We start from the raw sequence: 57,671 nt of genomic DNA, 5'->3' as shown, positions 1-57,671 counted from the left end.
GGCTGTTCGGCACCCATGCGGCACTGGGCTGGAACTGGGAAGCGATGCTCCAGCGCGGTCGGTTCGGCTCGCAGTCCATCAAAGCCTGGTCGATTGCGACCGAAACCAGCTATGCGTTTGCCGAAACCCCGCTAAAACCCCGCCTTCGCCTGCGCGCCAATGCCGCCAGTGGCGACGATGACCCGAGGGACAACCGGCTGGGTACGTTCAACGCGCTGTTTCCCAAGGGCAAATATTTCGGCGAACTGACGCTCATCGGCCCGCGCAATATCCTCAACCTGCATCCCAGCATCGATGTCGATCTGGGTCGTGGGCTCACCGTCGAAATGACGGCAATCGCCTATTGGCGCTTCAGTCGCGGGGACGGCATTTATGATGTCCCCGGCCAATTGATCCGCGCCGCAGGGCAGGGGGCATCCCGGTACATCGGCAATCAGGTCGAACTGTCGGCCAACTGGCAGGCCAGCACGATCCTGTCCGTCTCCGCTTCGGCATCGCTGTTCCGCGCTGGCGACTTCCTGCGCCAGACCGGCCCCGCCCGCCCCATCCGCATGGTGGGAACGGAAATCATGTTCCGCTTCTAAAAGCCGGTCGGAAAAATCCTGTCTTTTTAACAACCTGTCGTTCTTCCCACGGCTGTCTGCAATGCCGTTGGCAGTTGCCCGAAGCGAAATGGCCGACATAAATGTCAGTGGTCTGCCATAAGATTGTTGACAGCTTCGGGCCGTCACAATAAATCGGGTTAACGTTACCATTCTGATTTTCGGCAGGGCGGATGATCTGACTGTTCCAGCCGTTCGGCACGCGAATGCAGGCTTAGGGTGATTTCGCGGGTTCAGTTATAAATATCCAATAAATACAAAGACTGGGAGATGGACATGATACGGAAAACGACGGCACAATATGGGCTGAAATGGCGGCGCGCCTATGTGGCCACCGGCTCTATGATAGCGATAGCATCGAATCTAGCCCTGCCATCCGTGGCGCTGGCGCAGCAGGCTCCGCAGCCCGCCGCCACGCAATCGGAAGCGCCGCAATCGGCACCGGCCGCGCCCGCCCCGACGAACCAGGATATCGTGGTCACCGGATCGCGCATCACGTCAAACGGCTTCAATGCGCCCACGCCCACTACCATGATCGGCACTGAGCAGATTGAGGCAAATGCGCAGCCCAATATCTTCACCACCATCGCCCAATTGCCCTCGCTGCAGGGATCGACCGGCTCCACGGTCAATACGTTCAGCACGTCGAGCGGCCAGCAGGGGCTGTCCTCCTTCTCGCTGCGTGGCCTGGGGCCGATCCGCACCCTGACGCTCTTGGACGGTCAGCGCGTCGTCGGTGCCAATGTCACCGGCGTTCCCGATGTCAGCCTCTTCCCGCAACTGCTCATCAAGCAGGTCGATGTGGTCAATGGCGGCGCTTCGGCCTCCTATGGCTCGGACGCTGTGGGCGGGGTCGTGAATTTCATCACCGACACGCGCTTTGAAGGGTTCAAGGGCAACGTCCAGGGCGGCGTGTCCACCTATGGCGATAATGAGCAATATCTCGTCCAACTGGCGGCGGGCAAAAGCTTTCTCGACGGTCGTCTGCGCGCCGTGGTCAGCGCCGAATATGGCGATGAGGCTGGCGTCGGCGGCGGCGATTTCGGTATCGGGCTGGCCGGTGGCCGCGACTGGTTCAAGCAAACCACGCTGATCAATCGCAACGCGCTCAACGACGGATCGCCCCAATATCTGCTGCTCGATAATGCGCAGCCCTATAATTATACTAAATATGGCCTGATCACTGCGGGGCCGTTGCAGGGCATCGCCTTTGACCAGGCGGGCAATCCGTTCCAGTTCCAATATGGTTCCAACGGCACGCCATCCGGCAACGCATCGGGTGCGGTCAATGGCTGTTATCCCGGCTTCTGCATCGGCGGCGATCTGTCGGGCAATGTCGATGCCGGTCGATCGCTGCAATCGAGCATCAAGCGGCTCAATACCTACGGCCGCCTGGGCTTCGAATTTGCCCCCGACAATGAAATTTACGGGACCGTCAATATTGCGCAGGTGAAAACAAACAACCAGCCGGTGGGGGGTATGAACCGGCCCAACCTGACGATCGAATGCAGCAACCCGTTCGTGCCAGCATCGGTGCAGCAGGCGTGCGCCACGGCGGGCATCACCAATTTCGCCTATGGCACCAGCAATGCGGCGCTGGGCAATACGCAGGTCTATACCGACCGCCGTCAATATCGCTTCGTCGCTGGCGCGAAGGGCCGCGTGCCGGTCGCCGGATCGGACTGGACCTATGATGCCTATTATCAGCATGGCACCAATTATACCGACGTCGATGTCACCAACATCATGCTGTCCCGCCGCTTCAACCAGGCGATTCAGGCGGTGACGTTGAATGGCGCGATCGTCTGTGCCGATCCGGTTGCCAGAGCCAATGGCTGCGTGCCCCTCAACATCCTGGGCGGCGCACCGCCATCCGCGGCTGCCCTGTCCTACATCATGCCCGAAAACGGTCCCTATCAGCGGACTCGCCAGACGCAGGATGTGGTCAGTCTCAATTTCTCCGGCTCGCCCTTCGACCTTTGGGCAGGACCGCTGTCGGTCGCGTTCGGCGCGGAATATCGCCATGAATATTATAAGGTCACGGCCGACCCCTATGGTGCGGGCGTGTCGGACCTGTCGCCCAACAATAGCGAATATCCTGCCGATCCCGCGCTGTTGACCGATGGCAACAATTGGTATGCGGGCAATTACAAGAATGGCCAGGGTGCCTACAGCGTCAAGGAAGCCTTTGTCGAAGTCGACCTTCCGCTGTTCGACAGCAGCTCCGTCGGCCGCGCCAACATCAATGCCGCGGCCCGCGTAACGGACTATAGCACGTCGGGAACGGTGTGGGCCTGGAAGGTCGGCGGCACCTGGGATCTGCCGATTGAGGGGCTGCGTCTGCGCGGTGTCGCCTCGCGCGATGTGCGCGCGCCCAACCTGTCGGAACTGTTTGCGGCGCCCGTCACCACCACCTTGCCCAATTTCTTCGACCCCTTCCGCAACGTCAACGTGCTGGCCATCCAGAACCAGATCGGCAATACCGACCTGACCCCGGAAATCGCGCGCAACACCACTTTCGGCGTGGCGCTGGCCAATGCCCCCTGGCTGCCCGGCGTCAGCCTGTCGGTGGATTATTACAAGATCAACCTGACCGACGTGATTTCCAGCCTGGGCGCTGGCGACATCGTCAATCTCTGCTTCCGCGAAATCCTGCCCGACGCCTGCAATGCGTTCAATCTGAACAACCAGAACGGGCCGAACTTCATCAATGTCCAGGCCTTCAACCTGGCGTCGATCAAGACCGAGGGCATCGATATCGAAGCCAGCTATGTGTGGCAGCGGCCACTGGGGCTGGACGGCACATTGACGCTGCGCGCATTGGCGACCCATATCCGCAAGTTCGTGACCGACAATGGTCTGTTCGGTTCGGTTCCCCTGGACTCGGCGGGCGCGAACCTGGGCAATACGCCCGACTGGAAATGGCTGGCGATCCAGACCTACGCCACCGACACCTTCTCCCTCTATGTTCAGGAACGCTGGTTTTCCGACGGCGTGTTGGGCAAACAATATGTCGAATGTCAGCCCGGCAGCTGCCCGGCCTCGACCAACAACAATCCGACGATCGACAATAATTTCATGCCCGGCGCCTTCTACATGGACATAGGCGGCACCTATAATCTGACGCCTGCGATCACCGCCTATGCCAAGGTCGACAATCTGTTCGATCGTGACCCGGCACGCTCGCCCTATTTCGCCAATCCCGCACTCTATGATGTCGTAGGCCGCATGTATCGTGCCGGTGTGCGCTTCAAATTCTGACCTTTACCGATACGGTCGGCGGTGCGACCTCCCCCTGCACCCGCCGATCGAAACGGCCGCCATCGTCTATCCCGCGATGGCGGCCGTCGATTGCCGCTCGATAAGCTGATGGCCCAGCAGGCATTTGGGATGGCGCACCTTGCGCGAGGTGCTGATTTCCTGGGTCAAAAGGCGCAACGCTTCGGCCGCCAGTTCGCGCACGGGCTGGCGGATCGTCGTGAGTGGCGGCCACAGCGTCACCGCGGCGGTGGTATCGTCAAAGCCGACCACGGTCAGGTCTTCGGGCACGGACAGGTGGCGGCGATGGGCGACGGAGACGACCGCAGCGGCCATGTCGTCATTGCTCGCGAAAATGGCGGTCGGCGGATGGTCGATATCCAGCAACTGCTCGCCCGCCAGCAAGCCGGACGTATAGGAGAAGTCTCCCTGGACCAATATCGTCTCAATACCCCCGGCTTCATGCACGGCGGCGTCGAATCCTGCCAGCCGGTCTTCGCTGGCGGACTGGCCAGGATTACCGATGATGAAGCCGATGCGACGATGGCCAAGGCCGATCAGATGTTTGGTCATGTCATAAGCCGCCGCGCGATCGTCGATCCGCACGCAGATCGCATCGCGGGCATAGCCACCCACCACTGCCATCGGCAATTGCGCCAGATGGATGGGGTCGCGCACTACGCGCGATTCCCCCAGCGGCGGCGCGATGATGATGCCGCCCACGCCCGATCCGATCAGGCGGTGGATCGCTTCGGGCGGCGGCGGGCGACCATCCTGCCCGCCCAGCAGCGTCAATTGCGCCCCCATGACCGACGCTTCCTCGAACACGCCGATCAGGAAATCATGCATGAAAGCGGCGCTCGGATTGGAATAGATCACGCCGATCCGCACCTCGCGCGACGTCACCAGCGCACGGGCCGCGACATTGGGCGTATAGTTCAGTTCCGCAATCGCGGCATTGACCGCCAGACGGGTTTCGGCGCGCACCTTGCCATTGCCGTTGATAACGCGCGACACGGTCATCGCGGACACGCCCGCACGCTTGGCGACATCGACCACGGTCGCGCTGCGCTGCTGAGGATGGGGAGGCTTCAAGATCATCCTTTCGAACCAATCGCACCATTTCTAGCGAGATGGCAGGCCCGTCAAGACAAAGACGATGGCCTCCATCGGGGCGGATGCGCACCCTCCTGCACATTAGCGCTTGCCGCGTCCGGCTGCCTTCGCCTACATCGCTATGATAACGTTAACGCAGGACATGTCTGTTGACCTATTTCCGGCATATCCGTTGGACCATCATCGGTCTGTTCGCGATCGCGATGACCATCAATTATCTGACGCGCAGCGTCCTGGGGGTGGCCGCCCCTACGATCATGGGTGAACAGGGCATCACGTCCGAACAATATTCCTGGATCACCGGGGCATTCCAGATCGGCATCATGTTTCAGCCGGTCGCAGGCTATGTCCTCGACATTGCGGGCCTGCGCTACGGTTTCACCTTCTTCGTGCTGATCTGGTCGCTCATCACCATGGCGCATGGGCTGGTGCAGGGCTGGCTCGGCTTTCTCGCGCTCCGCGGCGCGCTCGGCCTGGTCGAAGGCGGCGCGCAGCCTGCGGGCATGAAGGTCGTGTCCCAATGGTTCCCCGCCCGCGAGCGCGGGACCGCAGGGGGATTGTACCAGATCGGCGCATCACTGGGTGCCGTCGCCGCGCCGCCGCTGGTGGCCTGGGCGGTGCTCACCCATAGCTGGCGCGCGGCCTTCTTCGTCGCAGGCGGCCTCGGCCTCGTCTGGCTCATCCTGTGGCTATTCTGGTATCAGACGCCCGCACGGCACCGGGCTATCACCGCGGAAGAACGCACAAAGATCCTCGATGGCCAGGAAGCGGAGTTGCAGCAGAAGCGCAAGCGCCCGGACCTGCGCACGATGCTGCGCCGTCGCGATATGTGGGGCATCGCGCTCCCGCGCTTTCTCGCCGATCCGGTATGGGGGATGCTCTCGCTCTGGATGCCGCTCTATCTGGTGCAAGTGCGCAATTTCGATATTCAGCAGATTGCGATCTTCGCCTGGCTACCCTTCCTTGCCGCCGACCTTGGCTGTCTTGCGGGGCCAGCCCTGGTCGCCTGGCTCCAGCGGCGCGGCGTCCATCTGATCGACGCGCGGCGCGGCGCCTTCACCATCGGCGCGGTGCTGATGTGTTCGATGATGTTCGTCGGCATCGTGCAAAGCCCGGTTGCGGCCATCGCCCTGCTCTGTGTCGCGGGCTTTGCCCATCAAACCCTGTCGGTCACCGTCATCACCATGTCGGCCGACCTGTTCCCGCAGGATGAGGTGGCGACGGCCACCGGCATAGCGGGCACGGCGGCCAATCTCGGCGTGCTGATCTTCACCCTGCTGCTGGGCAGTTGGGTCGACCAGGTCGGCTATGGCCCCTTCTTCATTCTCCTTGGGCTGCTGGACCTTGTCGGCGCCGCCATACTTTGGACCTTGGTGCGAAAACCGGTATGATCTCGATTACCAATCCTATCCTGCGGGGCTTCAATCCCGATCCCTCGATCGTGCGGGTCGGCGACGACTATTATGTCGCCACTTCGACCTTCGAATGGTATCCGGGCGTGCAGATCCACCATTCCCGCGACCTCGCCAATTGGCAGCTTGTCGCCCGGCCGCTACGTCGCCCGGCCCAGCTCGACATGCGGGGCAATCCCGATTCCTGCGGGGTGTGGGCGCCGGACCTGAGCTATGCCGATGGCCGGTTTCACCTGACCTATACCGACGTCAAACGCTATGGCCGCACCACCCGGTCCGACCGGACGGACGTATCGCTGCGGGACTTCCATAATTATTGGGTGTGGTGCGACCGTATCGATGGCGAATGGTCCGATCCCGTCCATGTGAACAGCAGCGGCTTCGATCCCGCGCTCTTCCACGACGATGATGGCCGTAGTTGGCTGCTCAACATGCTGTGGGATCATCGCCCCGGCCACAAACGCTTCGCCGGGATCGTCATCCAGCAAATGTGCCTCAAAACCGGCCGCCTTCTGGGTGAGCGGCATAATATCTTCGCTGGCAGCCCGCTGGGCTTTACCGAAGGGCCGCATCTCTACAAGCGCGACGGCTATTATCATATCTTGGTGGCCGAGGGCGGGACGGAGCGCAATCATGCCGTGGTGATGGCGCGGTCGCGGTCGCTCTTTGGCCCCTATGAACTGCATCCCGATGGGCCAGTGCTGACGGCGCGCGATCAGCCCGATGGGCCGCTTGCTCGCGCTGGCCATGGCGACCTGGTGGAAACGGCGAACGGCGATCCCTGGCTCGTCTATCTCTGCGGCCGCCCGCTGCCCGCGTCCGATCGCTGCATATTGGGCCGGGAAACCGCGATACAGCCTATGCGCTGGGGCGAGGATGGCTGGCTGCGCACGATCGACGGAACGGGCCGCCCGATGGCGTCGGTCGGAAACGTGAGCGTCGCGCGCACCCTGACCGATGATCGCGCGGATTTCGACGATCCGACTTTGCCCCCCCCCTTTCAATGGCTGCGCACGCCCTATCCCGACCAGATTTTCTCGCTGACGGATCGGCCGGGCCATCTGCGCCTGTTCGGGCGCGAGTCCGTGGGCAGCCATTTCACCCAGGCGCTGGTGGCGCGACGCCAGTGCGAATGGCGCTTCAGCGCGGAAACGTTGGTCGATTTCCATCCCGCCAATTTCCAGCAGTCGGCCGGTCTGATCCATTATTATAACAGCACGAAATTCCATTATCTGCACATCACCGCCGACGATGTGGGGCAACCGGTGATCCAGATATTGTCGGTCGTGCCTGACGAGGCTCGTCCCAGTGTCACTTCACCCGCCATCCCGATCGCGCGCGGCCCGGTCTGCCTTCGGCTGGACGTGGATCATGAAACAATGCGCTTCTCCTATCGCATGGCCGATGACGAAGCTTGGCACGAGGTTCCCGGCGATCGCGACGCGAGCATTCTGTCCGACGAAGCGACCTTGCCCTATTTGCCCAACTTCACCGGCACCTTCGTCGGCATGGCCTGTCAGGACATGGCGGGCACAGGAGCCGTCGCCGACTTCGACTATTTCCATTATGTCGAGCGAGACGGCTGACGCGAAACCGAATAGGGGCGCGCTACCGACAGGCAGCGCGCCCCTTTTGCGTCAGAAGCGGATCGGCGTGTCCGTTGCGGCGGCGGGCAGCGCGCCTGTCGTCGCCACCCCCTCCGCATCGACCGACAGCGTAAAGCCATAGCGGTGCGGCGTCACCGGAATGCGATATGGCTCCAACGGTCGGCCAAGCGCGCTCCAGCTATCAGTGCCACCGACCCCGCTTTGCACCTTGTCGATCAACAGCGTGACGTCGCCATGCGGCTTGATATCGCTGCTGCGCCAGGTGCCGGGCGGACGTCGCGCTAGGTCGTCATAGGGAAAGGCCAGCACATTGGCGGACAGTGGCTCCATGCCCTTCACGGTCAGGGACGGCATGGTGGCGCCGCTAACCTTCATCCAGCGCACGCCCACCTTGTTCCCGGTTTCCTGGGGTCGCATATAATCATGGTGCTGATCGGCGATTGCGCCGGTCCAGCGGCCCAGCGCCGCGCCGGTCTGGCGGTCGGCATAGCTTTCATGCGGCCCCTTGCCATACCATTCGACGCTCTTGAACGCAGAAGGCATGCTATAGGCGAGGCCGATGCGCAGCGGATCGGGCAGATCCTTCTGCAACGGCGTGAATTGTGCCTCCACCGCCACCTTACCATCGCCGCGCAGGACATAGCGGTTCTCGAACCGCGCCACGCCATCGCCGACATTGAACCGGACGCTGACGGCGACGGCGCGTTTGTCCGCCTGGTCCACCGTCACCGCTTCGACGACGCGCTTCTCCGACGCCGTCTGCCACATCGCATGGGTGCGCGCGACGCCGGTGCCTATGTCATTGTCGATGAGCGCGCGATAGAAATGCGGCGCGCCGCCAGACAAGATGGCGCGGCCGTCCTTGCGATAGCCGATCAGCCCGGTCGCGCGGTCGATCCTCAGCTCAGACCCCGCCGCCGCCAGGACAATACTGGCCTGGTCATCGGTGATGCTGACCGGCCCGCCACCATCTGGCGCTTGCGCCATCACGGCGCCCGGCACGACGAACTGGTCCCAGGCGACCAAATGCCCCGCCGGGACCAGCGGCACCGCGCCGCCACGCGCGCGCGCGGTCAACGTCACGACATATTCGCCACCAGCCTTGCGGGTCTGTGGCAAGGCAGCGGTAATCGTGGCCTCCGATCGCGCGGCGACAGCGGGGGAGGGGATAGCCCCACGCGCCACCTCGATCCCGTCTTCCAGCAATATCCAGCCCAGATCGAAATCGGCCAGGTTGCGGAAATCATGGCGATTGATCACTGTGAACCGTCCGCTGCCCAGGTCATCAGCACGGAAGGCGATCGGCTGATAGACTTTATGCAGTTCGAACAGATGCGGATTGGGCGTGCGGTCGGGCTGGATCAGCCCATCGCCAAATTCGATGTCGCCCCCCGGATTGGGACCATAAATCCCGCCCGTGCCCCAAAACGGCTCGCCCTTCTCGTCGCGCGCATGCATCGACTGATCCACCCAGTCCCACACGAAGCCGCCCTGCAATTTGCGATGGGCGTAGATGGCCTCCCAATAGTCAGCCATATTACCCCCGCTATTGCCCTGCATATGCGCATATTCGCACTGGATCAGCGGCTGGGTGAAACGCGGGTCACGGGCATAGGCGATCGTCTGGTCGACGCTATAATACATCGGCGCAAAGATATCGGCATAGGCATTGGGCTTCGGTTCGCTCAGCGTGCCCCAGCCCAGATAGTTGATCAGCCGCGTCGGGTCGCGTCGCCGCGCTTCCGCCGCCGCCTTTTCGAACGCCGGGCCGATCCCCGCCTCATTGCCCAGCGACCAGAAGATGATCGACGGATGATTCTTGTCCCGCTCGATCATATTGACCACGCGTGAGACATGGGCAGCGTCCCAAGCCGGATCATAGCCAATCTGATAAAGTTTGCGCTCGGCTTCGCCCTTCCAGCCCATTTCCATATAGGCGTGGGATTCGATATTCGCCTCGTCCATGACATAGAGGCCATATTCATCGGCCAGATCATACCAGCGCGGGTCGTTGGGATAATGCGACGTGCGTACCGCGTTGACATTGTTGCGCTTCATCATCTCCATGTCGCGCCGCATCGACGCCATCGAAATGACGTGGAACGTGTCCGGGTCATGCTCGTGCCGGTTGACGCCGCGGATCATGATCGGACGGCCATTGACCATCAATTGCCCATCGCGGATCGCGACATCGCGAAAACCGATGCGCTGGGCGGTCGCCTGCACCACCGCACCCTTGTCGTCCAGCAGCTCCAGCAGCAGCGTGTAGAGGTTGGGCGTTTCCGCCGACCAGGCGCGCACCCCCGGCAGCCGGTCGGCAACGCGCACCGTCTGTTCAGCCGTGCCCGACACGACCGCGACCGTTCGGCGCGACAAGGTCTGCTCGCCATCCATCACCGTTGCGCGCATGGTCATCGGCCCGCTGCCGGGCAGCACCTTCGCCACCACCTCCAGCGTCCCGTCGCGCCAATCCTGCGTCAGCCCCGCCCGCACCGCGAAATCGCGGATGCGCGTCTTCGGCGCCGCCATCAGGAAGACTTCGCGCTCGATACCCGATACGCGCCAGAAATCCTGATCCTCCAGATAGGAACCGTCCGACCAGCGATAGATGCGGATCGCGATGCTGTTCTTGCCGGGGCGCAGGAAGCGCGAGACGTTGAACTCGGACGGCAGCTTGCTGTCCTCGCTATAGCCGACCTGCTGTCCGTTGACCCAGACATAATAGGCCGAACCCGCAGCGCCGATGTGCAATATCACATCCTCGCCCGCCCAGTCCGGCGGCACATCGACATCGCGGCGATACGACCCCACCGGATTGCGATCATGCGGGATCAGCGGCCGGTTCGCGGGGAAGGGGTAGGTGATATTATTGTATCGCGCCTGGTCATAACCTTCCGCCTGCCAGTCCGCCGGCACGCTTATGCTCTTCCATCCCGACGCATCGAAATCATCGCGGAAGAAATCCGCCGGTGCCCCATCGACATTGGGCGAAAAATGAAACTGCCACTGGCCATTGAGCGACAGGAAGCGCCGCGACGCCGTGCGATCTCCCGCCAGCGCGCGCGCGCTGTCTTCGAACGGAAAGCCGGTGGCGCGCGCAGGCTCCTTGCCGCGTTCGAAAACCGCCGGATTTTCCCAGTCGGGACGGCTATTGTCGATTTGCGGGGTCAGCGGAACGGCGGGCCGACTCTGCGCGCCAACCGGCGCTGCCATCAATAGGGGAGTGAGACCCGTCAACCAGGTTGCAGCTTTTCTCTTCATCGGCTCCCTCCATCATATGGCATCTGTTCCGATGCGTGGTAACGCTCACATAGCAGGCGCATAGCCCGCTTGCCAGCATCGCTTGCCTATGTCTGTGTGCCCAAGACCGGCATATCGCGATAGGGCAAAAGAGACTTGCGAATGATAGTGGTTCGCATTAGTGGCGGCCCGACAGGGTGATCCTACGCCCGCTATTTGCATAAAAGGGATTTTATGAAGGCCGCAAAGCTCGCGCTGTGCCTCTGCACCGCCATGACCGTCACGCCATCCTTCGCGCAGGCACCCGACGCTGCGGAGGGCGCGGACCAGTCCAGCATCGTCGTCACTGCGGTCGCTGGCCAGTCGAGCGGCGCGGGCACGAAAACCGACGTGCCCCTCATCGAAACGCCCCAGCCGATCAGCATCATCAACGCCGAAACCTATCAGGCGCAGGGCGCGATCTCGATCGCCGATACGCTGCGCTATGTGTCGGGCGTGGTCGCCAACCCCTATGGCGCGGACGGGCGCGAGGACGGGGCCTTCATTCGCGGCATTTCCCCGCTCCAGTTCCGCGATGGCATGCGCGACCTGTTCAGCTATTTCGCCAATATCCGGTCCGACCCCTATAATTTCTCGCAAGTCGAGGTCGTGCGCGGCCCGGCCTCCGTGTTGTTCGGGTCAGGCTCGATCGGCGGCCTCATCAACACCGTGTCGAAGCGGCCCGATTATGAAACGCATGGCGAAATGTCGGTCCGCTATGGCTCGTTCGACCGCAAGGAAATATTGGGCGACATCACCGGATCACTCACCGACGGAATCGCTGCGCGGCTGGTCGCGCGGGTCCGCGATGCCGATACGCAGGTCGATCATGTCTCCGACGACCGCGTGATGCTCGCCCCTTCGCTGCGCTTCAAACTGGGGGAACAGACCGAACTGACGCTGCTGGGCCTGTATCAGGAAGATGATGGCGGCTCGATCTCGCAATTCCTGCCGATCGTCGGCACGCTCGCGCCCAATCCCAATGGCCAGTTGCCGAACAACACCTTCATCGGCAAGCCCGGCTGGGACCGCTATGACGGCCGCACCCTGCAGGGCACGGCCCTGCTGGAACATCGTTTCAACGAGCATGTCCAGTTGAACCTCAAGGCGCGGGTGATCGACTCGGATCTCACCTATTTCACCCATTATCCCAACAGCTACAGCAATCCCGCCAATCCCTATCTCGACTCCGCGCAGCGCGTGATCGGCCTCTATGCCGATGGCAGCTATGCCAGCACCGATGTCTTTTCGACCGACAATAATGTGCGGATCGACTTCAACACCGGCGATGCGATCGAACATATCCTGCTGGCGGGCGTCGATTATAGCTGGAACCGGGTGCGCAAATTGGGCGGGGCCGCGTTTGAAACGATCGATATTTACGACATCGATTATGCCTCCCTGTCCGACTATGGCGGCGGTATCCCGCAGCCGGGCGATGCGGGCTATCTCTACGGCACCAACAGCAATGTGACCCAGGCGCAGCTCGGCTTCTATGTGCAGGATCAGATCCGCTTGTGGGATCGCATCTCGATCGTGCTGGGCGGACGGCGCGACCATGTCGAAACCAAAAGCCTCGATCCCACGACCAACAGCCGCACCAAGGAAACCGCGAACGCCACCTCCTTCCGCGCGGGCATCATCGCCGAAGTCGTGACCGGCTTCTCGCCCTTTTTCAGCTATACCGAATCCTTCAACCCCATTTCCGGCAGCGCCAATGACGGCACGCTGTGGAAGCCCGAACGCGGCCGCCAATATGAGGTCGGCGTAAAGCTCCACCCCGACGACCGCACCCTGCTGACCGCGACCGCCTATCATATCCGGCAGAGCAATCGGGTCATCAACCTGTCCCCAACCGTCTCGGTGCAGGCAGGCAAGGCGACATCGAAGGGCTTTGAGATCGAAGGCCGCCGCTCGCTGCCTGGCGATTATGAGATCATCGCCAATTTCAGCTACAACAAAGCCTATCTGAACGAAAATGCGGATCAGCAGCAACTCGACAATGTGCCCAAATATGGCGCATCTGCCTGGGCCACCAAGACGTTCCGCATGGATGATGACAAGTCGCTGCGGCTCGGCACCGGCGTCCGCTATGTCGGCGAAAACTGGTCGGGCGGTGTCGTGCGCACCCCGTCCTACACGCTGGTCGATGCCCTAGCCGAAGTGAACTGGCGGCAATGGCGCATGTCGATCAATGCGACCAACCTGTTCAACAAGAAACATTATGCCGCCTGCCTGTCGCGCGGCGACTGCTTCATCGGGGCGGATCGCAATGTCTTCGGCACGCTGACCTACGCCTTCTGATGGCCTGGGTCTGGGCAGGATCAGCGATGACGGTGGCCGCAGTGCTGTTGCTCCGTCACGCCTGGCGGTTGCAAGGGCGTTCCGTGCCGCTGCTGGGTGCTGCCTGGGCGCTGCTGCTCTTGGGCCTGATCGCCGCAGGGGCGGGCCATGGCGCGTGGGGCGTGTCGGTGGCGTGCCTGTCGTTGATGCTCTGCGCCTTCGCCTGCCTAGCCGTCGCGGGCTGGACCGCGCCGCGTGACAAGGCACGCCCGCCCCAACGGCGCGCGCATATGCTGCCTGACGCGGGCGAGCCATCCTATATCGGCCGCCGCCTGCTGACCTTCCTGATCACGGTGCCGCTCGCCCTCGTCACATCGCTCGCCCTAGCGCTGGCCATGCGCGTCTGGGTGTCCGCCAGCGGGGCAGTGGAGGCCAATGCCAATGTCGTCACCCTCTTCCTGACGCCTCTGCTATGGTCGATCCTGGTCGTCCTGCTGATGCTGGCAAAGCGGCGGCGCACGCAATGGCTGATGCTGGGCGCGCCGCTTCTGGTCGGCGGCCTGTCCATCCTGTGGGGAATGATGTAATGAGCAATGGCGAAGGCGTGCGCGCCAAAGGTTTCGACAAGGCGACCGTTCGCGACGTGCTCTCGGCCCATGCCGCCATCGGCCTGCTGGCGGGTGCCTTCCTCTATCTCGTCTGCCTGACTGGCACGATCGTCGTCTTCTTCGCCGAATGGCAACGGATCGAGCAGCCCGCCGCCCCCGAAATGCGCGAAATCGCGCCCCAATCGGTGCAACGCGCGGTGGAAACCGTGCTGGCGAGCGAGAAGGGCAAGCCGCTCACCACGCATCTCTACGTCCATCTGCCGACGCAAGACCTGCCGCGCACCACCATCACCACCGATCATCAGGCGGTGCATGTCGCCTCCGATGGTAGCATCGCCATGCCGGAGGAAAATGCCTGGTCCGACTATCTCCTCTCGCTCCATTATACGCTGCATCTGCCCTCGACGCTGGGCATGATCCTCGTCGGCCTCCTGGGCGTCATGATCGTGGCGCTGGCGATCTCCGGCGTGATCGCCCATCCGCGCATCTTCCGCGATGCCTTCCGCCTGCGCGCGCGCAGTAGCGGCGGTGTGGGGCTTGCCGACTGGCACAATCGGCTCGGCGTATGGACGCTGCCCTTCACCATCATGATCGCGCTGACCGGCGCGATGATCGGCCTCGCGGTCGTCACTGGCTATGGCCTGGCGGGCAGTTTCTACAAGGGCGATCTGGCAGCCGTCTACGCCCCCATCTTCGGCGGCGAAGGTGCAGCGGACAGGGCATCCGCGCCCGTCCCGGATATGGCGGCCCCCATGCGCTATATGCAGGCGCATCATCCCGATGTGCATCCAAGCTACCTGATCCTGCATGATCCGCTGACCGCCGGACAGCATGTCCAGGTCGTCGGCCTTCATCCCAACCGGCTCATTTTCGGCGAATATTATATGTTCGACGCCAAGGGTGGCTATCATGGCACGGCGGGCCTGTCCGACGGCGCGCTGGGGCAACAGGCGGCGGCATCGGCCTATAATCTCCACTTCGGCAATTATGGCGGCCTGCCGGTCAAGATCGCTTATGCCCTGTTCGGCCTTGCGCTATGCGCTATGACCGCGACCGGCACCTCGATCTGGCTCGGCAAGCGGCGACGGCGCGGCCTCGACCATCCCCGCCTGACCCGCGCCTGGGACGCCATCGTCTGGGGCAGCCCGGCCGCGCTGATGCTGACCTTCGTCCTGCGCCAAGGGATCGGCAATGACGCGCCGCTGGTCGCGGCCTTCTGGGGCCTGCTCGTCGCAATTTTGGTCGTCAGCCTGGTTGTGACCGATGGCCACCGCTTTCGGCGCGGGCTTCAGATGCTCCTTGTTGCCGCCACCCTCGCAGGCTGCGTAGGATTCATCCTAGCGCTGTGAAATCCCTGCGCCACAGCGGCGCAGCCAGGCTCTCGCGCAGCACCTGCAGGAACGCATTGGTCCGCCCGCTGCGCCCCTGCCGGGCGCGGAGCAGCGCCACCACATCGGCGGCGGGCGGCGACCAGCGCGGCAATATCGCCTGCAACCGCCCCGCCGCCAGATCCTGCGCGACATCCCACTCGCTCCGCAAGATGATGCCCAGCCCCGCCAGCGCCCAGTCGCGGATGATCTCGCCATCATTGCTCGCCATGACCGGCTTGATCCGCACCGTCACCTTGCCCTGCTTGGCATGGGCAAAGCGCCAGAGCGTGACATCCTCGTCATTCTCGCGCAGCGCGAGGCAGTGATGCGCCGTCAAATCCTGCGGGGTCTGGATCGGGGGATGCCGGGCAAGATAGTCGGGGGCGGCGCACAGGATGCGGCTGTTGGGGGCAAGCGTCGTGACCAGGCGGTCGCTTTCGGGCAACGCCCCGATATGCACGACGATATCCCAATTGTCGGCCATTTGTCGGATCGGGCTGTCGGACAGCGCCAGCGTCACCGATATCGCCGGATGGCTTTTGGCAAAGTCGCAGACCACCGGCGCGACATGCCGCCTGCCAAAACCATAGGGGGCCGCTACGCGCAGATGGCCGCTGACCTGCCGGGTGCGGCTTGCCACCCGTTCCGACAATTGTTCGATCGCGCTGATGATGTCCGCCCCGTCCGACGCGATCAACTCCCCTTCGTCGGTCAGGCGCAGACCGCGAGATGTCCGGTCGATCAGCTTCACCCCCACCCGCTCCTCCAGCGCCCGCAAGCGTTGCGTGACCGCAGGCGGCGTGACATTCAACCTGCGCGCCGCCTCGGCCAGCGACGGCGCGCTGGCGATCATATGGAAAAAGCGGAGGTCATCCGTCGAAAGCATTAAGTTTCATCTTAGCCATAAATACAGAATATGTTAATTGCGGACTTCAGAAATCGGCATATTCTGCGACCCATGGCATGTCAAAACCAATGTACGGGTCGCTGTCCGTTTCATCGAAGAAAGCCGCGTTTATGACCACCCCATCCTGCGATCGGCTCTATATCGACGGAGCCTGGGTCGACCCGGCAAAACCGCTCCCGGCCATCCCGGTGATCAGCCCGGTGACCGAGCGACAGATCGGGGCGGTCGTCCAGGGCAGCGCGGCGGATGTCGACGCCGCCGTCCTGGCTGCCCGCCGCGCCTTCCCTGCCTTCTCCCAGACCGCCCCCGCCGAACGGATCGCTTTGCTCCGCCGGATATTGACGCTGATGGAAGAGCGGTTCGAACTCTTGGCGCAGGCGATCTGTCTGGAAATGGGTTCGGCGATCGGCTTCGCCCGCGCGTCGCAGGTGCCGTTCGGCATCGCCCATGTCCGCGCCGCGATCGACGTGCTGGAAGATTATGCCTTCCTCCGGCAGCAGGGCAGCACCGCGATCCTGCGCGAAGCCATCGGCGTCTGCGGCCTCATCACGCCCTGGAACTGGCCGCTCTACCAGGTCACGGCCAAGGTCGCGCCCGCCATCGCCGCTGGCTGCGCGGTCATCCTGAAACCGAGCGAACTATCACCCTTCAGCGCGCATCTCTTCGCGCAGATCATGCACGACGCTGGGACACCGGCGGGCATCTTCAACCTCGTCAGTGGCACCGGCACAGAGGTCGGCGCAACGCTCGCCGCGCATCCGGGCATCGACATGATCTCGATCACCGGCTCCACCCGCGCGGGCGTACTGGTAGCGCAGGCCGCCGCCCCGACGGTCAAGCGGGTGACGCAGGAACTGGGCGGCAAGTCGCCCAACATCCTGCTGGACGATGCCGATTTCGAACGGGTCGTACCCTTGGGTGTGGCCTCGGCCTTCCGCAATGTCGGCCAATCCTGCAGCGCCCCCACGCGGATGCTGGTGCCAGCCGAAAGGCTGGCGCAGATCGAAGCGCTCGCCGCAACCGCCGCCGCCGCGTTGGTCGTCGGCGATCCCGCTCTGGACGGCACGGACCTTGGCCCGGTCGCCAATCGCAGCCAGTTCGACAAGGTGCAGGCCATGATCCGCATCGGCATGGCCGAAGGGGCGCGGCTGGTGTGCGGCGGTCCGGGGCGGCCCGATGGCCAGGACACAGGCTTTTTCGTCCGGCCCACCATCTTCTCCGACGTGCGCCCCACCATGCGCATCGCGCAGGAGGAAATCTTCGGCCCCGTCCTCTGCCTCATCCCCTATGCCAACGAAGCCGACGCGGTGCGGATCGCCAACGACACGGTCTACGGCCTCGGCGCGCACGTCCAGTCGCGCGACCTGGACCGCGCCCGCGCCGTCGCCGCGCAAATCCGCGCCGGGCAAGTCCATATCAACCATCCGGCCTGGGACGGCATGGCCCCCTTTGGCGGCTATAAACAGTCGGGTAACGGCCGCGAATATGGCGTGTTCGGCCTGGAGGAATATTTGGAGACCAAGGCGATACTGGGCTATTTCCCATGACAAACATGATGATGCCAACAAGGAACCGGCCGTGACGATAGCCCAAACCGTGGAACCGCCGCAGGACGAAGCGGCGCCCGCGCGCCTCGCCGATCTGGAGACGCCCTGTCTCATCCTCGACGCCGACCGCATGGACCGCAACATCGCCCGCCTGCGCGACCGGCTCGCGCCCTTAGGCGTATCGCTGCGCCCGCATCTCAAGACTGCTAAGTCGATCGAGGTCGCCCACCGCGTCATGAGCACGCCGCAGGGACCGGCGACGGTCTCGACCCTCAAGGAAGCGGAATTTTTCGCCGCCGCCGGTGTCCGCGACATCATCTATGCGGTGGGGATCGCGCCTTGGAAACTGGCCAAGGTCATCGCCCTGCGCAAACAGGGCATCGACCTCGCTATCGTCCTCGACACGGTCGAACAGGCGCAGGCCGTGGCCGCCGCATCGCGCGAAGCGGGCGATGCCATTCCTGCGCTGATCGAAATCGACTGCGACGGCCATCGCTCCGGCGTGTTGCCGACCGACCGGGACCGGCTGGTCGCGATCGGGCAGGCGCTGACCCAGGGCGGCGAACTGCGCGGCGTGCTGACCCATGCGGGCGGCAGCTATGCCGCGCGCGGGGAAGAGGCGCTGCGCCGCTGTGCCGAGGAGGAGCGCCGCGCCGTTGTCGATGCCGCCGCCATCCTGCGCGACGCGGGCCTACCCTGTCCGGTGGTCAGCATGGGTTCCTCCCCGACGGCGCACCACGCGCAAGACCTGACTGGCGTGACCGAAGTGCGCGCGGGCGTCTTCATGTTCTTCGATCTGGTGATGACAGGCGTTGGCATATGTCGCGTCGAGGATATCGCGCTTTCCGTGCTGGCGACCGTGATCGGGCATCAGCGCGACAAGGGCTGGATATTGATCGACGCGGGCTGGATGGCGATGTCGCAGGATCGCGGCACATCCAAACAAGCGGTCAATCAGGGCTATGGCGTCGTCTGCGACAGCAGCGGCACGGCCTATGATGATCTCATTCTGGCCGACGCCAATCAGGAACATGGCATCATCATGGTCCGCCCTGGCTCTGGCGCGGCCTTGCCCGACCTCAAGATCGGCGACCGGGTGCGTGTGCTGCCCAACCATGCCTGCGCCACCGGCGCGCAGCATCGCCGCTATCATGTCGTTCACGGCACCGACGATCAGGTCGTGGCACAATGGCAGCGTTTTGGAGGATGGTAATGACCAACACACCGCAACCGATCCTGACCGACACTGCCCCCGCTCCGGCCGGCCATTATGCGCAGGCGATCCGGTCGGGGAACACGCTCTATATTTCGGGTCAGCTACCGATCCGGGCCGACAAGGCACCCCTGTCCGACATGGAATTCGAAACGCAGGCGCGGCAAGCCATCGCCAACATGCTGGCGATCCTGAAAGCGGCTGGGGCTGAACTGTCCGACCTGTGCCGGGTCACCGCCTATATCGTCGGCATCGACAACTGGCCGCGCTTCAACGCCGTCTATGCCGACATGCTGGGCGATGCCAAGCCTGCTCGCACGGTCGTCCCCGTCCCCGAACTCCATTATGGCTATCTGGTCGAGGTCGACGCGATCGCCAGCCTGCCCGCTACAACCGACTGACCCTTCAGGAGCCGATGATGCTGCCCTTCGTTCAACAGGTCGCCAGTGACGACCATCTGCCCGACGCGGTCGATGTCGTCGTGGTGGGTGGGGGTATCGTCGGTACGGCGGCCACCTATTATCTGGCAAAGCGCGGCTTGAAGGTCGCCCTGATCGAAAAAGGCCACATCGCCTGCGAACAATCGAGCCGCAGTTGGGGCTGGTGCCGCCTGCAAAATCGCGATCCGCGCGAAATGCCCTTGTCGTTGCTGTCGATGCGCCTCTGGGACAGTCTGGCGCCAGAGATCGGGCAGGATCTGGGCTTTCGCCGCTCCGGCCTTATCTACACCACCGACGACGCAGCGATGTTGGCAGGATGGGAATCGTGGCTGCCCACCGCACGCGAGTTTGGCGTCGAAACCTATATGTTGAGCGCCAAGGAAGCGGCCGCGCGCATTCCCCAGACGCGCCGCAACTGGGTCGGCGGCCTTCATTCGGTGCGAGACGGCAAGGCTGAACCCGCCTTGGCAGCGCCGATATTGGCGGAAGGCGCCCGCGCTCTCGGCGCGACCATTCACCAGCAATGTTCCGCGCGTGGCCTAGACATTACGAACGGCCAGGTCACTGGCGTCCATACCGAACGGGGCATGATCCGCACCGACGCTATATTGTGCGCGGCCGGTGCCTGGGCCTCGACCTTCCTGCGCCGCCACGGCATCCGCTTCCCGCAGGCCAGCGTGCGGCAAACGGCCCTGCGCACCAAACCGACCGTCAATGTCGGCGAAGTCCTCTATTGCCCGGACCTCGCCATGACCCGCCGCTTCGACGGCAGCTACACCATGGCGATCAGCGGCCGGGCCACGCTGGAACTGACGCCCCAGGGCTTAGGCTTTGCGCGCGAATTCATGCCGCAATTTATCCAGCGACTCAAAGCCGTCCAGATGGGGGTTGGTGCGTCCTTCCTCACCGGCCCGGAATCGCTATCGGCCATGTTCGGCAAAGATGACCGTCTCTTCGAATGCAACCGCATCGCCGCCCCCGTGCCCAACCGACGGCTGGTCCAGGCGATCATGGACAATGTGCGCGGCACCTTCCCGCAACTGGCAGGCATAGAGGTTGACCACGCTTGGGGTGCCTATATCGATTGCACGCCCGACGCGGTGCCGGTGATCTCGGCCGTCGATCCGGTCGGCGGGCTATATCTCGCAGCGGGATGCTCCGGCCATGGCTTCGGCGTTGGCCCCGGCATCGGCTATCTCGCTTCGGAACTGATCGCCAACGACCGGCCAAGCGTCGATCCCACCCAGTTTCGCCTGAACCGCCTGATCGACGGCTCGAAAATCAAGGTCGGCTCGCTCTAACGCGGCGTAATTTATCTGCCCGGAATGGCATGATCCGACCGCTGATCTGCGGTCCATGGTTGACATGGACCAGCTGATGCTATTTGGCCTTACCAATAATTGGGAGAGGTCAAATGCGCGTATCGAAAATCAATTTTCTCGGTCTGGTCAGCATCGCGGCAATGGCGCTGGCGACCGCCCCCGCTGCCGCAGTCCCCGCATCGGCCACGGCGCAACCGGGCGCACAGGCCGCCGGTCCCCGCCAGATCGTCTCCCTTGCATCGGGCTGGCGCTTCCGTTTCGGCGGCGATGCCGATGGCGTCACCGCCCCGACCTTCGACGATAGCAGCTGGGAACGGATCGACCTCCCCCACACATGGAACCGCATGGGCGAATATCAGCTCACCCGGTCGGCACAGAGCAATTTGGAACAAGGCATCGGCTGGTATCGCCTGGCTCTGACCGCGCCATCGCGGGCCAAGGGCCAGCGTCAGTTGATCCAGTTCGACGGCGTCGGCGCAATCGCGGAAATATGGGTGAACGGCGTGCGCGTCGGCGGCCATGCCGGCGCCTTTTCGACCTTCCGTTTCGACATCACTGATCAATTGCGAGCCGGCGCATCGAATAGCATCGTCGTCAAAGCCGATAACAGCAAGCCCGCACCCGGCAGTTCGACGGCGGACGTCATACCGCTCGGCGGAGATTTCTTCGTCCATGGCGGCCTCTATCGCGGCGTATCCCTGATCACGGTCGATGCCGCACAGTTTGATACGCTCGATCATGGCGGGCCGGGCCTCTATATCAGCACGCCGCAAGTGACGGACGCCGCCGCCAGCGTGGCGCTGCTCGCGCGGCTGCGCAACGCCGGACCGGGGCGGCGCAAGCTGACCGTCAACACGCAGATTCTGGATGCCGACGGCGCGGTCGTCGCACGGGACAGCGCCCCCGCCGCGCTGACCGCGAATGGCACGCTGGAACTGCGCCGCGCGCTGATGATCGCGCAGCCGATATTGTGGCAGGGACGCGAAAATCCCTATCTCTATCGCGTCGTGTCCGAACTGGTCGAACGCGGCCGCGTGGTCGACCGGGTGGAGCAACCGCTCGGCGTGCGGACCTTCGCCTTTGATCCCGACAGGGGCTTCATTCTGAACGGCAAGCCCACCCGCCTGCACGGCGCGTCGCGCCATCAGGACCGGCAGGGCAAGGGATGGGCGCTCACCCGGGAAGACCATGCACAGGATATGGCGATCATGGCGGAAATGGGCGTCAACACCATTCGCCATGCCCATTATCAACATGCCCAGGAATGGACCCGCTTGGCCGACGAAGCAGGCATGGTCGTCAAGGCCGAACTGCCCTTCGTCCACCAGTCCGCCTTCGACGACGCCCCGCCATCGCCTGCGTTGATCGCCAATGCGCGGCAGCAATTGCGCGAACTGATCCGTCAGAATTACAACCATCCCTCAATCATGATCTGGTCGGTCGGCAATGAAATCGACATCGGCGCGGCGATCGACGCGCTGCGCAAAGGGGCAAAGGGGCCACCCGCCCAGTCGCGCGACATGCTGATCGAACTCAATGCGCTGGCGCAAGCCGAGGACCCCAGCCGCCCGACGGCCTATGCCGATTGTTGCGAAGCGACGGGCTCGCCCCTGTCGCTGCCCGGCGCGCAAGTCCTCAACGACGTGACCGACATGGTCGGGCTGAATCGCTATTTCGGCTGGTATTATGGCAAGCCCGGCGACGCCGCGACGGCGCTGGCGGCTTTGCATGCCAAATATCCGGGGCGCGCGGTTGCGCTGACCGAATATGGAGCAGGCGGCGCGCTTACCCAGCATACCGACAATCCGCTGGGCGGGCCGGTCAATGCCAATGGTCGTCCCCATCCCGAAGCGTTTCAGGCCTGGGTCCATGAAGAGACATGGAAAGTCCTCAAAAAGCAGGACTATCTCTCCGCAACCTGGATTTGGAACATGTTCGACTTCGCCTCGAACAGCCGCGAAGAGGGCGAGGCCATCGACCTCAACGACAAGGGGTTGGTCAGCTATGACCGCACCATTCGCAAGGACGCCTTTTATTTCTACAAGGCCAGTTGGTCGAAGGAGCCTGTCCTGCATTTGACCGGTCGGCGCTACGTCGATCGCGCCTATCCGGTGATGGATGTGCGCGCCTACAGCAATGCCGCCACTGCCAGCCTCAAAGTCAATGGGCGCTATGTCGGCACGGTCCCCTGTCCCGACCATATCTGCGTCTGGCCCGGCATCGCGCTTAAGCCGGGCAACAATGAAGTGACCGCCACTGCGTCCGCTGACGGCAAGTCCCTGTTGGACACGGTAAGCTGGAAGGCACCGGATGCTGCCGACGGCTTGCGTATCCGGGTAGGAAGTCTGACTGGTCTTACCACTGCTGACGGTAAACGCTATGGCTCGGACACCTTCTTCACGGGTGGCACGGTCCCCGAATTGCGCATGGGCGCACGCGGGAAGGTGGCAGAGAGCAATGTCGTCGGCACGAGCGACCCGGAACTCTATGCCTCCTATCGGGAAGGTAGCTTCTCCTACGCGCTGCCCCTGCCCAATGGGCGCTGGTCCGTCACGCTCCATATGTTTGAGCCGGACGCTTCAAAGGCCGCAACACGTCGCTTCAATTTGGCGGCAAATGGGCGAATCATGCTCTCGAACTTTAATCCTGCTCAGGCGGCGGGTGGACCGTTGAAGGCTGTGACCCGCACATTCCCAGTAAGGGTAACCAACGGCAAGCTGACGCTGGAGTTCACGGCCAACGGCGATGACGCACTGGTGTCGGCCATCAGTATTTCTTCAGATATGTGAAATACGCGTAATTCACAGGAAATGATTGACAGATCGATGCCCTAAAACGTAAATCGGCCTTACCAGTAAGATAAAAATCGGTTAGCAATCATTGCCGGTGAGTAGGGAGGGGATATATGCACATCGTATCAATTCTATTGGCAGGCACGGCGATCGCCATGGCCACGCCAGCCATCGCCCAGGACACGGCACCAGTCATGCAGGGGGCCGATAGCGGCGAAGCGGCCATCATCGTCACCGCGCAGAAGCGCGAACAAAATGTTCAGGACGTGCCCGTCGCGATCACCGTCGTCAGCGCTGACCAGCTGGCCAGCGTCGGCGGCAGCCAGTTGCAGGATCTGACGAAGCTCTCCCCCAGTTTGACGATCACCCAGGGCGGTGACCTGAACAACAATGTCATCGTCCTGCGCGGCGTTGGCACATCGGCCTTTTCGGTCGGCATCGAACAGAGCGTTTTGGTCATGGTCGATGGCGTCGCCAACGGACTGCCGGGTCAAGGCTTCAACGACCTCGACGATATCGAGCGCGTCGAAGTGCTGCGCGGCCCGCAAAGCACTCTGTTCGGCAAGTCGGCCTCGGCTGGCGTTATCAGCATCACCACCAAGGCACCGTCCAAGACCTTCACTGGCAGCGCGGAAGTTCTGGTGACCGATGATGACGAGCAACGCTATTCGGCCAGCATCTCCGGCCCGATCACCAGCACGCTTGGTTTCCGTATCAACGGATCGGTCGGCCGCTTCGACGGCAATGTCCGCGAGTTGCAGACCGATACGATGATCAACGGTCGCGATAGCGAGAATATCCGGGCCAAGCTGCACTTTGAGCCTTCATCCGATTTCGACGCCACACTGGTCGGCTATTATAACAAGACCCGCACCGACTGCTGCTCCTTCGTCACGATCGAGCGCACGCCCGGCGTTACTTCGTCCTTCGGCACGCCATCATCGGTAAGCCTCGCAGGGATCACGCCCGGCAAGGATAATTTCGCGGTGCGTATCGATCCGTTCCAGACGGCGGATTCGGAAAGCTATGGCGGCTCGCTGGCCATGAACGTCGCGCTCGGCCGCCATACGCTCACACAAATCTTCGCTATGTCGCATTATAATTCGCAGGATCTGTCCGACTTCGACGGTGCCTTCGGTCCTGGCTTTGGTCAGCCCAACGGTCTGACCCAAGGTGGTAACTTCAAGGGCGATACGCTCAGCCACGAACTGCGGCTGACATCGCCATCGGGCAACCCGCTGCAATATGTCGTCGGCACCTATTATTCCCGCAACAACAACCAGCGCAGCTTCGTGCGCCCCGGTCCGATCGCCAACGCCAATTGGGCGGGTCGCACGACGTCCGAGGCCGTCGCCGTTTTTGGCCAGGCGGACTGGGAAATCATGCTGGGCACGAAGCTGATCGCGGGCCTGCGCTGGAATAAGGAAGACATCTCTTTCCGCTATCAGCGCTTCAACAGCAACGGCAGCAATCCCCCGTTCGCGACGGGTGGCAGCACGTCCGATACGGTCGTCACGGGCAGGTTCGGCATCCAGCAGGATCTAGCCGACGACGTGATGGCCTTTGCCACCTATTCGCGCGGCTATAAGGGGCAGGGCTATGATCTGACCTCGTCCTTCGTGCGCCCGACCCACCCGGCCAGCCGGCCGATCCAGCCGGAAACGGCCGACGCCTATGAAGTCGGCCTGCGCAGCAGCTTCCTTGATCGACGCGTGACGCTCAACCTGACCGGCTTCTGGACCGACTATAGCAATTTCCAGTCGCAAACGCTGGAGCCGGGCCTGGGCGGATCGTTCATCCTGGCCAATGTCGGTTCGCTGCGCACGCGCGGCGTGGAAGCGGAGATGTCGGCACGCGCCAGCGATTGGCTCAGCCTCAACGGCAGCGTTGCTTATGTCGATGCCAAGGTGAAATCCTATCCCAATGGCGAATGCTATTTCGGCCAGACGGCTGCGCAGGGCTGCCTGCCCAATGCTATTGGTGGGCGCGCACAGGATCTGTCCGGCTCGCGGCTCGCCAATTCGCCCGAATGGAAATTCAATGTCGGCGCGGACGTAAACCTGCCCTTGGGCAACCTGCCGGTCGATTTGAAGGCCAACGCCAATTATACGTGGCAAAGCGCGACATTCTTCGCGCTAACCAATGATCCGGCGTCACGTCAGGGTGCTTATGGCATCGCCAATATGAGCATCGGCTTTGAGGAAAAGACCGACCAGAAATACAGCATCACCTTCCTGGTGCGTAATCTGTTCGACCGCCATTATTTCGGCACGATCCGCAACGACGCGGGCAGCTTCGCTAATAATCCTTATCCCAACCCATCGCCGGTGACGAATATCATCGGCCTGCGCGTACGTGACTCCGCCCGCTATTTCGGGGTCCGGCTCGCCGCCAAATATTAAGCCTAGGCACACGTTGCCTTAGCTTGCTTCATCTCCCCCTAATGGCCGGGCATTCAAGGCCCGGCCATTTTTTTTGAAGGTTCTGACGATGACCACACAGAGGATCGGGCGACTGAGATGGTGGATCATCAGTCTGGTCACATTGGGCACGGTCCTTAATTATCTTGCCCGCTCCTCCCTGTCGGTCGCTGCCCCGACCCTCAAGGCCACGTTCGACATGAGCACCCAGCAATATAGCTGGGTCGTCGCCGCCTTCCAGGCAGCCTATACCGTGTCCCAACCCTTGGCCGGGTTGGCGCTCGACTGGATGGGGGTGCGGCTTGGCTTCGCCTTGTTCGCGCTCGGATGGTCGGCGGCCAACTGCTGCCATGCCTTTGCAACCGGCTGGCCCAGCTTCGCGGTTTTCCGAGGGCTGCTTGGCCTGACCGAAGCGGCGGCGATCCCCGCCGGGATCAAGGTGGTGGGCGAGTGGTTTCCCCCGGTCGAACGCACGGTCGCCACCGGCTGGTTCAACATCGGATCATCGCTCGGTGCCATGATCGCACCGCCGGTCGTCGTCTTCTGCATCGCTGTCTGGGGGTGGCAATCCGCCTTCATCGTCACGGGCAGCGTCGGCTTCCTGTGGGCGGCCCTATGGTATTTCGGCTATCGCAACCCGGAAGATCATCCTCGCCTGAGCGCAAGCGAGCGCGAGCATATTTTGGGCGGGCGCGCGGCCGAAGAGGCGGCATCCGATGCCGCAGCGGGGGATACGCCGCTCGGCTGGCGCGTACTGATCGTACGCCGCGATTTCTGGAGCATCGCCATTCCGCGCTTTCTCGCTGAACCGGCATGGCAAACATTCAGCTTCTTCATTCCCCTCTATTTGGTTGAAGCGCGCGGCATGGACCTCAAGGGCATTGCCGCTTTCGCCTGGCTGCCCTTTCTCGCCGCCGACGCTGGGTCGATCATCGGCGGCTATTATGCGCCCTGGCTCATGCGGCGGTTCAACGTGTCGCTGCTGACATCGCGCAAGATCGTGATGACCACCGGCGCACTTTGCATGATCGGGCCGGGCTGTATCGGTCTAGCTGGCAGTCCGGCCATGGCCATCGCGCTCTTCTGCGTCGGCGGCTTCGCGCATCAGATGCTGTCGGGCGCGCTGCTCACGCTGTCGGCGGACCTGTTCGACCGCCGCGTCGTCGCCACGGCGACCGGCATGGCGGGCTCGGCGGCCTGGATCGGCGGCTTGAGCTTCTCGCTCGTGATCGGCGCTTTGGCTGACACGATCGGCTATGATCCGCTGTTCGCTTGCCTCGCTCTGTTCGATATTGCGGGTGCCGCCATCCTATGGACCCTGCTTCGTAAAAAGCCCTCCGCCATTTCGCTTCCGGCCTGACACCCAGGCGACGAAAGCACAGAAAAGGGCGCTGGAATAAGCCAATTCCAGCGCCCTTTTTCTTACGCGGTCATATTCCGACTATAGTGACCGGCCTTACCAGTTCCACATGGTTCCGTCGGCCAAGCGCGCCACCGGAAGATAGGCGGGCTTATAGGGATATTTCGCTGCCAGCTTTTCGTCGATATCGACGCCATGGCCCGGCGTATCGCCAACGAACATTTCGCCCGCTTCGAACCGGTAATCATGCGGGAATATGGCGTCGGTTTCGGGCGTATGGCGCATATATTCCTGAATGCCGAAATTGGGCACCCATGTGTCGAAATGCAGCGCCGTACCCATCGTCACCGGCGACAGGTCGGTCGCGCCATGGCTTCCGGTCCGCACCTGGTACAGGGCAGCAAGGTCGGCGATCCGGCGCAGATGCGTGACACCGCCTGCGCCGACCACCGTGCAGCGGATATAATCGATCAACTGGTTCTGGATCAGATCCTTACAATCCCAGATCGTGTTGAAAATCTCGCCGACGGCCAGCGGCGTCACCGTATGCTGGCGCACCAGCTTGAATGCTTCCTGATTTTCCGCCGGCGTGCAATCTTCCAGCCAGAATAGCTGATAGGGCTCCAGCATCTTGCCCAGATTGGCGGCTTCCTGCGGTGTATAGCGATGATGCCCATCATGCAGCAGATGATGATCGAAGCCATAAGTGGCGCGCAATTTCTCGAACAGCTTGGGCACATGATTGAGCGCCTTGCGCGTATCCCATCCCGTGACCGAGGGCAGCGCGGCATCGGCCGGTTCATAGAATAGCTTGCCGCGCCCGACGCCGTAAGCATCCTTGATGCCCGGCACGCCCGTCTGCGCGCGGATCGCCTTATAGCCCATGTCGATATAGTGGCCGACCGCATCGACCGTTTCTTCAATATCGCTGCCATTGGCATGACCATAGACCATGATGCCGTCCCGGCTCTTGCCACCCAGCAGGTCATAGAGCGGCATGCCCGCCATCTTGCCCTTGATGTCCCACAGCGCGGTATCGACCGCGCTCACGGCGCGCATCGTCACCGGCCCGCGCCGCCAATAGGCACCGCGATACAGATACTGCCAGATATCCTCGATTCGGCGCGGGTCCATGCCGATCAGGCAGGGAATGACATGGTCCTCCAGATAGGAGACGACCGCCAGTTCACGGCCGTTGAGCGTTGCATCGCCAATGCCATAGACACCCTGGTCGGTTTCGATCTTGAGCGTCACGAAATTACGCCCCGGACAGGTGACGATGACGCGCGCTGATTGAATTTTCATGAGATACTTCCCTCACCAGTGGCCATAGTTGGCAATTACCGTTAGTGTCACTCTTGCCGATTTCAACAAAATTGGTAAGGCCTATTTTCAGGCGAGGGTAGAAAAATGATTGAGACAGGCAAAAGCGCCGGTGGATCGGTCCCGATGGACGGTACCGAGCGGCTATATCAGAAGCTGGCACGCCGATTGTTCGAGGATCTGGCGACCGGCCGCTATGCGATTGGCGACCGCCTGCCGGCCGAGCGCGAGCTGTCGGTCATGCACGGCGTCAGCCGTCCGGCCGTACGTGAGGCGATGATCGCGCTGGAAGTCCAGGGGTTGATCGAAGTGCGGATCGGGTCTGGTGCCTATGTCCGCGCGCTGCCGGGTGATCAGGACCGGCCGGGCTTTACCGTCACCGCCTTCGAACTGATGGAGGCGCGCCTGTTGGTCGAAGGCGAAGCGGCGGCGCTGGCCGCAGTCAACATCCGCGACGACGAACTGGAAGAACTCGACCGGTTGGTCCTGAAAATGTCGGAGGAAAATCTCCTCCCCGGCGTCAGCACTGAAGCCGATCGCGCCTTCCACCTGCTCATCGCTTCGGCCACGCGCAACGCGGTGATCCACAATCAGGTGGAGGAAATGTGGCGCTTGCGCTCGACCTCGCCCGACTGCGCACTGCTGCTCGAAAAGGCGCGCACCGCCAATATCCAGCCCGTGGTGGCGGAACATAGCGTCGTGCGCGATGCTCTCCATGCCCGCGATCCCGCCGCCGCCAGGGCCGCGATGCGCGCGCATCTAGGCTCGGTCATCGACCATCTGCTGTTCACGATCGAGGAAGATGCGATCGAGGACGCCCGCCGCACCATCGCTTCCACCCGTGCGCGCTATGCCCGCGCCGCAACCCTATAGGTTTCGTTCATGCGTCCGCTGATTCTGCATCCAGACCGTCTGTTCCCGACCGATCCGTCCGTCCGGCCGATTGCGCGCCGCCTCTATGAAGCCGTCGCAGGCCTGCCGATCATCAGCCCGCATGGCCATACCGACCCGCGCTGGTTCGCGCAGGATCAGCCCTTCGGCAATGCCAGCGAATTGCTGCTGACGCCCGACCATTATGTCTTTCGGATGCTCTACAGCCAAGGCATATCGCTCGACACGATCGGGCTGGTGCCCAAAGGTGGCGAGGGCACCTCTGTCGATCCGCGCGCGGCTTGGCGCATATTGGCGGAAAATTACACGCTGTTCCGCGGCACGCCCTCGCGCATGTGGCTCGACTGGGTCTTTGCCGAGGCTTTCGGCCTGACCGTTCAGCTCGAAGCGGCCAGCGCCGACCTTTATTATGACACCATTACGCAGGCGCTGGCGACCGAGGCCTTCCGCCCGCGCGCGCTTTATGACCGCTTCAATATCGAAGTGATCACGACCACGGAATCGCCGCTCGACGATCTCGCCCATCACGCCGCGATCCTTGCCGAAAATAATACCGCCGATGGCTGGAAGGGCAGGGTGCTGACCGCCTACCGGCCCGATCCCGTCATCGACCCGCAGTTTGACGGCTTTCGGGACAATCTGCGCAAACTGTCCGACCTGACCGGCGAAGATGCGTTCGACTATAAGGGCTATCTCGCCGCCCACCGCCAGCGTCGCGCCTTTTTCGCCAGCATGGGCGCGACCTCGACCGATCATGGCCATCCAACCGCCGCGACTGCGGATCTGACCGATGCAGAGGCGCAAGCGCTCTTCGCCCGCGTAACCGCCGATAGTGTGTCCGATGCCGACGCCGAACTGTTCCGCGCGCATATGCTGACCGTCATGGCCGGGATGAGCGTCGAGGATGGCATGGTGATGCAGATCCATCCCGGTGCCTATCGCAACCATAATGCGTCGCTCTTCGCGCGCTTCGGCCGCGACAAGGGGGCCGATATTCCGATGGCCACCGAATATGTCCATGCGCTGCGTCCCTTGCTCGGCCGCTATGGCAATGAAGCAAACCTCACCATCATCCTCTTCACGCTCGATGAAACCAGCTATGCGCGCGAACTCGCGCCGCTGGCGGGCCATTATCCCGCGCTCAAGCTCGGCCCCGCCTGGTGGTTCCACGACAGTCCCGAAGGCATGCGTCGCTTCCGCAACCAGATGACGGAGACGGCCGGCTTCTACAATACGGTCGGCTTCAACGACGATACCCGCGCCTTCCTGTCGATCCCGGCACGCCACGATGTCGCGCGGCGGATCGACTGTGGCTTCCTCGCCCAATGGGTCGCAGAACATCGCATGGAGGAATGGGAGGCCGCCGAACTGGCGGTAGACCTCTCCTACACGCTGGCCAAAAAGGCGTATAAGCTGTGAGACTGTCGCAAGAGAACATCGCCGCGCTGAACGCGGACGTCGAACGGCCGGGCTATGACCGCGAGGCTCAGGCCTGCGGCATCGTCCATTTCGGCATCGGCGCTTTTCACCGCGCGCATCAGGCGGTCTATACCGACGATGCCATGGCGGCGGGCGACCGCGATTGGGGCATCACCGGCGTATCGCTCCGTTCGGGCGATGTCGCCGATCAGATGGAGCCCCAGGATGGCCTGTTCACCGTGTCGGAACGCGGCAGTGGCAGCCCGTATACCCGCCTGATCGGCGCAGTGCAGCGCGTGATTGTCGCGCCGCGCGATCCCGCCGCCGTCGTCGCGGCGCTGGCCAGCAGCAGCACGCACATCGTCAGCTTCACCGTGACGGAAAAGGGCTATTGCCGCACACCGGCTGGCCAGCTTGATCTGGCCATGCTCGAACCGGAACTGGTCAAGGGCGCAACCCCCAGCAGCATCTACGGCTTCCTCGCCGCCGGGCTGGCGCGTCGACGCGCGGCCGGCATCGCGGGTCTGACGCTCGTAAGCTGCGATAATCTCGCGGAAAATGGCGCGGTCCTGTCCGGCCTACTCAACGCCTATCTCGATCGCGTCGATCCCGGCCTCGCCGCCTGGTTCCGCCGCGAATGCGCCTGTCCCTCCACCATGGTCGATCGCATCGTGCCCGCCGTCACCGATGCCGACCGCCAGCAGATCGCCGACACCATCGGCCTGGACGACGCCGCCGCCGTCATCACCGAACCCTTCCGCCAATGGGTGATCGAGGATCGCTTTGCCGGACCGCGCCCTCGCTGGGAAGTCGGCGGCGCGCAACTGGTATCCGATGTGCGTCAGCATGAAGCCGCCAAGCTGCGGATGCTCAACGGCGCCCACTCCGCGCTCGCCTATCTCGGTCTCGCCCAAGGCGATGACTTCGTGCATCAGGCGATCGCCGATCCCACCCTGCGTCCCCTGATCGAACGGCTCATGTGCAATGAGGCAGGCGCAAGCCTCGGCAGCGACCCCGGCCTCGACATCGACGCCTATGCCGCGCAACTGCTCGCGCGCTTCGCCAATCCGGCCCTGCCACACCGCCTCGCTCAAATCGCGATCGACGGGTCGCAGAAAATCCCGCAACGCTGGCTGGAGCCGCTGGCGGCTAACCTGGCCGCCGGGCGCGCCTGTCCCGCAACATTGAAAGCGCTGGCGGCCTGGATGCTTCATATCCGCGGCGACGTGCGACCGGTGGATGATCCCTTGGCCGCGCAGCTTGCCGCTTTATGGCAATCGGCCGGGACTGCGGGCATCGTCACCGCCCTGTTCGGCGAACAGGGGTTGTTCGCCGATCGCTGGACCGTGACCGACCAGAGCCGCGCTCTGCTCCAGGCCGAAGTGGATCAGATGGCGGCGGCCTGATCCGCGGCTTCAGCAATCTCATAATGGATGGGCTTGAAACTGCCGCCATTGGAATCAGGCGCTGAACAGGCGGTGAGGCCAATGATCAGGTCCATCTCCGCCCGAAAGCGGATATGATCGCCCGCCTTGCTGACGGGCGGCAGCACGCGCAGCTTGCCGTCCGGCGCGACCGGCACGTTCATGAAACAATTGAACGCAACCGGAATCGTATCTGGCTCGATCCCATAGGGCGCAAGCGCCTCGGCCAGATTGCCGAAGCAACCGCGATGCGGCTCCAGGTCGGGATAGAAATGGTAGAACGTGTCGATCGAACAGGGCGTCAGCAGAAAGTCATGACGGCCCACCGTATCCGCGATGATGGTCAGCATCACCTGCGACCGATTGGAATACAGCGCATGGCCGGTGGTCAGGCTGATTGTCTCGGCATAATCCAGCGTCCGCCCGGACGAGATGACCTCCCGCACATCGGCGGCATTATAGGCCAACAGGTCCGCCACCTGCTCGCCCTTGGGGTCAGTCACCGTCAACACGGCCCCACGCGGTAGCCGAAACGCCGCACCGCTCCGCTCGGCAATCACCTGCACGCCATCGGTCATGCTTTCTCTCCATGATATTCGAAGGGCGCGACCCATTGGTCACCCACCGCGCGCCCGGAATATTGCCGCGCCTCGCTATTTTCGCCGTGCCGCTCCAGCATGGGGTTGCGCGACCCGGCCAGCGCTTCGTCGCGCACCAATATCTTCTCGCGCATCGTCTCATATTTCCCTTCGGCGCGTAGTTGCTCGAACTGATCATGCAGGTTGAAGATCAAGGTGGGGTATTTGAACCGGCGCGCTGGCCTGCTGGCGCGCGGATGCAGGCCGACAATGAAATAGGCTTCGCCCCCGAAGCTTAGCGAAAAATGCGGATTGGTCGGATCGGCGCTGACCCGCTTGTCATAATCCTGGCCCCGCCATGCATCCTTGTCGCTCAACGACTGCACCCGGTCCCACAAGGCGCGCTCGAACGCCTCCTCCGACAGATCGTCCGGTCCTTCGAACACCGCCGCAAAGCTGCGGAACAGCCCCGGCTGGTCCTTATATGCGCTGGTAAAGCCCAGCAGCGCATCATGCACGCGCAAGTCGTCCCACGCGCTGTCAATGCGATTGCACGCCAGCGTCACAAGATTGCCCCGCGCCAGTGCGGCCTTCGCGCCGACGCAGGGGAAGGCGGGCGCAACGATATGGTCCTGCAACTCGGCTTCGAGTTGGACTTGGGACTTATGGGTCCAGGGAAACATGCTGCATTCCGTTTCATTGTCTGCGTCGGGCGGAGCAGGCGCTCCCGACTGGGGCGACCCACTTTCAACCGTTCGACTGTCCGTTTGTTTCGGCTGCGATAACGTCTCGACCCCAAAATTGGTCGCACCCGTCGCACGGGAATCGGACTGATACAGATTAGTGCGCCCCGCTTGGCGTCGCGTCCGGGTCTGGGCTGGGCTCATCGGGATCGCGCCCGCGGCTCCGGTCGAGCAGCCGCATCGCCGGTGTCACGGTCAGCCCATGCAGCAGGATCGACAGCACAGCAACCAGCCCGACGATCGCCCATAGCCGCTCGCCCGTCTCCAACGGCATATGATTGAGCCCATAGGCCAGATAATAGAATGACCCGACGCCACGAATGCCGAAAAAGGCCAAAGTCAGCTTCTCCGGCCACGCAGCCCGGAACCCGATCATAGCCAGCAGACCCGCCAGCGGCCGAACGATCAGGATGATGGCAAAGGCCGCCGCCACATCCGTCCATCGCAATGCGCTCAGCAACCCGTTGGCCAGCGCGCCGCCTAGCAGGATCAGCACCACCATCATCGCCAACCGTTCGATCTGCTCCGTGATATTGTGCATGGCATGGTTGAAATCATGGTCATGCTGCGACCTGCGCAGCGTCAAGGCCGTGACGAAGACGGCCAGGAAGCCATAGACGTTGATGATTTCGGTCAGCCCATAGGAGACGAACGTGGCGGCAATGGCGATAAGGCCATCGCCCGTCTTCGACAATTTCGTTTCCGCCGGAACATGATAGGTCAGCCAACCGAAGACCTTGCCGATCACCCAGCCGCCCGCGACACCGCCGCCAATCTCCCATAACACACTTTCCAGCACCCATTTCTGCGCCCATGGCTCACCGACCGATGCCGCCAGTCCAAGCGCCAGCGCCAGATTGACGAAGGGAAAGGCCAGCCCGTCATTCAGCCCCGCCTCGGACGTCAGGCCGAACCGCACCTCATCTTCCTCGCCCGTCTTGGGCGGCCCCACCTGCACATCGGCGGCGAGTACGGGATCGGTCGGCGCCAGACTCGCACCCAGCAGCAGCGCCGCGACCCAGGGCAGGCCCAGTCCCCACCCGCCGATCGCGGTGATCGCCACGATGCTGATCGGCATGGTGACGATCAGCAATCGCCAGGTCACCCCCCAGCGCCGCCAACTGAACGCCCGGTCCAGCTTCAACCCCGCCCCCATCAGCGCGATGATCACCACGAACTCAGTGAATCGCTCGGTAATGTCGGGATAATCCAGCGGCATCGGCCGCAGCGTGACGGCGGGAATGGAAAAAACGGCCGCACCAATCCCGATGCAGATGATCGGCAATGACAGGGGCAGTTTCTTCAACGCCAACGGCAGCCAGGCGACCAGGGCAATCAACACCCCCGCGCCAGTTAGCCAAAGGATATAGGGTTCGGGCGCGGAGAAATGGAGCATCGTTGCGTAACGGTCGGCGTGCCCAACCGTTCATCTCACACCCTTGCCCTCAGTCTTTTTTATTGCCCACGCCTTTCATATAGCGTTCCATGCCCTCCAGATAGGCCGGGTTGAGCATCAGCGCGCTGTTCGCCATGCGCTCGACATGCCGCCCCATGGAGGGGCCGACCTCGGCCGCCAGTTCGATCGCGATCTTGGCCGCGCCCATCTGCTCGGCATTCTGCTTGGTCAGGTGGCGGCAGAAATCCAGCGCCGCTTCGTCAAACCCTTCATCGGGCAAAACATCATGCACCAGCCCCATGACGAGGGCGCGGTCGGCATCCGCCTTCTGGTTGCCCATGATCAGCCAGCGCGCCCAATGCGGCCCGCAGATGCGCGTCAGGCGGCTGACGCCATTGGACGCGGGCAATACCCCGAACAAGCCTTCGGGAAAGGAAAAGGCAGCGGATTTCGCCGCCAGCCGGAAATCGCACGACAGCGCCATTTCCAGCCCACCACCGACGCAGGTCGCATGAATGGCGCTGACGATCGGCTTTTCGATATGCTCCATCTCGTCATAGATGCGCTGCATGCCGTTGAGGTTGAGCCGATGATTTTCGCGAATGCCCGACGGGGTGCGCGGATAGTCAGGGTTGGTCCCGCTTTTCAAATCCGCGCCCGAACAGAAATAGCGCCCGGTCGCGCGGATCAGCATCACCCGCAATTCCGGCGTATCGCGAAAGCGCAACAGCGCTTGTTCGAACAGCGCCATCGTCTGCGCCGACAGGGCGTTCAACTTGTCGGGCCGGTTCAAAGTTACGATCAGGATGCCGTCCTGGTCCTGCGTGAGCAGATGCGGGGCGTCGCTCATATCGTCATCCTTCAGGCGCGGGTGCGCGGCAGGCCCAGCGCGCGCTCGGCAATCATGGAACGATGGACCTCGCTTGTCCCACCATAAATGGTCGCGCCCTGCGCGTGGCGGTAGAACATGTTGATCTCCGCCGCCGCCCCCTTGCGCTTGGACAGGGACAAGGGCGCGGTCAGGTCCAGCAAGTCGCGTGCATCGCTCTGGAACTTCTCGGAACTGAACATCTTGGCCATCGGTCCATAGGCCAGGTTCGGCTTCTTCTCCATGCTTGCCCAATTGGCGCGGAAGGCGATCAGTTCGGATGCCCACAGATTGGCCGCGGTGCGCGCCAGCCGCGCCTGCGCCCCGGCGTCGGCGATCAACGGCTGGCCATCGCACTGTATCTCCCGGCACAGCGTTTCGGCCGCATGCAGCATCGCGCGCTGATATTTGGCAAAGCCGCCACCATGCTCCAGTTCCAGGCTCGCGCTCATCGTCCGCACCCCGCCGTCGACCGCGCCCAGCCGCCAGCTATCGGGTATCTTCACTCCGTCATAGAAGGTGATGTTGGTGCGCTCGTCCTGAAAAGTATGGACCGGCTGGATCGTCACGCCTTCGGCCTTCAGCGGCACGATGAACATGGTCAGCCCCTTATGCTTGGCCACGTCCGGGTTGGTCCGGCACAGCATCAGCACATAGGTCGACAGGTTCGCCCCGCTGGTGAACATCTTGGTCCCATCGATCCGCCAGCTACCATCGGCTTCCTGCGTCGCGCGGCACTGCGCGGCGAACACGTCGGACCCAGCGCCCGGCTCGGAATAGCCCAGCGAGCAGATGACTTCGCCGCGCATGATTTCGGGCAGGATCGCCGCCTTCAATTCCTCGCTGCCAAAGCGATGGACGATCAGCGCGACCATCTGCGTAACATTCGCAGCCGGATTATTATAACCCTCCGCTTCGAACGCATCCATCGCGGCGGTCTTTTCATAGGCGGAAAGCCCGCGCCCGCCGACATCCTGCGGCAAGCCCACATAGAGCAGATTCTGCGCCGCCAATTTGCGGTTGAGGACGGGGTTATAGCCCTCCCAGCTATAATGAAACGCCTCGCGCATTTCCGGCGTCACATGGGCGGCAAAGAAATCCTCTATCTCCTGGGTGATGGCGCGCGCGTCTTCGCCCAGATCGAAATTGACCGACATGTCGCCCGCATCAGGCAAGGCCGCCTGCTCGCCTGCATAGAGTCGTCGCCCGGCCTCGCCGATCAACCGCTGCGGATCGCCCAGCAACAAAGGCCAGGCCTTGGCGCGCAGGTTGAACAGGAAAATATCATATTCGGTGGTCAGGCCATAACCGCCAAATGTGTGCAGCGCCTGTGCCACCGCCCGGCCCGCCGCATCGCTGTTCCACCAGGCGGCAATGCTGATCGCCGCTCCCGCCTCCGGCGCGCCATCGGCAATGTCGCGGATCGCCTTCCACACCAGGAACTTGCCGCCGTCGACATCGCACAGCAAATCGGCGAGGGGGTGGGAAATCCCCTGAAATTGGCCGATATACTGATCGAACTGCTTGCGCTCGCACGCATAGGCCGCCGCCAGCTTCAACGCCTCGCGCCCGATCCCGGCTAGGCCAGCCGCGATCAGCAGTTTCCATTCCTCGATACCGCTGGCGAAGGTCGCAACGGCGTCCGCGCCGGACGCCAGCACGACCTGCGGCAAGGCGCCAAGGTCGATTTGTGCCATCGGCGTATCGGCCAAATTCTCCTCCGCCACGCGCGCGCCGTCCGGCACGTCGATCAGAAGGATGTCGTCACCCCGCCGCGCCACGACAGCCTGCACCACCTGACCTCCGCCGATCCACTGCACCGGTTGCGTAGCGATATCATGGAAGGCGATGCTCGCGACCGCTTCGCCCGCCATGACCCGGCCGAGCAGGTCGGTCGCCGCGTCGCCGCCCAGCAAAGCCAGCATCCGCGCCACCACCAGTGTTTCGGCCAGCGGCCCCGACACCAAGGTCCGGCCCGCTTCCTCCATCAAAATCACGGCATCGAACAGGCCGAGCCCCAGGCCGCCTGCTTCTTCCGGCACGCGGATCGACAAGGCGCCCAATTCCGCCAAACCCGTCCACAGCGCGGGATCGAAACCCGAAGGTGCCGCCGAGCGCACCCGCGCGATGCTGCTATGTTCGTCCAGAAAGCGCACGAACATGTCGCGCATCATTTCCTGGTCATCGGTCAGGTCGAAATTCATGGGACTATGCCTCTACTCTCAATCCTCCCCTGTAAGGGGAGGGGAACATGGTGGGCGTGTCTGCCCCCTAACCCTGCGCAGGCGCGGACCGGCGCATCATGACGCTCAGGTCCACTTGTCCGGTGGCGACCCCGCCCATGAAACCGCCATCGACCGGGAAAACGACGCCATTGACGATGCTCGCCAGATCGCTGTTGATCAGCACCAGCCCCGCCGCTTGCTCTTCCGGCGTCGAATAGCGCCCCATCGGCTCGGCGGCGGCGGCGACCACATCCTTGCCCGACGTCGCCTCGAACGCCGCCATCATCGGCGTCTGGGTGGGGGAGGGCAGGGTGCAGTTGATGCGGATACCCTGTTTGATCAAATGCGCGCCCATATACTGGGTCCACACGATCACATTCTCCTTGGAGAAGCTGTAGCCCTCCTTGACCGTGTCCATATTGGACTCGCACCAGGCGATCGCCGCGTCGAACCCCTTGGTGGTGACGAATTCCATATTGGTCGGAATCCGGCGGCTCCACCCCATCCCGCCGGTGGACGCGATGCTGACGATCGCGCCACCCGGTCCCATCAGCGGCAAGACCTGCTCGGTCAAATGACGCAGGCCGATGAAGTTCACCTTCATCACGTCCATCGCTGGAAAGGATTGCGGCAGTCCCGCACAGTTGAACAGCGCGTCCACCTTGCCGCCAATGCCTGCCACCGCCGCGTCGATCGAGGCCGGATCGCGCAGGTCGACATTGTGGAAAGACGCCAGCGGCAGCGCGCTGTCCTTATAGTCCAGCCCATGCACCTCCGCGCCGAGGCTCAGCAACAGTTTCGCGGTCGCTTCCCCCATGCCCGAAAAGCAGCCGGTCACGATCACGCGCTTGCCTTTGTAACCCAACAGGTCGCTCATCATACTCTCCGATTATATGGGAATGTCAGGCCTTGGCCGCCGGGGGCCAGCTGATGCGGCCATCCTCTTCTTCAACGAAGATAATGCGTTCGGGGCAGGCCCTCGCGCCATTTCTGGCGGCCTTCTCCATGCCTTCGGGAACAGTGAAGCCCTCGGTTTGGATATAGCCGTCATCGTCCAGCGGATAGAGGGTTGCGGACACGGCGGCACAGCGGGCATTGCCCACGCAACCGGCCTTTTCGATGCGGATCTTCATGCAGCCACTCCAGCGATACTTGTCTTCCTTAGAAAGGAGATTGGGAGACCGATCAACATGTCCAACCGCTCAATCGCCGCCACGATACGCAAGGGAGGCGTCCCAGCCAGCAATCGTCGGAGCGGTATATGGACCGGGGCTGCGCGACGCATTTGCCTTTATGCTCCATGCGCGCGAAACCGGGATAAATGATAAACAGATTTGCCGGAGACTTGCATGGATCACGCCCTCAGCCCCGCCGCACCGAAACCCGCCCATGTGCCCGACGCACTAGTCTATGATTTCGACATCCATGCCGATCCCGGCCTGCTCGACGATCCGCATGTCCGCATCATGGACCTGCTGCGCAACGCGCCGCCGGTATTCTGGACCCCGCGCAATGGCGGCGGCTGGATGATATTGACGCATGCCGCCAATTATGAGGCGTCACGCGATACCGAAGCCTTCTCCAGCGAATTTGTGCCGCAGGACAAGATGAAGGCGATGCTCGCCTCGCTGCCGCCTGGCGCGCCGCATATTCCCCAGCCGATCCCGATCACGCTCGATCCGCCCGAACACACCAAATATCGCCAGCCGCTGCAAAAAGTCTTTTCGCCCAAGACCATCTCGGCGCTGCGCGACAGCATCCGCGAGCTGGCCGGCGACCTGATCGAGGCGATCAAGCCTGATGGCCGCTGCGAATTCATGAGCGCGGTGGCTGAACCTTTGCCGGTACAGGTGTTCCTCAAGATGCTCGGCCTGCCGCTCGATCGGCTGCCCGAATATCGCGCCATCGTGAAGGAGCATATGGAAGCGATCGACGGCGATCGCGAAGGCTCGATGCGTCGCCTTCAAACGATCGCGGCGGCCATGCGCGACACGTTGCTGGACCGGCGCGACAATCCGCGCGACGACATCATCTCCATGCTCTGGAAGCTGGAAATTGATGGCCAGCCGACGACGCTCGCCGACATGGAAAATTACGGCGTGCTGCTCTTCATTGCCGGGCTCGACACGGTGATGAACGGCATGGGCCTCGCCATGCGCGGTCTGGCCGTGGACACCGATCTTCAGCGCAAGCTGCGCGCCGAACCCAAGCTGATCGCCGAAGCGGCTGAAGAAATGCTGCGCCGCTACACCTTCACCGTGCCGATGCGGGTCGTGAAGCGCCCCGTCGAACTGTCCGGGGCCAAGATGATGCCCGGCGACATGGTCAAATTGTTCCTGCCTGCCGCCGATCTAGACGCAAAGGAATTTCCGCAGCCCGACGTCTATGATCTCGATCGCGAAAACAACGTCCACATCGCCTTTGGCGTCGGCCCGCATCGCTGCCTCGGCTCGCATCTCGCGCGTGTCGAGCTGCAGGTTCTCTATGAGGAAATGTTGGCACGCATGCCCGAATTCCGGCTCGATCCCGATCATCCGCCGGTCTTCCATGGCGGCCATGTCATCGGCATCGAAAGCATGCACCTGGTCTGGGACGTCTGATCCATGGCCTGGCAGCGTTCGCGCCCGCGTCTCGACCGGGACAACCGCGCCTTCTGGACTGGCGGGGCGGAGGGGAAGCTGCACATCACCCGATGCGGTGACTGTGGCAACTATACCCATCCGCCACGCGAGCTGTGCCGCCATTGCCAGTCGGAAAATGTCGCGCCCCATGCGGTGGCGGGCACGGGCATCATCGACACCTACACTATCAATCACCAGGCCTGGGCCAAGGATATGGAGGTGCCCTTCGTCATCGCGCGGGTGAAGCTGGACGATGCGCCCGGCGTGTACCTCACCACCAATATCGTCGGCAGCCCGGTCGATGCGGTCGATATCGATGATCGCGTGCAGGTCGTGTTCGAGGAACAGGACGGCATCTGGTTCCCCCTGTTCGAAAAGGTCGCCTGACCATGGCGCAACGCGAAGCCTATATCAGCGGCATCGGCATGTCGGAGGTCGGGGTGCGCCTGACCCGCTCGCCGCTGCTGCTCACGGTCGATGCCGTGCGCGAAGCCATCGCCGACGCCGGGCTGACGCTCGATCAGATCGATGGCGTCGCCACCTATCCCGGCAAGATGCCGAGTTTCCTCGGCTTCTCGCCCGTCAGTTCGGACGACCTGATCGAAGTGCTGGGGCTGAAAACCCGTTGGCATATCGGTGCGGCGGAATCGACCGCGCAATTGGGGGCCATCATCGAAGCCGCCAATGCGGTGAAGGCAGGCCTCGCCCGCCACGTCCTCTGCTTCCGCACCGTTTATGAAGCCGCCGCGCTTGCCCGCCCGGAGGAGTTCCCGCCGATGGAACGGCGCAAGGATGTGTCGGGCAATTCCCAATGGGTCTCGCCCTTCGGTGCCTTCTCCGCCGCCAACTGGACCGCGCAGTTCGCGATGCGCCATATGAAACGCTATGGCCTCACCCGCGAGCAATTGGCGCAGGTTGCTTTGAACGATCATGCCAATGCCACGCTCAACCCGCGCGCGCTGGTCAAAAAGCCGCTAACGATGGACGATTATATGTCCGCCCGGATGATCAGTTCGCCCTTATGCCTCTATGATTGCGACCGCTTCACCGATGCCTCGACCGTGGTGATCGTCTCGGCGGGCGACGCGCTTGGCGACGTGAAGGCGACACCCATCCGCATCGCCGCGAGCGCGGGTTCGGTCGAACGCTATAGCTGGGACCAGGCCGAATGGGCGGGCGCCTATGCCACCGGGCGCGACCTGTGGAAGAACACGGACTACACGGTGGACGATGTCGATACCGTCCAGCTCTATGACGGCTTCGCTTTCCAGCCCATCACCTGGCTCGAAGGGCTGGGCTTTTGTCCCATCGGCGAAGGCGGTCAATTCCTCGAAGGCGGCACCCGCATCGCCCGTGATGGCGCGCTGCCGATGAATACCGGTGGCGGCCAGCTTGGCTGGGGCCGGCTCCACGGCTTCGGCTTCGCCTATGAATCGGTCGTCCAATTGCGTGGGGAGGGCGGCGCACGCCAGATCGGCGGCGATCCCCGCGTCGCCATCGCCACGTCAGGCGGCGGCCCCATGGCGGCGGCGCTGCTGCTGGCCAAGGACTAGCCTGTCATGGACAGTGCTACGCTCGACGCGCTGCCGGGCTTCCGGCGGCGTTTCCGCGTCACGCCTTCTGAGGGGGCGGTCATCGCCGCAGTCGAGGATGACTATCATTGCATGGCCGTCACCCTGCGCCATGACGGCACGCACGTCACTGGCGTCGACTCCCTCATGGAGCGCGTACCCTGGACCACTTGTCCCGGCGCGCCTGCTGTGCTGGCCGCGACCTTCACCGGTGTCGCACTGGTGGATGTCGCGGCGCGGGGAGAAAAAAAGGCCAATTGCACCCATTTGCACGATCTGGCCGTACTGGCCGCCGCCCATGCGGCGGACGATGAACCGATCCTCTACGACATCGTCGCTTGCGACCCCGTCGATGGCCTGGCGGTCGCGGAAATCCGGCGCGACGGCGCGCTACTGCTCAGGCTAACGCATCGCCAGCATATCCTGGAAGCCCCGGCCGCCATCGCCGGCCAATCGCTCCTGAAATTGCGCCCCTGGATCGACAGCCTCGAAGACCCGCAGCGCGAAGCCGCCCGCCTGCTGCAATGGGGCACGATCCTCGCCAATGGCCGCCTGATTCCTATGGAGCGGCAATCCACCGCGACGAAGGTGCCGCCCAACTGCTTCACCTTCCAGCCGGACAATGCCGTTCACGCCCGCCGCGTCGGCCAGGTCATCGATTTCAGCGGTGCGTCGCCGACCCCGCTCGACCATTTCGATGGTCACGCCTTCCACCCGCGATAGACGAAAAAAAGGGGCGCGCCGGAGAGGGAAGGCGCGCCCCATATCGTCCCTTCGCTATCAGAAGGGCAGGTTGTAGAGGCCTGTCGCGTTGGTCTGCAGGACCTTCTTCTTGACCTCGAAATCATAGCCGCCCAGCACGTCGATGACATGCGCCTGCACGCCGGGATAGAGCGAGGTGGGATGCGGGAAATCGGTTTCGAACATCACCTTGTCCACGCCGATGGTTTCCAGCAGCAGCTTGGGACCGACCTTCTCGAACCAGAAGGTGACCCAGAAATGGTCGCGGAAATATTCCCACGGCCGCTTATGCAGCATATTGGCCTTGCTCGGCAGCATCTCGTTGAACTGATGCTCCAGCGCCTCGATCGCGAAGGGCAGCCAGCCCATGCCGCTTTCGATAAGGCCGATCTTGAGCTTGGGATGGCGATCGAGCCGGCCCGACACCATCCAATTGCCCAGCGTCGCGGCATTGCCGATCGAGAACATCGTCGCCACCACCGACAGCGTCTGCTCGAAGCCGAACCCGTCCCAGGTCAGCGTATTGGGGTCGACCGCACTGTTGAGGTGGAAATTGAGCGGCATGCCGGTCGCTTCGCACATCTCCAGGAACGGGGTCCAATAATCGTGCATGAAGCTCGGCACGCCGACACGTTCGGGCGTATCGGGCAGGACAAAGCCCTTGATCCCCATGTCGTAGCAACGCCGCGCCTCGGTCTCCAACGCCTTCTGGTCCCAGAAGGGCAGGTGGCCCATGTTGAAGATGCGGTTGCCCGACACCTGCTGATATTCGGCCGATGCATCATTATACATTTGCACGATGGCGAGCGCGAGGTCGGGGTCACCCAGCGACATCAACGACCCGGCTTGGGTCACGCCCGAATTCTGGAAGCCGATCTGGGCATAGACGCCCATATCGTCCATCGCCTGCAACCGTTCCTTGATCAGGTGGCCGCCCGGATGCGCCTGCTCCAGCTTGGGGAAAGCAAGCCGCCCCAACAGCTTGTTATTGTCGGCGCGAATGACGTTGCCACCCATCGATCCGAAATTGCGGTCACCGACATACCAGCGTTCGACGCCGTCGGCGTCCTGCTTCACATAGGGCACCTTGCCCTTATATTTGGCCGGCGCGCGCGAGGTGAACAGGTCGGGTGCTTCGGTGATATGCGTGTCGGTGTCGACGATCTTGATGCCAGCCAGCGATGGGTCCAACCCGCCCGATTGTGTGGCATAATCCACCTCGCGGATCACGCCGCCTTCGGTATAGCCTTCGGCCGACCAATATTTCTTGGCGGCCTGCGCCATTTCGCTGTCGGTCTTGTCCTTCACATCAGCCATGCTTCATCTCCATCGGCTGGCGGCTGCCATCGAACAGCGGGGAAACGGGCGCGGGCGCCGGTTCCTCCACGCAGCGACGCACCGCTTCATTCAGTGTCCGCAACAGGCTGTCGGCATCGATCTGGTCCGATGGCTCGTAGACGAAACCAATGGCCAGCGGCTGGCTTTCGGGCATGTTGGGCAGCAGCACGGCCGTTACATCCGCGATCGACCCGAAGCCGACCTTGCCACTGGCAAAGCCCTGCTCCCGGCATGACAGCACCTGTGCGCTCATGTCGGCGGGTATGAACTTGCGATCGGGCGTGGCTTCCGCATTCAGGCGGCGGATCATGCCGTCGCGCCGCGGCTGCGGAACGGTCGAGAGCATCAGCCATCCCGCCGCGCTGTCGGACAGATGATCCTGCTGGCCGCCGCAGAAACCGGCGGCTCCGGCGGTGCGGAAGGTGCGCGTGCCGGCCCGCCAGTTGAACACCTGGACCTTCAGGCCCACCATGCCGAACACCGCAACGCCCAGGCCCGTCTGCGCCGACAGGCGATCGATCAGCCCGGTCAGCACGCCATCGCGCACCAGCTTGGGCTGCACGGCGGCCCCCAGCATCGCGGCGCGGGGCGTGGGCGAATAGGAACGCGAGCAGGGATCTTTGTGCAAAAGGCCAAGGTCAACCAGGCTCGACAGCAATTCCGACGTGCTGGACTGAGGCCGGTCGAAACGACGGACGATGTCCATCACCGTAGCCTGCGGATGATCTTCATCGAAGAATTCCAGCACTTCGATGACGCGCTTGGCGATCTTTGCCTTGTTGGACTCTATTTGAGCCATGGTCCTCTCCTTCGGTTTATGAACACAGTTGTTCACTACCGGGGCAGGCCTGTCAATTAAAAATGAGATACTCTCGTTTATTTTGCCCAATTGGGCAGGTGGAAGCAGCCAGAAATCCTCACAACCATCTGAATTATTACTATAAAAATAGACGTTCCGTACAGGTTTCCAGAGCAATGGAGCTGCCGGTCACCGTTCGGTTCCGAAGAAAAATGCACAGCAACCCCGGCGCAAAAAGCCGTAACCATTGTCCGATTCGCTGTCCGCTTGTTGCGCTTCAGCGGGAAAACAGCGTCTTGATTTCCCGCCGCAGCAGCTTGCCCATCTCATTATAGGGTAGGGCATCGGTGAACAGCACCCGCTCTGGTACCCGCGATGACCGCAGCCGCGCTCGTACCATCTGCTTCAGCTCGTCCTCGTCCGGCGCGCTATGCCCTGCGCGCGGCACCACGATCAGGCCCACCGCTTCGCCCCACTCGTGCGAAGGAATGGCGACCGCCGCCGCCTCGGCCACGGCGGGATGGGTCATCACCACATCCTCGATCTCGCCGGGCGAGATATTCTCGCCGCCCCGCACGATCACATCGTCCGCGCGCCCCGACAGGAACAGATAGCCGTCCGCATCGATATAGCCCGCGTCACGAGTCGGAAACCAACCATCGGCGTCAAGCGCGCTGCGTTCGCGATATTCGCCCGACACCTGCTCGCCGCGCACATAGATTTCGCCCGGCACGCCCGGCGGCAGCACTTGGCCATCCTCGTCGCGTATCTCGATCTCCACGGTCGGCAACGGCCGCCCCACCGATCCCAGCCGCGCCCGCACCACCGGATCGTCCGACCCATGGGCCGCGCGATGCTCATCCGGTCCCAACAGCGCGACGGTCGAACTCGTCTCGGTCAGGCCATAGGCGTTGGTGAAGCCGGTCGTCGGAAACAGGTCGAGCGCCTGGTGGATCAGCTCGGTCGGCATCTTGCCACCGCCATAGGCGATCGCCCGCAGCGCGGACAGGTCCGGCTGCGACGCACCCTTGGCGACCATCTGGCCCATCGCCTCGATGATCCGCGCCAACATGGTCGGCACGACAAACGCATTGCTCGCTCGCTCCACCGCCGCGAGGTTCAGCCAGGCGTCGGGTGCAAAGGCGGGCAGCATCAGGATTCGCCGCATCGCGTAAATGGAACTCAGCAACGCCGCGATCCCCGCAATATGATAGGGCGGCACGCTGACCAGCGCGGCATCCTCTTCCGGCGCAGCGGCGAACTCCACCGTGCCAAGGATATAGGAGACCAGATTGGCATGACGCAAAATCGCGGCCTTGGGCGCGGCGGTCGTGCCACTGGTGAACAGCTGGATCGCGACATCGTCGCCCGCGTCCGCTTCCACCGGCGCATCGCCCGCCAGTGTTTGGGCCTGCGCGACGAAATCCGCGCGCGACACAATGATATTGGCGGCATCCGGGCATAGCCGCCGCACCCGCGCGCCATCCCCGACGATCAACGCCGGGCTGATCCGCGCCAGCAGCGCCCCCAGATCCGCATCCGCCAGCCGATAGTTGAGCGGCACATAAGGCACGCCTGCCAGCGCCGCGCCGAACAACGCCATGACCGCCGCCTCGCTGCTTTCGTCGAGCAGTGCGACATGCGCGACCTCGCTCTGCCGGATCAGCGCAGCCGCGCCGCGCGCGCCCGCCAGCAGGTCAGCATAGGTCCAGCGCGCGCCATCGCACACCAAAGCGATCCGGTCGGGTGCGGCGTCGGCCGTCATTTCCAGGAAGAGGGCGATGTTCATCGGTCTGTCATTCAGTCCGACGCGGGCAGGGGCTTGGCGTCCTTGACCTGCAAGGCCACGCCGTCGACCGAAAGCGATCCTTTGCCCGGCTTGACGCACAGCAATTCGAACGTCCCTGCCGCATCGACATAGCGTTTGCCCATCAACGTGCCAGCGGCGAAATCGGCCGACGGCGTGCCGACCGCTTCCGGCTTCGCCTCGCCCATCGCCGCGCCGCCGCATTCGATGGCTCCCTCGCCGCAACGGATCACCATGACTTCGGTGTCGCATGCCGCGCTCTTCAATTTCGTTCCCGGTTTCATTGCACTGGTCGCCTTTGTTCCAAGCCTCACGCGATCGCGCCGCTGGCTTTCCACTGTTCGATCTTGTCCCACTCGATGCCCATTTCCATCAGCACCGTTTCGGTATGCTCCGACGCCTGTGGCGCGCGGGTGGTTTCCAGCGGCTTGCCATCGAACTGCACCGGTCCGCGCACCAGCCGCAGCGGCTTGCCGCTGCCATCGGCACCCTCGACCTCGATGATCATGTCGTTGGCCAGCGCCTGTTCGTCGGTCAGCAGGTCGCTGAAACTCTGCACCGGCGCCCATTGCCCCTTCATGGTCTTGAGGTGCGCGCGCCAATAGGCAAAGGGCTTCTGGGCAAAGGCCTTGACCAATATGTCGCTCGCCGCACCCGCATTCTCGATCAGCGACAAGACGTCTTTAAAGCGCGGATCGTCCGCGGCTTCCGGCGCACCGACATGCTCGAACGTATCGCGGATCAGGCCGGTTGGACTGACCATGCACAGATTGATCGTGCCGCCATCGGACGTGCGGAAATTGCCCATGAACGGATTGCGCAGCGACCCGCCCGATGTCGGCATCGGATTGCGCGTTTCGATCCCGGTCTCCATCACCTGCGATATCAGCGCGCCCGACGCCCACCAGGCGGCACTCAGCAGCGATACGTCCACCTCGGTCGCCTCGCCCGTGCGCTCGCGATGCAGCAGCGCGCCCGAAATGCCGCCTGCAATGAACATGCCGCCGATCGAATCGCCAAAGGCCGGGATACCCTGCGTCAACGGACCCGGCAGGGCTTCAGGCGTCATCGCATAGGCGACGCCGCTGCGCGACCAGAAGCAGGTGCCGTCGAACCCGCCGACCAGCCGCTCCGGTCCCTTGTCGCCCAGCGCGCTGCCACGGGCATAGATGATATCGGGGTTCACGGCGCGGATATGCTCGACATCGAACCGGTTTTTCTGGCGTACCTGCGGCAGATAGTTGGTCAGGAAGACATCCGCCGTCTTGGCCAGCTCATATAAAACCTCCTGGCCTTCGGGCGTGGACAGGTCGATCCCCACGCTGCGCTTGCCGCGATTGGGATGTTCGAACAACGTGTGGCGCAGCGGATCCAGCGTCACCCCGCCCATGTTGAGAAATCCGCGCTGCGTGTCGCCGCGTACCGGATGCTCGATCTTGATGACATCCGCGCCCCAGTCGGCCAGGATCGCGCCCGCCGCCGGTACATAGGTGAATTGCGCGACTTCCAACACGCGCACACCCTTCATCACCTGGGTCATAAACTTACCCCAATCCCCTCATGCGCCGCACGATGCAGCGCTGTATCTTGCCGCAAAGCCTAGAAGCTGCGGCCATTGCCGCAAGAGCCGACAGGCTGTTGAATGCGGGCTATCGCTCGCACGATGCCCCAGCGGCCACCAACGCCGTCACGATATGCGAACCCCCGCAAAACAGGGGGATTGAGCGGCACGGGCTACGGGCCGAAGGTATGGCGCAAACGTCACCGGAAGGACTCCCATGCTGATCGACTCCTCGCTCTCCGCCATCGTCACCGGCGGCGCGTCAGGCCTTGGCCTTGCCACGGTGAAAGCCTTGCGTGCCAACGGCGCAAAGGTCGCGATCTTCGACATCAACCAGGATCAGGGGGAAGCGATCGCCGCAGACGTCGGCGCGACCTTCTGCAAGGTTGACATCCTCTCGGAAGACAGCGCACTCGCCGGCTTTGACCAGGCCCGCGCCGCTCAGGGGCAGGAACGGCTGCTCGTCCATTGCGCCATGGTGTCGAAGGGCGGCAAGACCGTGTCGAAGGACAAGGATAATGGCGGTTTCAAGCGCCTCTCGACCGAGGATTATGCCCTGTCCGCGCAAGGCATTCTGGTCGCCAGCTACCGCATGGCCTCCATCGCCGCGCTCGGCATGGCATCGCTCGATCCACTGGCCGACGAGGAGCGCGGTAGCATCATCCTGACATCCAGCGCGGCGGCCGAAGACGGGCAGGTGGGGCAGATCGCCTATGGCTCGCTGAAGGCCGGCGTGAACGGCATGGTCCTCCCCATGGCGCGCGACCTGATGGACTTGGGCATTCGCGTCAATGCGATCATGCCCGGCATCTTCGCGACGCCGCCGATGCTGCGGTTCAAGGACATGAACCCGCCCATGTATGAAAATCTCGAAAAATCGGTGCCCTTCCCCCGCCGCCTGGGGCTGCCGGAAGAGTTCGCATCGCTCGCCATGGAATTGGTCCGCAACAGCTATATCAACGCGCAAACTTTCCGCATCGACGGCGCGATCCGCTTCCCGCCGCGCTGACCTGCCTTCTCCTTCGCATCATGACCAAAGAACAAGGGCGCGCCGGGCAATGGCGCGCCCTTGTTCGTTCGCACTTGCAAAAAATAATACTAAGCTAGGTTGACATGTTTTTGGCGAATTACTAACTAAGCTTAGTATTAAATGAATCACTCTCTTTTCTAACCCAGAGGTTCGCCATGACTGCTTTTGCCCAAATCGCTCTTGCCTTCACCCTTGCCGCTTCCGCCCTGCCGCAGGCCGCCGCAGCTGCCGAAGCCGTGCAACTGTCGTCCTCCGTTGCCGTCAGCGCGGCGGACTATAAGGGCAAGATGCTCTACACCGCGTCGGGTGACCGTCTCGCTGCCGTCTACCGCGTCGCGCCCGATGGCGCCGCGCAGATCATCCTCAACGGCAAGATGGTCGTCGTGCCCGCTGCCAGCCTCGCCGCCGCCGATGGCAAGCTCGTCACCAAACTGTCCAAGCGCGATCTGCTGACCGCCCGCTGATCGGCCTGACCCATCAAAAAAGGCCCGCCTTCCAATGCGGAAGGCGGGCCTTTTTGCGTCTGTCGCTTGGCCTGTGATCAGGGTTTGGCAATATTCTCGGAAATCATGTCCAGCAGCATGTTGAGCCGGTTGAGGTCGTCCACATCGAAGCGCGCAAAGGCGACATCCTCATTGGCACGGGCAATGCCCGCCAATTGAGTCGTGATCGTCTGGCCTGCCTCGGTCAGGAACACGGCATGCGCGCGCCGGTCGTCATCCTTGGCCCGCCGTTCCAGCAGCCCGTCGGCGCAGAGCCGGTCGATCAATCGCCCGGCCGACGCCTCGGCAATCTCCAGCATATTGGCGATCGTTCGTTGCGTCGCACCCGGATGCCGCGCGACCACGGCGATCACCGTCCATTGCGACCGGGTCACGCCCAGCCGCACCACGCTCTGGTCGAAATGCGCGCGCAACTGCCGCGCGATCACCGTCAGCTTCAACGATGCGTTGCGCTTGAGCGCGGTCGGGTCTTCGGCCAGCAATTGATCGATCGGTTTCGCCATCACCTGGCCACCATAGCGCCACCGCGGCGAAACGAAAGAAAGCTCATCCTGCAATGCACAAGTCGGCACCATGTCCTGTCTCTCAGACACGTTCGATGATGATCGCTGGAGCCATGCCGCCCGCCGCGCACATGGTGATCAGGCCATAGCGACCGCCCGTCCGTTCCAACTCGTCCAATGCCGTGCCGATCAGCACCGCGCCGGTCGCCCCGATCGGATGGCCAAGCGCAATCGCGCCGCCATTGGGATTGAGCTTCGCGCGGTCGATCCCCAAATCGCGGATGAACTTTTCGGTCACGACCGCAAAGGCTTCGTTGACCTCGAAGACGTCGATATCCTCGACCCGCAACCCTGCTTTCGCCAGCACCTTGCGCGCGGCCGGGACCGGGCCGTTCAACATCAATGTCGGGCAATCCCCCATATTGGCGGTCGCAACGACCCGCGCGCGCGGCGTCAGGCCATGGCGCTGCGCATAGTCGGCCGACGCCAGCAATAGGGCGGCCGCGCCATCGACCACGCCGGACGATGTGCCCGCATGGTGCAGTGGCGTGATCGCCAGGTCAGGATATGTCTGGTTGATCAACTGGCGGAATGTCGGGCCATCGGCGCGCGAGGGCATGTCGAGAAAGGCCGCAAAGGCGGGCTTCAACTGCGCCAGCTGTTCGGCCGTGGTATCAGGCCGGGGATATTCCTCATGGTCCAATATCACCGCGCCATCATCATCCACCACCGGCACGGTCGATCGGGCAAATCGCCCTTCCTTGATCGCGATCCCCGCCCGCCGCTGGCTCTCCGCGCCAAAGGCATCGAGCTGCTCGCGCGTAATGCCCTCCATCGCCGCAATGGCATCGGCGGCGACGCCCTGGTTCGACTGGGGATGCTTGGCCTGCAGGCGCAGATTGCCGGTGCCAAGGCCGCCGACCGACGGCACCCCTGCTTCGCGCAATGACTGGCCATAGGACATGACGTGCGACATCATCTCGGTCCCGCCCGCCACGACCAGATCTTCCATCCCGGCCATGATCTGCGCGGCGGCCAAATTGGTGGCGGTCAGGCCACTGCCGCAGAAGCGGTCGAGCGTCACGCCCGACGCGCGCACATCATAGCCCGCGTCCAGCGCCGCCATCCGCCCCATGTCGCCGCCCTGCAATCCCATCTGCGCGCTGGTGCCCCAGATCACGTCGTCGACATCGGCCGTGTCGATGCCATTGCGATCGCGGATCGCACGCAGCACCGTGGCCGCGACATGCTGGGGATGCAGATGGGACAGGGCACCCTTGCCCAGCTTGCCGAAGCTGCGCGGCGTGCGGACGGCGTCGATGATAAAGGCCTCTGCCAAGGCGCGTCTCCTGCAATATTGTTGATGGCGCTATCGCATGGATGCGCGCGCATCCCCAATCGCATGGGCGATTGATCGTGGGCCGGGATGGACGCTGCGGCCGGGCCGCGCGCAGGGTGGTCGGCCAAAGGACAGGAAGTAGGGAGAGTTGCGGAATGGCAAAGGACGGCGGCAGCTTTGCGCCCCTGCGCGAACCGGTCTTCCGCCGCATCTGGACCGCCAGCCTGCTCTCCAATTTCGGCCAGTTGATCCTGGGCGTCGGCGCGGCCTGGGAAATGACGCGGCTCACCCCGTCGCCCGGCATGGTCGCGCTGGTCCAGAGCGCATTGATGCTGCCCCTGATGCTGGTTGCGCTGCCAGCGGGTGCCTTGGCCGACATGTTCGACCGACGGCGGATTGCCATGGCTGGCCTTGCCTTCTCGATGGTTTGCGCCTGCATTCTGACGGTGCTGGCCTGGGCGGGCTATAGTTCGCCCTGGATGCTGCTGACCTTCTGCTTCCTGATCGGGGCAGGGGTCGCGCTTTATTCGCCCGCCTGGCAATCCTCGATCAGCGAGCAGGTCGGTCCGCATCACTTGCCTGCCGCCATCGCGCTCGGCACGATCAGCTATAATGTCGCGCGCAGCTTCGGCCCGGCGATCGGTGGCATCATCGTGCTGGCGGCCGGTGCCCATGCCGCCTTCGCCGTCAACGCGATCGGCTATCTGCCCTTGTTCATCGCCTTCTACCTGTGGCAGCGCCGCCATGTCTCCTCGCGCCTGCCGCCCGAACAGATCCACCGCGCGATCGTGTCGGGCGCACGCTATGCGCTTCACGCTGTGCCGATCCGTACCGTCCTGGCCCGCGCCTTTTTCTTCGGGCTGGCGGGCGCATCGGCCGCCGCGCTCGCCCCCTTGATCGCCAAGCAATTGCTAGGTGGCGACGCCAGCACGTTCGGCCTGCTGCTTGGTGCCAGCGGTGTGGGCGCGGTCGGCGGCGCGCTGCTCGTCGGTCCCTGCCGCGAGAGGTTTGGCACCCATCGCACCGTCACCCTGCTGGCCGTCATCAGCGGCGCGGCGTTGCTCCTGGTGGGCTTTAGTCGATCGGTGCCGCTCACATGCTTTGCCCTTTTCATCGCGGGCGGCGCGAATATCCTGACCATCGCGCTGTTCAACGTCGCCGTGCAACTCGCCGCGCCCCGCTGGGTGACGGCGCGCGCGCTCTCGCTCTTCTCCTCGGCGCTGACCGGTGGCATTGCGATCGGCGCGGCCTTTTGGGGCTGGGTCGCGGGGCAGATTTCGGTCGAAGGTGCGCTCTATCTGTCGGGCCTGGCGCTCGCCGCCTTGCCGCTCATCGGCATGCTCCTGCCTTTGCCCGACACCAATGAAGCCGATGTCGAACCCTTCCTGCTCAATAACGAGCCGGAGGTCGGCATGGCGCTCACCCGCCGATCCGGCCCGATCATCATAGAAATCGATTATGATGTCGATCCTGCCCGTGCGCGCGAATTTTATGGGGCGATGTTGCAGGTCCAGCACACCCGGCTGCGCAATGGCGGGTTCAACTGGTCGATCGCGCGCGACATTGCCGATCCCACCCGATGGACCGAACGCTATCAATGCCCGACCTGGGGCGATTATCTGCACATGCGCGAGCGCTTCACGCAAGCGGACAAGGATATCCAGTCCCACGCCAGTTCCTTCCATAACAGTCCGGACGTTTTGCGCGTGCGGCGGCGGCTGGAACGGCCGTTCGGATCGGTGCGCTTTCGCCCCGACACGCCCGACCCGCAACAGGGGATGATCAACTATATCGGGCCATGATGCCCGGAGGAGAGTCGATGAACGACAGACGATATCGGGTGATCCAATGGGCGACCGGCAATGTCGGCACCCGCGCGCTCCGCACCGTGATCGAGCATCCCGCGCTCGACCTCGTCGGCCTGTGGGTCAGTTCCGATGCCAAGCGGGGCCAGGATGCAGGCGTGATCGCCGGGCTGGACCCTTGCGGCATCATCGCCACCAGGTCGGTCGATGATCTGGTCGCAATGGAGGCTGACTGCGTCCTCTACATGCGCCAGGGAACCGACATCGACGAATTATGCCGCCTGCTGGCATCCGGCAAGAATGTCGTGACGACCCGCGGCGACTTCCACCACCCCCCGTCCATGGACGCTGCCACACGCGAGAGAATAGACGCCGCCTGCCAAGCGGGCGGCACGTCGATCTACAGCACTGGCTCCAGCCCCGGTTTCATCACCGAAGCGCTGCCCATCCCGCTCCTCTCGCTCTCGCGGCGGCTCGATCGCCTGACGATCGACGAATATGCCGATCTGTCCAGCCGCGCCTCGCCCGACCTCTTGTTCGGCGTGATGGGCTTCGGCCGCGCCCCACGCGCCTTCGATCCACGCCAGATCGACCATGTGAAGGGCGATTTCGCCGGATCGCTCGCCCAACTGGCCGACGCTGCCGGAATCGCCATCGACCAATGGGATGCGATCGGCGAAATGGGCGTGGCCACCCAGGCCATCACCATCGCCGCCGGAACCATCGATGCGGGCACGGTCGCTGCCCAACGCATCACCATATCCGGTATGCGCCATGGCCAACCCATGCTGCGCTTCCGCGCCAACTGGTATTGCAGCGACCGGATCGATCGCACCGACTGGGAACTGCGCCCGTCGGGCTGGCGCATCCGGGTGGAAGGCGACACGCCGCTTGATGTCGCGATCAGCTTTCCGGTCGCGCAGGAGGATTATGCCGCCTTCACGCCCGGCCTCACCGCCCATCGCGCGGTCAATGCCGTCGCTGCCCTCTGCCAAGCGCCACCCGGCATCCGCACCACCGCCGATCTGCCGCAGGTCATCGCCCGCTTTCAGTAGCCTGCGACCATCGCCTCGCTCACCTGCCACAGTCGGGCGGCGGCCGCATCATCCTGCGCCGCCGCCGAACAGGGCACGGCCTCGCGCTTATGGAAATAGCCGCCGCTCGACCGCCCCGGTTCAGGCGCGCTCGCCAGCCACACCAACGTATCGGCGGCTTGCTCAGGCGTCAGCGCCTGCTCGGCGATCGACTCCATATAGGCACGCATCGGCGCGTCGCAGTGGCTGGCGAAATTGCTCGCCACAACCCCCGGATGCATCGCATGCGCCACGATCCCGCTCCCCGCCAGCCGCCGCGCCAGTTCGCGGATGAACAGGATGTTGGCGAGCTTGGCATGGCAATAGGCGGCTCCCCCCACGAAACCCTCGGCAAAGGTCAGATCGTCCCAACGAATGCCATCGCAATGTTCATGGCCCGTGGACGATACCGCCACCACGCGCACGCTGCCGGGTTCCGATTGCGCGGCGGCCGCTATCAGATGGGGCAGCAATGTCCGCGTCAGCAGAAAGGGCGCGAGGTGATTGGACGCAAAGGTCGCCTCATGCCCCTCCTCGGTGATAACCCGTTCCGCCATCACCCCGCCTGCATTGTTGAGCAGCACGTCGATCGCCGGGGCCAGCGCAGCAATCTCCGCCGCCGCCCGCGCCGTCTCGCCCATTAGCGCCATGTCCGCCCGGATCATGGTGAAATCCGCGCCGGGCAGGGTGGACAACGCGGCTTCCGCCGCGGCGCATCGCCCGGCGTCGCGTCCGACGCCGATCACCCGCCACCCCTGTTGCAGCAACGCACCCGCCGCCGCCCTGCCGATACCCGCACTCGCGCCGGTCACGACCGCTATCTTCTGCCGATTCGTCATGCGCGCGCGACCTCCATCTTGCGGGAACCATGGCCCAGCGTCAGGAACAGCAGCGCCCCGACCAAGGTGACGCAGGCACCGATAACCAGAAACGGCGCATAGCTGCCCCATAGCCCCAGCGTATAGCTGAGCGTCAGCGACCCCAGCGCCGCACCCCCCGCAATCGATGCGCCGACCAGCCCCATCACCAAGCTGAAGACATTGAGGCCAAAGCGCCGTGACACCAGATAGGCGGCCACATCGCCCTCCGCCCCTTGCGCCAGTCCCATCATCGCCACCGACAGCGCCAGCACGATGGTCGCGTCGAAGGGCGATGCCATCAGCATCATGCCGATCGCCGGCATCGACAGGGTCAGCGCGGCAACATGGTGCGGTTGCATCCGGTCGAGCGACAGGCCACAGGCAAAGCGACCGACCATGACGCCCACCGCATAGATGGAAATCAGCCAGGTCGCGGTCTGCGACTGCGCCCCGCTGTCCATCAACATCAATTTCATTTGCGCCGACACCAATCCTTGCGGAAAATTCACCAAAATCATGCCGATGATCAACACCCAGAAGGCGGGATTGCGCACAATCACGCCATAGCCTGCCTTGGATTCGACCGGCACATCCTCGTCCGGGCGGGTGCCGATATGCGGCGGCGTCATGGCCACCGCGATCAGGCCGAACGCCATGGTTATCCCGCCCATCAACAGATAGCCGTTGCGCCATCCCTCGCTTTCGATGAACCGGCCGAGCAACGGTGCGAGGACCGCGCCGACCAGCGGCGGCCCGGTCATGACGATGGAGAAAGCCAGCCCCCGCGCCCTTTCGAACCGTTCCGCCACGATGCGGGTATAGACTGGCGAGGTGGTCAGCGTGCCGACGACGATCTGCAACACCGCAATGGCGAAGAAGGCGCGAATGCTGCCTGGCTGCATTGCAAAGGCGATATAGGCGCTTGGCCCTGCCAGTACGCCCACCGTCGACACCGCCCGCACCCCGAAGCGATCGGTCAGCCGCCCGGTGATCGGCTGCGCGATCAGCATCAACAGCCCCATGCTGCCCAGCAACGCGAATTGCGACCTTGGCCAGCCGAACTCGGCGATCAGCTTGGGCGCGAACAGGCTCATCGTATAGGCGGACAGGCCGATACCAAAGCCCAGTCCCATGGTCGCGGCAAGCAACGGTCGCCAATGCGTCCGAAATTCGCCCCAATAGGCCGATCCCATCCTCGCCTCCTATAGTCTCATGGCCTGCCGCTGTGGAAGCGGAGGCGGGGCCGCCTGGCTGCCATGTCCGCTGGCACGGCGCAAATCGCCCCGGCGCTATCGCGTAACGGGGGTACAGAATGGCATGATCCAGCCCGCCGCCATCGCGCAAGCGATCCTTCGCATCGCGCCATTGCCCACACGGGCGAACGTGCCGCACATCCCGCATGTCCGACCGCCATCGCGCGGCGAAAGGCGCCGCCCGGAACGAACGGCCCCAGAGCAATGAGAGAGGCAAGCTACTCCATGGCCGACATCGAACTGCGCCCGCCAGCGCCGACGGAGGCCTTGCCGAGCATGGCCTATCGGTCCTGGTTCCTCTTCATCATGGTGCTGGTATCCGCTTCGGTGCAGGGCGAACGCTATCTGATGGTGGTGATGGTCGAACCGATCCGCCGCGAACTCGGCCTTTCGGACGCTGCGATCGGCATGGTCAAGGATATGATCATCGCCATCGTCTACATCCTGGCGATCATTCCGCTGGC

46 protein-coding genes (2 of these 46 running past the window's edge) are annotated in these 57,671 nt (G+C 63.3%); 26 read left to right on the top strand and 20 right to left on the bottom strand.

Annotation, left to right across the window (positions count from 1 at the left end):
• Positions 1-584, top strand: the end of a protein-coding gene (locus tag OVY48_RS04600) for an alginate export family protein (protein WP_037480265.1). It extends 784 nt beyond the left edge of the window; the window shows 584 of its 1,368 coding nt (coding positions 785-1,368); its start codon lies beyond the left edge, outside the window; it ends in the stop codon at positions 582-584.
• Positions 585-878: 294 nt separating this feature from the next.
• Positions 879-3,863, top strand: a complete 2,985-nt coding sequence (locus OVY48_RS04595) for a TonB-dependent receptor plug domain-containing protein (RefSeq protein ID WP_409592885.1) — start codon at positions 879-881, stop codon at positions 3,861-3,863.
• 66 nt (positions 3,864-3,929) lie between these two features.
• Here the strand turns inward: OVY48_RS04595 and OVY48_RS04590 are convergent, their stop codons facing one another.
• Positions 3,930-4,961, bottom strand: a complete 1,032-nt coding sequence (locus tag OVY48_RS04590) for a LacI family DNA-binding transcriptional regulator (protein ID WP_076605617.1) — start codon at positions 4,959-4,961, stop codon at positions 3,930-3,932.
• 164 nt (positions 4,962-5,125) lie between these two features.
• Between OVY48_RS04590 and OVY48_RS04585 the strand changes: the two genes are divergently transcribed.
• Positions 5,126-6,367: an MFS transporter gene (locus OVY48_RS04585; RefSeq protein WP_237748985.1), complete on the top strand. Its 1,242-nt coding sequence runs from the start codon at positions 5,126-5,128 to the stop codon at positions 6,365-6,367.
• The gene (locus OVY48_RS04580; protein ID WP_313921918.1) at positions 6,364-7,974 is read left to right on the top strand and encodes a glycoside hydrolase family 43 protein; all 1,611 of its coding nucleotides are present in this window, start codon (positions 6,364-6,366) and stop codon (positions 7,972-7,974) included. The genes OVY48_RS04585 and OVY48_RS04580 overlap by 4 nt, the downstream gene beginning before the upstream one ends.
• Before the next feature lie 51 nt (positions 7,975-8,025).
• Here OVY48_RS04580 and OVY48_RS04575 read toward each other — a convergent pair whose 3' ends face one another.
• A complete protein-coding gene (locus OVY48_RS04575; RefSeq protein ID WP_052027832.1) occupies positions 8,026-11,256 on the bottom strand; it encodes a glycoside hydrolase family 2 TIM barrel-domain containing protein in 3,231 nt (1,076 codons plus the stop codon).
• Between the two features lie 213 nt (positions 11,257-11,469).
• Here OVY48_RS04575 and OVY48_RS04570 point away from each other — a divergent pair, with 213 nt between their 5' ends.
• From OVY48_RS04570 to OVY48_RS04560, 3 genes are read left to right on the top strand one after another with little or no spacing between them, the layout of a single operon-like run.
• On the top strand, positions 11,470-13,578 hold the full coding sequence (locus tag OVY48_RS04570; RefSeq protein ID WP_313921917.1) for a TonB-dependent siderophore receptor: 2,109 nt from the start codon (positions 11,470-11,472) through the stop codon (positions 13,576-13,578).
• Positions 13,579-13,604: 26 nt separating this feature from the next.
• Positions 13,605-14,144, top strand: a complete 540-nt coding sequence (locus tag OVY48_RS04565) for a hypothetical protein (RefSeq protein WP_156106333.1) — start codon at positions 13,605-13,607, stop codon at positions 14,142-14,144.
• The gene (locus OVY48_RS04560) at positions 14,144-15,514 is read left to right on the top strand and encodes a PepSY-associated TM helix domain-containing protein (RefSeq protein ID WP_076605618.1); all 1,371 of its coding nucleotides are present in this window, start codon (positions 14,144-14,146) and stop codon (positions 15,512-15,514) included. The genes OVY48_RS04565 and OVY48_RS04560 overlap by 1 nt, the downstream gene beginning before the upstream one ends.
• On the opposite strand, the gene OVY48_RS04555 is transcribed toward OVY48_RS04560, so the two are convergent.
• The gene (locus OVY48_RS04555) at positions 15,498-16,421 is read right to left on the bottom strand and encodes a LysR family transcriptional regulator (RefSeq protein ID WP_313921916.1); all 924 of its coding nucleotides are present in this window, start codon (positions 16,419-16,421) and stop codon (positions 15,498-15,500) included. The genes OVY48_RS04560 and OVY48_RS04555 overlap by 17 nt on opposite strands.
• Positions 16,422-16,552: 131 nt before the next feature.
• Here OVY48_RS04555 and OVY48_RS04550 point away from each other — a divergent pair, with 131 nt between their 5' ends.
• The 7 genes from OVY48_RS04550 to OVY48_RS04520 all read left to right on the top strand — a co-directional run bounded on the left by OVY48_RS04550 (position 16,553) and on the right by OVY48_RS04520 (position 27,536).
• A complete protein-coding gene (locus tag OVY48_RS04550) occupies positions 16,553-17,989 on the top strand; it encodes an aldehyde dehydrogenase family protein (RefSeq protein WP_081913027.1) in 1,437 nt (478 codons plus the stop codon).
• Between the two features lie 130 nt (positions 17,990-18,119).
• Positions 18,120-19,202 carry an alanine racemase gene (locus tag OVY48_RS04545; RefSeq protein ID WP_202807680.1) on the top strand — a complete coding sequence of 361 codons (1,083 nt, stop codon included), beginning with the start codon at positions 18,120-18,122 and terminating at the stop codon, positions 19,200-19,202.
• On the top strand, positions 19,202-19,603 hold the full coding sequence (locus tag OVY48_RS04540; protein ID WP_076605475.1) for a RidA family protein: 402 nt from the start codon (positions 19,202-19,204) through the stop codon (positions 19,601-19,603). The genes OVY48_RS04545 and OVY48_RS04540 overlap by 1 nt, the downstream gene beginning before the upstream one ends.
• 17 nt (positions 19,604-19,620) lie before the next feature.
• Positions 19,621-20,943, top strand: coding sequence for an NAD(P)/FAD-dependent oxidoreductase (locus OVY48_RS04535; RefSeq protein ID WP_409592958.1), 1,323 nt, complete (start codon positions 19,621-19,623; stop codon positions 20,941-20,943).
• Between the two features lie 113 nt (positions 20,944-21,056).
• Positions 21,057-23,753 (top strand): glycoside hydrolase family 2 TIM barrel-domain containing protein, encoded by a 2,697-nt coding sequence (locus OVY48_RS04530; RefSeq protein WP_313921914.1) that lies wholly within the window; start codon positions 21,057-21,059, stop codon positions 23,751-23,753.
• Between the two features lie 116 nt (positions 23,754-23,869).
• Positions 23,870-26,158 carry a TonB-dependent receptor gene (locus tag OVY48_RS04525; protein ID WP_037473549.1) on the top strand — a complete coding sequence of 763 codons (2,289 nt, stop codon included), beginning with the start codon at positions 23,870-23,872 and terminating at the stop codon, positions 26,156-26,158.
• An 88-nt stretch (positions 26,159-26,246) separates the two neighbouring features.
• The gene (locus OVY48_RS04520; protein ID WP_313921913.1) at positions 26,247-27,536 is read left to right on the top strand and encodes an MFS transporter; all 1,290 of its coding nucleotides are present in this window, start codon (positions 26,247-26,249) and stop codon (positions 27,534-27,536) included.
• Between the two features lie 96 nt (positions 27,537-27,632).
• Here OVY48_RS04520 and manD read toward each other — a convergent pair whose 3' ends face one another.
• Positions 27,633-28,841: a D-mannonate dehydratase ManD gene (gene manD / locus OVY48_RS04515; RefSeq protein WP_037473547.1), complete on the bottom strand. Its 1,209-nt coding sequence runs from the start codon at positions 28,839-28,841 to the stop codon at positions 27,633-27,635.
• 105 nt (positions 28,842-28,946) lie between these two features.
• On the opposite strand from manD, the gene OVY48_RS04510 reads away from it, so the two are divergent.
• From OVY48_RS04510 to OVY48_RS04500, 3 genes are read left to right on the top strand one after another with little or no spacing between them, the layout of a single operon-like run.
• The gene (locus OVY48_RS04510) at positions 28,947-29,732 is read left to right on the top strand and encodes a FadR/GntR family transcriptional regulator (RefSeq protein WP_069064365.1); all 786 of its coding nucleotides are present in this window, start codon (positions 28,947-28,949) and stop codon (positions 29,730-29,732) included.
• Positions 29,733-29,741: 9 nt separating this feature from the next.
• Positions 29,742-31,169: a glucuronate isomerase gene (gene uxaC, locus OVY48_RS04505; protein WP_037473545.1), complete on the top strand. Its 1,428-nt coding sequence runs from the start codon at positions 29,742-29,744 to the stop codon at positions 31,167-31,169.
• The gene (locus OVY48_RS04500) at positions 31,166-32,575 is read left to right on the top strand and encodes a mannitol dehydrogenase family protein (RefSeq protein ID WP_076605457.1); all 1,410 of its coding nucleotides are present in this window, start codon (positions 31,166-31,168) and stop codon (positions 32,573-32,575) included. Before uxaC ends, OVY48_RS04500 begins: the two co-directional genes overlap by 4 nt.
• On the opposite strand, the gene OVY48_RS04495 is transcribed toward OVY48_RS04500, so the two are convergent.
• From OVY48_RS04495 to OVY48_RS04465, 7 genes are all read right to left on the bottom strand, one after another.
• Positions 32,557-33,171 carry a DUF1989 domain-containing protein gene (locus tag OVY48_RS04495; protein WP_037473544.1) on the bottom strand — a complete coding sequence of 205 codons (615 nt, stop codon included), beginning with the start codon at positions 33,169-33,171 and terminating at the stop codon, positions 32,557-32,559. The two genes, OVY48_RS04500 and OVY48_RS04495, sit on opposite strands and share 19 nt — an antisense overlap.
• Complete coding sequence (gene gntA / locus OVY48_RS04490; protein ID WP_037473543.1) at positions 33,168-33,854, bottom strand: guanitoxin biosynthesis heme-dependent pre-guanitoxin N-hydroxylase GntA; 687 nt, start codon at positions 33,852-33,854, stop codon at positions 33,168-33,170. Before gntA ends, OVY48_RS04495 begins: the two co-directional genes overlap by 4 nt.
• Before the next feature lie 157 nt (positions 33,855-34,011).
• The gene (locus OVY48_RS04485; RefSeq protein ID WP_037473541.1) at positions 34,012-35,310 is read right to left on the bottom strand and encodes a cation:proton antiporter; all 1,299 of its coding nucleotides are present in this window, start codon (positions 35,308-35,310) and stop codon (positions 34,012-34,014) included.
• Positions 35,311-35,359: 49 nt separating this feature from the next.
• On the bottom strand, positions 35,360-36,160 hold the full coding sequence (locus OVY48_RS04480) for an enoyl-CoA hydratase/isomerase family protein (RefSeq protein ID WP_313921912.1): 801 nt from the start codon (positions 36,158-36,160) through the stop codon (positions 35,360-35,362).
• 11 nt (positions 36,161-36,171) lie between these two features.
• Positions 36,172-38,382, bottom strand: a complete 2,211-nt coding sequence (locus OVY48_RS04475; RefSeq protein ID WP_037473538.1) for an acyl-CoA dehydrogenase — start codon at positions 38,380-38,382, stop codon at positions 36,172-36,174.
• 67 nt (positions 38,383-38,449) lie between these two features.
• Positions 38,450-39,280 (bottom strand): coniferyl-alcohol dehydrogenase, encoded by an 831-nt coding sequence (locus tag OVY48_RS04470; protein ID WP_069064358.1) that lies wholly within the window; start codon positions 39,278-39,280, stop codon positions 38,450-38,452.
• 25 nt (positions 39,281-39,305) lie between these two features.
• Positions 39,306-39,536, bottom strand: a complete 231-nt coding sequence (locus tag OVY48_RS04465; protein ID WP_037476715.1) for a ferredoxin — start codon at positions 39,534-39,536, stop codon at positions 39,306-39,308.
• A 216-nt stretch (positions 39,537-39,752) separates the two neighbouring features.
• Between OVY48_RS04465 and OVY48_RS04460 the strand changes: the two genes are divergently transcribed.
• The 4 genes from OVY48_RS04460 to OVY48_RS04445 are packed head-to-tail and all read left to right on the top strand — an operon-like array spanning position 39,753 to position 43,318.
• Complete coding sequence (locus tag OVY48_RS04460) at positions 39,753-41,003, top strand: cytochrome P450 (protein ID WP_037476717.1); 1,251 nt, start codon at positions 39,753-39,755, stop codon at positions 41,001-41,003.
• Positions 41,004-41,006: 3 nt separating this feature from the next.
• On the top strand, positions 41,007-41,411 hold the full coding sequence (locus OVY48_RS04455; RefSeq protein WP_037476718.1) for a Zn-ribbon domain-containing OB-fold protein: 405 nt from the start codon (positions 41,007-41,009) through the stop codon (positions 41,409-41,411).
• Positions 41,408-42,577 carry a thiolase family protein gene (locus OVY48_RS04450; protein ID WP_037476719.1) on the top strand — a complete coding sequence of 390 codons (1,170 nt, stop codon included), beginning with the start codon at positions 41,408-41,410 and terminating at the stop codon, positions 42,575-42,577. Before OVY48_RS04455 ends, OVY48_RS04450 begins: the two co-directional genes overlap by 4 nt.
• Positions 42,578-42,583: 6 nt before the next feature.
• Complete coding sequence (locus OVY48_RS04445; RefSeq protein WP_037476720.1) at positions 42,584-43,318, top strand: DUF2889 domain-containing protein; 735 nt, start codon at positions 42,584-42,586, stop codon at positions 43,316-43,318.
• Between the two features lie 57 nt (positions 43,319-43,375).
• Here OVY48_RS04445 and OVY48_RS04440 read toward each other — a convergent pair whose 3' ends face one another.
• The 5 genes from OVY48_RS04440 to OVY48_RS04420 all read right to left on the bottom strand — a co-directional run bounded on the left by OVY48_RS04440 (position 43,376) and on the right by OVY48_RS04420 (position 48,820).
• Positions 43,376-44,653: an amidohydrolase family protein gene (locus OVY48_RS04440; protein WP_037476721.1), complete on the bottom strand. Its 1,278-nt coding sequence runs from the start codon at positions 44,651-44,653 to the stop codon at positions 43,376-43,378.
• Positions 44,646-45,473 (bottom strand): helix-turn-helix domain-containing protein, encoded by an 828-nt coding sequence (locus tag OVY48_RS04435; protein ID WP_052027718.1) that lies wholly within the window; start codon positions 45,471-45,473, stop codon positions 44,646-44,648. The genes OVY48_RS04440 and OVY48_RS04435 overlap by 8 nt, the downstream gene beginning before the upstream one ends.
• A 277-nt stretch (positions 45,474-45,750) precedes the next feature.
• On the bottom strand, positions 45,751-47,262 hold the full coding sequence (locus tag OVY48_RS04430) for a class I adenylate-forming enzyme family protein (RefSeq protein ID WP_037476722.1): 1,512 nt from the start codon (positions 47,260-47,262) through the stop codon (positions 45,751-45,753).
• 11 nt (positions 47,263-47,273) lie between these two features.
• The gene (locus OVY48_RS04425; protein WP_037476724.1) at positions 47,274-47,564 is read right to left on the bottom strand and encodes a hypothetical protein; all 291 of its coding nucleotides are present in this window, start codon (positions 47,562-47,564) and stop codon (positions 47,274-47,276) included.
• 26 nt (positions 47,565-47,590) lie between these two features.
• Entirely contained in the window at positions 47,591-48,820 is a 1,230-nt protein-coding gene (locus OVY48_RS04420) for a CaiB/BaiF CoA transferase family protein (protein WP_037476725.1), read from the bottom strand.
• A gap of 238 nt (positions 48,821-49,058) precedes the next feature.
• Here OVY48_RS04420 and OVY48_RS04415 point away from each other — a divergent pair, with 238 nt between their 5' ends.
• Both OVY48_RS04415 and OVY48_RS04410 read left to right on the top strand, forming a co-directional pair.
• Positions 49,059-49,850: an SDR family oxidoreductase gene (locus OVY48_RS04415; RefSeq protein WP_313921911.1), complete on the top strand. Its 792-nt coding sequence runs from the start codon at positions 49,059-49,061 to the stop codon at positions 49,848-49,850.
• A 176-nt stretch (positions 49,851-50,026) separates the two neighbouring features.
• Positions 50,027-50,335, top strand: a complete 309-nt coding sequence (locus tag OVY48_RS04410) for a hypothetical protein (RefSeq protein WP_313921910.1) — start codon at positions 50,027-50,029, stop codon at positions 50,333-50,335.
• A 77-nt stretch (positions 50,336-50,412) separates the two neighbouring features.
• Here OVY48_RS04410 and OVY48_RS04405 read toward each other — a convergent pair whose 3' ends face one another.
• Together OVY48_RS04405 and OVY48_RS04400 are read right to left on the bottom strand one after the other, a co-directional pair.
• The gene (locus tag OVY48_RS04405) at positions 50,413-50,877 is read right to left on the bottom strand and encodes a MarR family winged helix-turn-helix transcriptional regulator (RefSeq protein ID WP_037478857.1); all 465 of its coding nucleotides are present in this window, start codon (positions 50,875-50,877) and stop codon (positions 50,413-50,415) included.
• Positions 50,878-50,959: 82 nt separating this feature from the next.
• Positions 50,960-52,216 (bottom strand): acetyl-CoA C-acetyltransferase, encoded by a 1,257-nt coding sequence (locus OVY48_RS04400; RefSeq protein ID WP_037476728.1) that lies wholly within the window; start codon positions 52,214-52,216, stop codon positions 50,960-50,962.
• 155 nt (positions 52,217-52,371) lie between these two features.
• Here OVY48_RS04400 and OVY48_RS04395 point away from each other — a divergent pair, with 155 nt between their 5' ends.
• A complete protein-coding gene (locus OVY48_RS04395; RefSeq protein WP_037476729.1) occupies positions 52,372-54,018 on the top strand; it encodes an MFS transporter in 1,647 nt (548 codons plus the stop codon).
• A 17-nt stretch (positions 54,019-54,035) separates the two neighbouring features.
• Positions 54,036-55,076, top strand: coding sequence for a dihydrodipicolinate reductase (locus tag OVY48_RS04390; protein WP_037476730.1), 1,041 nt, complete (start codon positions 54,036-54,038; stop codon positions 55,074-55,076).
• On the opposite strand, the gene OVY48_RS04385 is transcribed toward OVY48_RS04390, so the two are convergent.
• Positions 55,070-55,933, bottom strand: coding sequence for an SDR family NAD(P)-dependent oxidoreductase (locus tag OVY48_RS04385; RefSeq protein WP_069064351.1), 864 nt, complete (start codon positions 55,931-55,933; stop codon positions 55,070-55,072). The two genes, OVY48_RS04390 and OVY48_RS04385, sit on opposite strands and share 7 nt — an antisense overlap.
• The gene (locus OVY48_RS04380) at positions 55,930-57,147 is read right to left on the bottom strand and encodes an MFS transporter (RefSeq protein ID WP_069064350.1); all 1,218 of its coding nucleotides are present in this window, start codon (positions 57,145-57,147) and stop codon (positions 55,930-55,932) included. Before OVY48_RS04380 ends, OVY48_RS04385 begins: the two co-directional genes overlap by 4 nt.
• Before the next feature lie 285 nt (positions 57,148-57,432).
• Here OVY48_RS04380 and OVY48_RS04375 point away from each other — a divergent pair, with 285 nt between their 5' ends.
• Positions 57,433-57,671, top strand: the start of a protein-coding gene (locus OVY48_RS04375; RefSeq protein WP_037473690.1) for an MFS transporter. It continues 1,096 nt past the right edge of the window; 239 of the gene's 1,335 nt are visible here — the first part of the coding sequence; the start codon lies at positions 57,433-57,435; its stop codon lies off the right edge, out of view.

The organism is Sphingobium sp. SA2, from assembly GCF_032227065.1.
In the GTDB taxonomy this organism is placed as follows: Bacteria; Pseudomonadota; Alphaproteobacteria; order Sphingomonadales; family Sphingomonadaceae; genus Sphingobium.
This window is presented reverse-complemented; position numbering and strand designations above follow the sequence as displayed.

Excerpts from the sequence above, each read along its gene's own strand:
- OVY48_RS04525 (WP_037473549.1), top strand. The coding sequence starts at position 23,870 with ATGCACATCGTATCAATTCTATTGGCAGGCACGGCGATCGCCATGGCC.
- OVY48_RS04430 (WP_037476722.1), bottom strand. The coding sequence starts at position 47,262 with ATGAACATCGCCCTCTTCCTGGAAATGACGGCCGACGCCGCACCCGAC.
- OVY48_RS04415 (WP_313921911.1), top strand. The coding sequence starts at position 49,059 with ATGCTGATCGACTCCTCGCTCTCCGCCATCGTCACCGGCGGCGCGTCA.
- OVY48_RS04390 (WP_037476730.1), top strand. The coding sequence starts at position 54,036 with ATGAACGACAGACGATATCGGGTGATCCAATGGGCGACCGGCAATGTC.
- OVY48_RS04510 (WP_069064365.1), top strand. The coding sequence starts at position 28,947 with ATGATTGAGACAGGCAAAAGCGCCGGTGGATCGGTCCCGATGGACGGT.
- OVY48_RS04470 (WP_069064358.1), bottom strand. The coding sequence starts at position 39,280 with ATGAGCGACCTGTTGGGTTACAAAGGCAAGCGCGTGATCGTGACCGGC.
- manD (WP_037473547.1), bottom strand. The coding sequence starts at position 28,841 with ATGAAAATTCAATCAGCGCGCGTCATCGTCACCTGTCCGGGGCGTAAT.
- OVY48_RS04485 (WP_037473541.1), bottom strand. The coding sequence starts at position 35,310 with ATGCTCCATTTCTCCGCGCCCGAACCCTATATCCTTTGGCTAACTGGC.
- OVY48_RS04455 (WP_037476718.1), top strand. The coding sequence starts at position 41,007 with ATGGCCTGGCAGCGTTCGCGCCCGCGTCTCGACCGGGACAACCGCGCC.
- OVY48_RS04460 (WP_037476717.1), top strand. The coding sequence starts at position 39,753 with ATGGATCACGCCCTCAGCCCCGCCGCACCGAAACCCGCCCATGTGCCC.
- OVY48_RS04560 (WP_076605618.1), top strand. The coding sequence starts at position 14,144 with ATGAGCAATGGCGAAGGCGTGCGCGCCAAAGGTTTCGACAAGGCGACC.
- OVY48_RS04440 (WP_037476721.1), bottom strand. The coding sequence starts at position 44,653 with ATGGCTGATGTGAAGGACAAGACCGACAGCGAAATGGCGCAGGCCGCC.
- OVY48_RS04590 (WP_076605617.1), bottom strand. The coding sequence starts at position 4,961 with ATGATCTTGAAGCCTCCCCATCCTCAGCAGCGCAGCGCGACCGTGGTC.
- OVY48_RS04575 (WP_052027832.1), bottom strand. The coding sequence starts at position 11,256 with ATGAAGAGAAAAGCTGCAACCTGGTTGACGGGTCTCACTCCCCTATTG.
- OVY48_RS04395 (WP_037476729.1), top strand. The coding sequence starts at position 52,372 with ATGGCAAAGGACGGCGGCAGCTTTGCGCCCCTGCGCGAACCGGTCTTC.
- OVY48_RS04535 (WP_409592958.1), top strand. The coding sequence starts at position 19,621 with ATGCTGCCCTTCGTTCAACAGGTCGCCAGTGACGACCATCTGCCCGAC.
- OVY48_RS04480 (WP_313921912.1), bottom strand. The coding sequence starts at position 36,160 with ATGAGCGACGCCCCGCATCTGCTCACGCAGGACCAGGACGGCATCCTG.
- uxaC (WP_037473545.1), top strand. The coding sequence starts at position 29,742 with ATGCGTCCGCTGATTCTGCATCCAGACCGTCTGTTCCCGACCGATCCG.
- OVY48_RS04530 (WP_313921914.1), top strand. The coding sequence starts at position 21,057 with ATGCGCGTATCGAAAATCAATTTTCTCGGTCTGGTCAGCATCGCGGCA.
- OVY48_RS04405 (WP_037478857.1), bottom strand. The coding sequence starts at position 50,877 with ATGGCGAAACCGATCGATCAATTGCTGGCCGAAGACCCGACCGCGCTC.
- OVY48_RS04595 (WP_409592885.1), top strand. The coding sequence starts at position 879 with ATGATACGGAAAACGACGGCACAATATGGGCTGAAATGGCGGCGCGCC.
- OVY48_RS04545 (WP_202807680.1), top strand. The coding sequence starts at position 18,120 with ATGGACCGCAACATCGCCCGCCTGCGCGACCGGCTCGCGCCCTTAGGC.
- OVY48_RS04495 (WP_037473544.1), bottom strand. The coding sequence starts at position 33,171 with ATGACCGATGGCGTGCAGGTGATTGCCGAGCGGAGCGGTGCGGCGTTT.
- OVY48_RS04465 (WP_037476715.1), bottom strand. The coding sequence starts at position 39,536 with ATGAAGATCCGCATCGAAAAGGCCGGTTGCGTGGGCAATGCCCGCTGT.
- gntA (WP_037473543.1), bottom strand. The coding sequence starts at position 33,854 with ATGTTTCCCTGGACCCATAAGTCCCAAGTCCAACTCGAAGCCGAGTTG.
- OVY48_RS04565 (WP_156106333.1), top strand. The coding sequence starts at position 13,605 with ATGACGGTGGCCGCAGTGCTGTTGCTCCGTCACGCCTGGCGGTTGCAA.
- OVY48_RS04420 (WP_037476725.1), bottom strand. The coding sequence starts at position 48,820 with ATGACCCAGGTGATGAAGGGTGTGCGCGTGTTGGAAGTCGCGCAATTC.
- OVY48_RS04540 (WP_076605475.1), top strand. The coding sequence starts at position 19,202 with ATGACCAACACACCGCAACCGATCCTGACCGACACTGCCCCCGCTCCG.
- OVY48_RS04425 (WP_037476724.1), bottom strand. The coding sequence starts at position 47,564 with ATGAAACCGGGAACGAAATTGAAGAGCGCGGCATGCGACACCGAAGTC.
- OVY48_RS04445 (WP_037476720.1), top strand. The coding sequence starts at position 42,584 with ATGGACAGTGCTACGCTCGACGCGCTGCCGGGCTTCCGGCGGCGTTTC.
- OVY48_RS04580 (WP_313921918.1), top strand. The coding sequence starts at position 6,364 with ATGATCTCGATTACCAATCCTATCCTGCGGGGCTTCAATCCCGATCCC.
- OVY48_RS04435 (WP_052027718.1), bottom strand. The coding sequence starts at position 45,473 with ATGGCTCAAATAGAGTCCAACAAGGCAAAGATCGCCAAGCGCGTCATC.
- OVY48_RS04520 (WP_313921913.1), top strand. The coding sequence starts at position 26,247 with ATGACCACACAGAGGATCGGGCGACTGAGATGGTGGATCATCAGTCTG.
- OVY48_RS04385 (WP_069064351.1), bottom strand. The coding sequence starts at position 55,933 with ATGACGAATCGGCAGAAGATAGCGGTCGTGACCGGCGCGAGTGCGGGT.
- OVY48_RS04570 (WP_313921917.1), top strand. The coding sequence starts at position 11,470 with ATGAAGGCCGCAAAGCTCGCGCTGTGCCTCTGCACCGCCATGACCGTC.
- OVY48_RS04555 (WP_313921916.1), bottom strand. The coding sequence starts at position 16,421 with ATGCTTTCGACGGATGACCTCCGCTTTTTCCATATGATCGCCAGCGCG.
- OVY48_RS04380 (WP_069064350.1), bottom strand. The coding sequence starts at position 57,147 with ATGGGATCGGCCTATTGGGGCGAATTTCGGACGCATTGGCGACCGTTG.
- OVY48_RS04550 (WP_081913027.1), top strand. The coding sequence starts at position 16,553 with ATGACCACCCCATCCTGCGATCGGCTCTATATCGACGGAGCCTGGGTC.
- OVY48_RS04475 (WP_037473538.1), bottom strand. The coding sequence starts at position 38,382 with ATGAATTTCGACCTGACCGATGACCAGGAAATGATGCGCGACATGTTC.
- OVY48_RS04410 (WP_313921910.1), top strand. The coding sequence starts at position 50,027 with ATGACTGCTTTTGCCCAAATCGCTCTTGCCTTCACCCTTGCCGCTTCC.